The 57,671-nt window shown below is 53.5% G+C and carries 53 protein-coding genes and 1 tRNA gene (1 of these 54 running past the window's edge); 21 read left to right on the top strand and 33 right to left on the bottom strand.

What is annotated here, in order from left to right; genetic code table 11:
• Positions 1–563: 563 nt before the first annotated feature.
• Together ABIB59_RS13010 and ABIB59_RS13005 are read right to left on the bottom strand one after the other, a co-directional pair.
• Positions 564–1,421, bottom strand: a complete 858-nt coding sequence (locus ABIB59_RS13010) for an HNH endonuclease (protein ID WP_354035694.1) — start codon at positions 1,419–1,421, stop codon at positions 564–566.
• Positions 1,414–2,970, bottom strand: coding sequence for an AAA family ATPase (locus ABIB59_RS13005; RefSeq protein WP_354035692.1), 1,557 nt, complete (start codon positions 2,968–2,970; stop codon positions 1,414–1,416). Before ABIB59_RS13005 ends, ABIB59_RS13010 begins: the two co-directional genes overlap by 8 nt.
• Positions 2,971–3,311: 341 nt before the next feature.
• Between ABIB59_RS13005 and ABIB59_RS13000 the strand changes: the two genes are divergently transcribed.
• Positions 3,312–4,190: a restriction endonuclease gene (locus ABIB59_RS13000; RefSeq protein ID WP_354035690.1), complete on the top strand. Its 879-nt coding sequence runs from the start codon at positions 3,312–3,314 to the stop codon at positions 4,188–4,190.
• A 591-nt stretch (positions 4,191–4,781) separates the two neighbouring features.
• On the opposite strand, the gene ABIB59_RS12995 is transcribed toward ABIB59_RS13000, so the two are convergent.
• Together ABIB59_RS12995 and ABIB59_RS12990 are read right to left on the bottom strand one after the other, a co-directional pair.
• Positions 4,782–4,857, bottom strand: a tRNA-Phe gene (locus ABIB59_RS12995).
• A gap of 105 nt (positions 4,858–4,962) precedes the next feature.
• On the bottom strand, positions 4,963–5,682 hold the full coding sequence (locus ABIB59_RS12990) for a DUF554 domain-containing protein (RefSeq protein WP_039078045.1): 720 nt from the start codon (positions 5,680–5,682) through the stop codon (positions 4,963–4,965).
• Positions 5,683–6,177: 495 nt separating this feature from the next.
• On the opposite strand from ABIB59_RS12990, the gene ABIB59_RS12985 reads away from it, so the two are divergent.
• Positions 6,178–8,328: an ornithine decarboxylase gene (locus ABIB59_RS12985; RefSeq protein ID WP_169038829.1), complete on the top strand. Its 2,151-nt coding sequence runs from the start codon at positions 6,178–6,180 to the stop codon at positions 8,326–8,328.
• 98 nt (positions 8,329–8,426) lie between these two features.
• Here ABIB59_RS12985 and ABIB59_RS12980 read toward each other — a convergent pair whose 3' ends face one another.
• Positions 8,427–9,125 carry a response regulator gene (locus ABIB59_RS12980; RefSeq protein ID WP_039078043.1) on the bottom strand — a complete coding sequence of 233 codons (699 nt, stop codon included), beginning with the start codon at positions 9,123–9,125 and terminating at the stop codon, positions 8,427–8,429.
• Positions 9,115–10,752: an ATP-binding protein gene (locus ABIB59_RS12975; RefSeq protein ID WP_039078182.1), complete on the bottom strand. Its 1,638-nt coding sequence runs from the start codon at positions 10,750–10,752 to the stop codon at positions 9,115–9,117. The genes ABIB59_RS12980 and ABIB59_RS12975 overlap by 11 nt, the downstream gene beginning before the upstream one ends.
• 333 nt (positions 10,753–11,085) lie before the next feature.
• On the opposite strand from ABIB59_RS12975, the gene ABIB59_RS12970 reads away from it, so the two are divergent.
• The 8 genes from ABIB59_RS12970 to citG are packed head-to-tail and all read left to right on the top strand — an operon-like array spanning position 11,086 to position 18,438.
• Positions 11,086–12,450 carry a 2-hydroxycarboxylate transporter family protein gene (locus ABIB59_RS12970; protein WP_071195975.1) on the top strand — a complete coding sequence of 455 codons (1,365 nt, stop codon included), beginning with the start codon at positions 11,086–11,088 and terminating at the stop codon, positions 12,448–12,450.
• Between the two features lie 22 nt (positions 12,451–12,472).
• On the top strand, positions 12,473–13,336 hold the full coding sequence (locus tag ABIB59_RS12965; RefSeq protein WP_039078041.1) for a fumarylacetoacetate hydrolase family protein: 864 nt from the start codon (positions 12,473–12,475) through the stop codon (positions 13,334–13,336).
• Between the two features lie 16 nt (positions 13,337–13,352).
• Positions 13,353–14,372 carry a [citrate (pro-3S)-lyase] ligase gene (gene citC, locus ABIB59_RS12960; protein ID WP_039078040.1) on the top strand — a complete coding sequence of 340 codons (1,020 nt, stop codon included), beginning with the start codon at positions 13,353–13,355 and terminating at the stop codon, positions 14,370–14,372.
• Between the two features lie 19 nt (positions 14,373–14,391).
• Positions 14,392–14,685 carry a citrate lyase acyl carrier protein gene (citD, locus tag ABIB59_RS12955; RefSeq protein WP_039078039.1) on the top strand — a complete coding sequence of 98 codons (294 nt, stop codon included), beginning with the start codon at positions 14,392–14,394 and terminating at the stop codon, positions 14,683–14,685.
• Positions 14,682–15,557, top strand: a complete 876-nt coding sequence (gene citE / locus ABIB59_RS12950) for a citrate (pro-3S)-lyase subunit beta (RefSeq protein ID WP_039078038.1) — start codon at positions 14,682–14,684, stop codon at positions 15,555–15,557. Before citD ends, citE begins: the two co-directional genes overlap by 4 nt.
• Positions 15,558–15,567: 10 nt before the next feature.
• The gene (gene citF / locus ABIB59_RS12945; protein WP_039078037.1) at positions 15,568–17,091 is read left to right on the top strand and encodes a citrate lyase subunit alpha; all 1,524 of its coding nucleotides are present in this window, start codon (positions 15,568–15,570) and stop codon (positions 17,089–17,091) included.
• Entirely contained in the window at positions 17,091–17,630 is a 540-nt protein-coding gene (gene citX, locus ABIB59_RS12940) for a citrate lyase holo-[acyl-carrier protein] synthase (protein WP_047368905.1), read from the top strand. Before citF ends, citX begins: the two co-directional genes overlap by 1 nt.
• Positions 17,608–18,438: a triphosphoribosyl-dephospho-CoA synthase CitG gene (gene citG / locus ABIB59_RS12935; RefSeq protein WP_039078035.1), complete on the top strand. Its 831-nt coding sequence runs from the start codon at positions 17,608–17,610 to the stop codon at positions 18,436–18,438. Before citX ends, citG begins: the two co-directional genes overlap by 23 nt.
• Positions 18,439–18,514: 76 nt before the next feature.
• Here the strand turns inward: citG and ABIB59_RS12930 are convergent, their stop codons facing one another.
• From ABIB59_RS12930 to mutY, 4 genes are all read right to left on the bottom strand, one after another.
• Entirely contained in the window at positions 18,515–19,768 is a 1,254-nt protein-coding gene (locus tag ABIB59_RS12930; RefSeq protein WP_039078034.1) for a nucleoside permease, read from the bottom strand.
• Positions 19,769–20,131: 363 nt separating this feature from the next.
• On the bottom strand, positions 20,132–21,220 hold the full coding sequence (gene mltC, locus ABIB59_RS12925) for a membrane-bound lytic murein transglycosylase MltC (protein WP_039078033.1): 1,089 nt from the start codon (positions 21,218–21,220) through the stop codon (positions 20,132–20,134).
• Positions 21,221–21,295: 75 nt separating this feature from the next.
• A complete protein-coding gene (locus tag ABIB59_RS12920) occupies positions 21,296–21,571 on the bottom strand; it encodes an oxidative damage protection protein (RefSeq protein ID WP_039078032.1) in 276 nt (91 codons plus the stop codon).
• A 27-nt stretch (positions 21,572–21,598) separates the two neighbouring features.
• A complete protein-coding gene (mutY, locus tag ABIB59_RS12915; RefSeq protein WP_193794358.1) occupies positions 21,599–22,651 on the bottom strand; it encodes an A/G-specific adenine glycosylase in 1,053 nt (350 codons plus the stop codon).
• A gap of 149 nt (positions 22,652–22,800) precedes the next feature.
• Between mutY and trmB the strand changes: the two genes are divergently transcribed.
• Genes trmB through ABIB59_RS12900 form a run of 3 tightly spaced genes read left to right on the top strand, consistent with a single transcriptional unit; the run spans position 22,801 to position 24,617 of the window.
• The gene (gene trmB / locus ABIB59_RS12910) at positions 22,801–23,520 is read left to right on the top strand and encodes a tRNA (guanosine(46)-N7)-methyltransferase TrmB (RefSeq protein ID WP_039078031.1); all 720 of its coding nucleotides are present in this window, start codon (positions 22,801–22,803) and stop codon (positions 23,518–23,520) included.
• Positions 23,520–23,846, top strand: a complete 327-nt coding sequence (locus ABIB59_RS12905; protein WP_039078030.1) for a YggL family protein — start codon at positions 23,520–23,522, stop codon at positions 23,844–23,846. The genes trmB and ABIB59_RS12905 overlap by 1 nt, the downstream gene beginning before the upstream one ends.
• Positions 23,847–23,897: 51 nt before the next feature.
• Positions 23,898–24,617 carry a YggN family protein gene (locus ABIB59_RS12900; protein WP_079497167.1) on the top strand — a complete coding sequence of 240 codons (720 nt, stop codon included), beginning with the start codon at positions 23,898–23,900 and terminating at the stop codon, positions 24,615–24,617.
• 111 nt (positions 24,618–24,728) lie between these two features.
• Here the strand turns inward: ABIB59_RS12900 and ABIB59_RS12895 are convergent, their stop codons facing one another.
• Complete coding sequence (locus ABIB59_RS12895) at positions 24,729–25,106, bottom strand: endonuclease domain-containing protein (protein WP_354035683.1); 378 nt, start codon at positions 25,104–25,106, stop codon at positions 24,729–24,731.
• A gap of 127 nt (positions 25,107–25,233) precedes the next feature.
• Between ABIB59_RS12895 and ABIB59_RS12890 the strand changes: the two genes are divergently transcribed.
• Positions 25,234–26,238: a DUF1202 family protein gene (locus ABIB59_RS12890; RefSeq protein ID WP_132438609.1), complete on the top strand. Its 1,005-nt coding sequence runs from the start codon at positions 25,234–25,236 to the stop codon at positions 26,236–26,238.
• 130 nt (positions 26,239–26,368) lie between these two features.
• On the opposite strand, the gene ABIB59_RS12885 is transcribed toward ABIB59_RS12890, so the two are convergent.
• The 8 genes from ABIB59_RS12885 to ABIB59_RS12850 form a co-directional block, all read right to left on the bottom strand.
• On the bottom strand, positions 26,369–27,670 hold the full coding sequence (locus ABIB59_RS12885; RefSeq protein ID WP_071195979.1) for a TRAP transporter large permease: 1,302 nt from the start codon (positions 27,668–27,670) through the stop codon (positions 26,369–26,371).
• On the bottom strand, positions 27,670–28,173 hold the full coding sequence (locus ABIB59_RS12880) for a TRAP transporter small permease (protein ID WP_108700641.1): 504 nt from the start codon (positions 28,171–28,173) through the stop codon (positions 27,670–27,672). The genes ABIB59_RS12885 and ABIB59_RS12880 overlap by 1 nt, the downstream gene beginning before the upstream one ends.
• Before the next feature lie 48 nt (positions 28,174–28,221).
• Positions 28,222–29,208, bottom strand: coding sequence for a TRAP transporter substrate-binding protein (locus ABIB59_RS12875; protein WP_108700642.1), 987 nt, complete (start codon positions 29,206–29,208; stop codon positions 28,222–28,224).
• A gap of 295 nt (positions 29,209–29,503) precedes the next feature.
• Entirely contained in the window at positions 29,504–30,640 is a 1,137-nt protein-coding gene (hemW, locus tag ABIB59_RS12870) for a radical SAM family heme chaperone HemW (RefSeq protein WP_039078025.1), read from the bottom strand.
• Entirely contained in the window at positions 30,633–31,226 is a 594-nt protein-coding gene (locus ABIB59_RS12865) for an XTP/dITP diphosphatase (RefSeq protein WP_039078024.1), read from the bottom strand. Before ABIB59_RS12865 ends, hemW begins: the two co-directional genes overlap by 8 nt.
• 8 nt (positions 31,227–31,234) lie before the next feature.
• Complete coding sequence (yggU, locus tag ABIB59_RS12860) at positions 31,235–31,525, bottom strand: DUF167 family protein YggU (protein ID WP_039078023.1); 291 nt, start codon at positions 31,523–31,525, stop codon at positions 31,235–31,237.
• Positions 31,522–32,085: a YggT family protein gene (locus tag ABIB59_RS12855; RefSeq protein WP_071195982.1), complete on the bottom strand. Its 564-nt coding sequence runs from the start codon at positions 32,083–32,085 to the stop codon at positions 31,522–31,524. Before ABIB59_RS12855 ends, yggU begins: the two co-directional genes overlap by 4 nt.
• Positions 32,086–32,103: 18 nt before the next feature.
• A complete protein-coding gene (locus ABIB59_RS12850) occupies positions 32,104–32,808 on the bottom strand; it encodes a YggS family pyridoxal phosphate-dependent enzyme (protein ID WP_071195983.1) in 705 nt (234 codons plus the stop codon).
• A gap of 16 nt (positions 32,809–32,824) precedes the next feature.
• On the opposite strand from ABIB59_RS12850, the gene ABIB59_RS12845 reads away from it, so the two are divergent.
• Positions 32,825–33,805 (top strand): type IV pilus twitching motility protein PilT, encoded by a 981-nt coding sequence (locus tag ABIB59_RS12845; protein ID WP_071195984.1) that lies wholly within the window; start codon positions 32,825–32,827, stop codon positions 33,803–33,805.
• Here the strand turns inward: ABIB59_RS12845 and ABIB59_RS12840 are convergent.
• Positions 33,802–36,060, bottom strand: coding sequence for an FAD-dependent oxidoreductase (locus ABIB59_RS12840; protein WP_354035679.1), 2,259 nt, complete (start codon positions 36,058–36,060; stop codon positions 33,802–33,804). The two genes, ABIB59_RS12845 and ABIB59_RS12840, sit on opposite strands and share 4 nt — an antisense overlap.
• 71 nt (positions 36,061–36,131) lie before the next feature.
• Here ABIB59_RS12840 and ABIB59_RS12835 point away from each other — a divergent pair, with 71 nt between their 5' ends.
• Positions 36,132–36,824 (top strand): IclR family transcriptional regulator domain-containing protein, encoded by a 693-nt coding sequence (locus ABIB59_RS12835; RefSeq protein WP_335257000.1) that lies wholly within the window; start codon positions 36,132–36,134, stop codon positions 36,822–36,824.
• Between the two features lie 146 nt (positions 36,825–36,970).
• On the opposite strand, the gene ruvX is transcribed toward ABIB59_RS12835, so the two are convergent.
• From ruvX to ABIB59_RS12785, 10 genes are all read right to left on the bottom strand, one after another.
• Positions 36,971–37,387, bottom strand: a complete 417-nt coding sequence (gene ruvX, locus ABIB59_RS12830; protein WP_039078017.1) for a Holliday junction resolvase RuvX — start codon at positions 37,385–37,387, stop codon at positions 36,971–36,973.
• Positions 37,387–37,950: a YqgE/AlgH family protein gene (locus ABIB59_RS12825; RefSeq protein WP_039078016.1), complete on the bottom strand. Its 564-nt coding sequence runs from the start codon at positions 37,948–37,950 to the stop codon at positions 37,387–37,389. The genes ruvX and ABIB59_RS12825 overlap by 1 nt, the downstream gene beginning before the upstream one ends.
• A gap of 191 nt (positions 37,951–38,141) precedes the next feature.
• A complete protein-coding gene (gene gshB, locus ABIB59_RS12820; RefSeq protein WP_071195986.1) occupies positions 38,142–39,089 on the bottom strand; it encodes a glutathione synthase in 948 nt (315 codons plus the stop codon).
• Positions 39,090–39,101: 12 nt separating this feature from the next.
• A complete protein-coding gene (rsmE, locus tag ABIB59_RS12815; protein ID WP_354035676.1) occupies positions 39,102–39,833 on the bottom strand; it encodes a 16S rRNA (uracil(1498)-N(3))-methyltransferase in 732 nt (243 codons plus the stop codon).
• Between the two features lie 137 nt (positions 39,834–39,970).
• Positions 39,971–40,666, bottom strand: a complete 696-nt coding sequence (gene endA, locus ABIB59_RS12810; RefSeq protein ID WP_103245264.1) for a deoxyribonuclease I — start codon at positions 40,664–40,666, stop codon at positions 39,971–39,973.
• Between the two features lie 95 nt (positions 40,667–40,761).
• Complete coding sequence (locus ABIB59_RS12805; protein WP_039078012.1) at positions 40,762–41,262, bottom strand: SprT family zinc-dependent metalloprotease; 501 nt, start codon at positions 41,260–41,262, stop codon at positions 40,762–40,764.
• A 79-nt stretch (positions 41,263–41,341) separates the two neighbouring features.
• Entirely contained in the window at positions 41,342–42,163 is an 822-nt protein-coding gene (locus tag ABIB59_RS12800; RefSeq protein WP_335254608.1) for an alpha/beta fold hydrolase, read from the bottom strand.
• A 47-nt stretch (positions 42,164–42,210) separates the two neighbouring features.
• Entirely contained in the window at positions 42,211–43,839 is a 1,629-nt protein-coding gene (locus ABIB59_RS12795; protein WP_079497174.1) for an MFS transporter, read from the bottom strand.
• Complete coding sequence (locus ABIB59_RS12790; RefSeq protein WP_107223496.1) at positions 43,823–44,248, bottom strand: DoxX family protein; 426 nt, start codon at positions 44,246–44,248, stop codon at positions 43,823–43,825. The genes ABIB59_RS12795 and ABIB59_RS12790 overlap by 17 nt, the downstream gene beginning before the upstream one ends.
• Before the next feature lie 5 nt (positions 44,249–44,253).
• On the bottom strand, positions 44,254–46,128 hold the full coding sequence (locus ABIB59_RS12785) for an amidohydrolase (protein WP_354035672.1): 1,875 nt from the start codon (positions 46,126–46,128) through the stop codon (positions 44,254–44,256).
• Positions 46,129–46,463: 335 nt separating this feature from the next.
• On the opposite strand from ABIB59_RS12785, the gene ABIB59_RS12780 reads away from it, so the two are divergent.
• Genes ABIB59_RS12780 through ABIB59_RS12760 form a run of 5 tightly spaced genes read left to right on the top strand, consistent with a single transcriptional unit; the run spans position 46,464 to position 53,696 of the window.
• Entirely contained in the window at positions 46,464–47,153 is a 690-nt protein-coding gene (locus ABIB59_RS12780; protein WP_039078007.1) for a hydrolase, read from the top strand.
• A gap of 59 nt (positions 47,154–47,212) precedes the next feature.
• The gene (locus ABIB59_RS12775; RefSeq protein WP_079497175.1) at positions 47,213–47,443 is read left to right on the top strand and encodes a DUF1427 family protein; all 231 of its coding nucleotides are present in this window, start codon (positions 47,213–47,215) and stop codon (positions 47,441–47,443) included.
• A 2-nt stretch (positions 47,444–47,445) separates the two neighbouring features.
• Positions 47,446–47,700 (top strand): XapX domain-containing protein, encoded by a 255-nt coding sequence (locus ABIB59_RS12770; protein WP_079497176.1) that lies wholly within the window; start codon positions 47,446–47,448, stop codon positions 47,698–47,700.
• Positions 47,701–47,726: 26 nt separating this feature from the next.
• Positions 47,727–48,098, top strand: a complete 372-nt coding sequence (locus tag ABIB59_RS12765) for a response regulator (RefSeq protein ID WP_039078004.1) — start codon at positions 47,727–47,729, stop codon at positions 48,096–48,098.
• 9 nt (positions 48,099–48,107) lie between these two features.
• Positions 48,108–53,696 carry an ATP-binding sensor histidine kinase gene (locus tag ABIB59_RS12760; RefSeq protein WP_354035669.1) on the top strand — a complete coding sequence of 1,863 codons (5,589 nt, stop codon included), beginning with the start codon at positions 48,108–48,110 and terminating at the stop codon, positions 53,694–53,696.
• 9 nt (positions 53,697–53,705) lie between these two features.
• Here the strand turns inward: ABIB59_RS12760 and ABIB59_RS12755 are convergent, their stop codons facing one another.
• From ABIB59_RS12755 to metK, 3 genes are all read right to left on the bottom strand, one after another.
• Positions 53,706–54,326, bottom strand: a complete 621-nt coding sequence (locus ABIB59_RS12755) for a response regulator transcription factor (protein ID WP_079497178.1) — start codon at positions 54,324–54,326, stop codon at positions 53,706–53,708.
• Positions 54,327–54,731: 405 nt separating this feature from the next.
• Positions 54,732–56,126 carry a sugar porter family MFS transporter gene (locus tag ABIB59_RS12750; RefSeq protein ID WP_039078001.1) on the bottom strand — a complete coding sequence of 465 codons (1,395 nt, stop codon included), beginning with the start codon at positions 56,124–56,126 and terminating at the stop codon, positions 54,732–54,734.
• A gap of 440 nt (positions 56,127–56,566) precedes the next feature.
• Positions 56,567–57,671 carry the 3' portion of a methionine adenosyltransferase gene (metK, locus tag ABIB59_RS12745; RefSeq protein WP_039078000.1) on the bottom strand. The gene runs 50 nt beyond the window's last position, so only the last 1,105 of its 1,155 coding nucleotides appear in the window; its start codon lies beyond the right edge, outside the window; its stop codon occupies positions 56,567–56,569.

Below are 57,671 nucleotides of genomic sequence, written 5' to 3'. Positions count from 1 at the left end.
TACCTCCTGTGACTGGTGTTAAGTACGTCAGGGTTGACCCATCCCCGGCACGGCGTTGTTAATGGCTAAGTTGATTTTCTGGTGTGGAGAAGGGAATGCTGGTGCCTCATGAGATGAGTGAAGACGAGAAATACCGCAAAAACGGCCTTTACGGTCTGATTCTGGTCTTTAGGGGGAAAGATGCCGTTGGGGGATGCGTCCACAGAAATAATATGTGTTTCAGTCGGGTATAATTACATGCCATAAGGACTAGTAGCGTTGCCTGTATGTGGGGCGGCTATGTGCCAGAAGCTGATGTTACAACAACCTGAGATGTTAAGCAGGTCAGGCCCACATAGCAGTTCAAGCAGGATGTTGCATCCATCGTTTGAACTCAAATGATTCCTCATCCAAGTTAGACCGCACAGAGGAATTGCACTGGGTAAAAATCGTAAACCCTGTAAAATGGAGTTATAAAATCTGGTGGCCTTTGCAAAAATATATGATCGCATCGAACGAGTAACGCAACTAATGCCACAAGTAGTTGTCTAGTGGCATGCCTAGTATAATAATGGAATCAATACTTAATAATCACCGCGACAAATATTTAAATCTTTAGCTATTGCATTATACATAACCCTCAGGGTGGAATTAAATGGCACCTTACCTGCCAATTCCTGATAATGACTTTGCACGACATTATGATCACCATTCAATAACATCCTTCTAATATCAGAATTAATGGTGGTCACGAATTGTGCAGCATTAATTGAATATTTACTACGCAAGCTAAAACTTTTGAAATGATTTATCACTCGCTGTCGTTCAACATTCAACCATTTTTTGGGAGGATCTGGAAAAAAATCGAAAACCAATATCCCATTGCTAGTCGCTATTGTTGCAGAAATCCAATCAGTTTTATAAAATTTATTATCATCATTGTAAGGGTAGAGAGTTAGATCTGATGCATTGACAAATACACTATCGGACTTACCTTCATTACAATTCTGGCAGGCAGGTATAAGATTTTTGGGATTAACGGAGAACAAAGGATAACGGGCTTTAGGCAAATAGTGATCTAAGGTTGCAACGCCGTGGATTCCACAAAGTGGACATACACCATTTGAAGCGGCTCTTAATTTATCGTATATTTTCCTGGATTCGCTGCCTAACTTTAGCATATGACGTGTATACAGATTCATTAAATCATCTTTAGTGACATTTCCTGTGATAACCTGCTCTTTATTCCTGGGATGGCAAGGGGGGAATAAATGAAGGTTTTTTGGTGTACAACGATCATCAAACTTTTGCCAAGAAGTAGCCACAATCTCTGAGATTCTATTTAATTTAATCTTGTAATCTAAGCTTCGAGGCCCAACCGATAACAAACATGTCGCATATACATCATTACAATGCAATGCAGGGAAATTAACTTTATTCATGATTATCACCTTTAGGAGCATCCATTTTAATACCTCTATCCCTAAGCATAATCATACTCATTAAAATAGCCTGACCTTCGAAACCTATTTTATTCTTGAATTCCCTCATAATTTCATCGAAGCCTAAACCCTCATCAACTTTGGTTTTTAACAACTTATGAAAACCAGAGTTCTCCATTTCTAATTTAAAGACCTCTTTTGTTAAAATACCTACATTTTCTGCAAATGTTTCAATTGAAGGTCTTGAAAAATTTGTTACTTCGCCGAATCGTGTTAATACCCAGCAGCATTTTTTTGGAACCTCTTGCAGGACCACTGGCGAATGAGTAGCTATGATAGCAATTCCATTTCGCTTAAATAAAAGATTGCTTAGTGCACGTATGAATGCTGAAAGAAGCGGTGGGTGCAGATGACTCTCTGGCTCATCAAATAATATGAGTGTCTTATCTTGTAGTTTCTCAATTAGATTACTGATTGTCATGAATATAATTGCATGCCCCGAACTCATACTCTTTAGTCGTCTTTTACATTCATCTACAATCTCTTGCGCACCAAAGTATGGGAGATCTTTAAGATTGAGGTCACGGAAATTAGTGTCGGACTCCAAATCACTTATAGCATCTAACCATAATTCTCTTTTTGAATCCTCGGAGCAACAATTATAAACAGACTTCGCGCATTTTTCGTGAAGTGCATTAATGTCTTCGATAGGATGGGCTAAATCTACAGAGCCAGGTTTTTTTAAACCTATATAGTAATAGCAAGTACCTAAAGTTGGATCAGTTTGATCACTAATAGGAGTGAATGAGTCAAATGCGCTAAACGATATGGAAATGACCGTGCTAAAATATTTATTTGTTATCCTACCGTCATAGATATCCTCAAAATAAGCATTGCGAGCAGCATTAGGTTTCATTATTGAATTAACCATTTCATTTAACAAAGTAGTTTTACCTAACCCGTTCCTCCCAATTATTGTGTGTATGTTAGTTGGAGGCAGTGAATATGGAATCACGTTAAAATCAAGGTATAAATCTGAAAACCTATGATTAACTCTTAAAAACCTAAAGTCAAACTCAGTTAATTGACCTAAACCATTAACTAACCTTTTAAATTGGCCATATACAGTGTTAATATTTACATCTCTTAGAAGAGATTTTTTAAACACTGCCTCTTCCCTTGCACAATTCATAGCCTTATCACTAACGACAACACAATTCAAATCCTGCAATATTTCATAGCTTAACTCTTTACCGCAAGCATAAAGTTTCTGATAAAATTCCGGACTTTCTGCAAGACTGAAGAAGTCGTTTTTTAATCGTGAAAATTGAGTTTGCATTTTCTCGAATGTAGTAACTTCCTCACTCTGCCCTTTAAATCCTATTTTAATCTGACCGATTTGATGAACAGTTCGATGCTCATCAACATATTCTAAATTGAACAGAGTCCGATAAGAATAGTCATTCCAAGTTGAGAAGATAAGATAAACGGTATCACTGCTTTTCATGGCACTTGAAATGTTTTTATTTAAAGAAATATACCTAGGCAATTTAAAACTCCTTAACAACTCCCTTCAGAGTAAGCAAAATAATACAGCCTTTAACATAAGAATCTACCTATGGCTAAGGTTGATATTCTTTAGAGAATCAGGATTCCCTAAGTAATCTTTTTAACTTAATCACCAGTCAAATACCATCACTTTTACCTGCTACGCGATGATTAATATACTGTGATGTCTTTAATGTCCGCTGTTCGCTCATAGTGGACCTTCTGCTCAGTTAGTTTGCCGCGTTCTGCCAATAGCGGAACACGCTAGTGCTGGTGTACAGGTGCTGACTCATTTCCTCCTCCACTTTCATACCGTTATACTGTGAAAAAAAGGAGGTAGGCGTGAAACTAAAAATGCAGGATTTGAGGCTGTTTAATCTCGTGTTTGAGAGCGATCCTGGCTGGATACTGGATTTCTCTAACCGCACCTTGTCTGCTTTTTTTGATGAAGAACTAAACATTGATATTGATGATGAACGTTATCAGGAAGAGGGGACGTCAAAGGCCAAACGAGTTAGATGTTTGCTGAAACAGGCAGATCGTGAGACCGCTCTGCGGGTTCTTGGCGCTCTCTGGCAGTATAAAACGGAATCCATGCCTGAACAGGCTGAACAAAGCCGTAATGACTATCTTGCACTGATTTCCCGCTTAGAAAACGCTGACACCGATGAAGCCAAAGGCGTAAAGCCTGTCCAGGTATGGCATGGCGTTGACTGGCCCTCACTTATCGCTGAAATGAACGAGATGAAATCTCTGCCGCCACATCCACGTGGTTTTCGGTTTGAAGCCTGGCTTGCTGGACTGTTCAGTATCTTTAAGCTCGCTCCCCGTTCGTCTTTCCGAAATACAGGCGAACAGATTGACGGAAGTTTCCGACTGAATGATGAATTTTACCTGATGGAGGCAAAGTGGCATCAGAAAAGAACGTCGGCTGCCGATCTCCATGTATTTGAAGGAAAGCTCAGTACCAAGGCAACCTGGACACGCGGCGTTTTTATCAGCTGGATGGGGTTTACGCCTGAAGGTCTGACGGCTTTTGGTAAAGGGAAGCGTGTTATCTGTGTCAGTGGTTATGATCTTTACCACTCACTGAGTCATGGGATCCCTTTGCCCGACCTTCTGGACGCTAAAATCCGGCACGCAGCTGAAACGGGAGAGCCCTATGCTGAGTTCGACCGACTATATGCACTGAAGAACAAACAGTTTGGCACGCTGAAATAACTGGTTGGGAAGCGTGACATGCTCCCCCGTTGTTTCACTCAGAATGCTGCTAGTAATGCCCGCATATCCCTCGACAGCGGACACTCAGTTTTAACAGTCCAATACGTTTAGCTCAAGTAGTACTACGGATAAACCATTTTATGATGGCGTGGAGGACGGGGGATTCTGAAAACGGTAAGAAGTGAAAGGGCAAGAAGAGCTTGTTGCAGGTGGACGGACTGGTGAAAATCCCCATGTGAATGGTGGAGGGTGTATGCTGCCTGGTTTCCCCGCTTGCTATTGGGGATTTCCCCACCCTATTCCCCGCGACAAAATCACGTTAAGACCAGCGGATTAAGGAGAAATGATAATCCCCCCGTTTTCCCGTATTTATGAATGATCTGAGAGAAAGGAACCGTAAAGGACCGTAGAAAGACCGTAGCAGTGAGGTTAGGAAAAGGTACATCAGAGGATGTTGAGGTGTCTAAAAGTAACGAATATCAGCGAAAATGGCGAGAAATCCAGCAAACATATAACGTTTTGCAACGACCAGAAATCTACCGTAGCCAGAAAAGGAAAAAGCCCCGCTTTGCAGCGAGGCCTTATGAATAGTGGTGCCCGGACTCGGAATCGAACCAAGGACACGGGGATTTTCAATCCCCTGCTCTACCGACTGAGCTATCCGGGCAACGGGGCGCATTAAACCCGATCCGCCTCGCCTCGTCAACGAAATTTCTTCAAATCGTTGCAGACTGCACAATCTATCACCACTTTGCTGATGATGCACGCGAACTCAGGCAAAAAAAGTGGTCCACAGGGCAGAGAGCGGCATCGCAAGCACCAGTGCAGGCAGCATATTCGCCACCGCAAACATCTTAATTCCACAAATCCTTAAGCCCGTTGCCAGCAGCAGCACGCCGCCTACGGCGGTGAAATCACCCATCATCGCGGGTGTGGTCAACGGTAAAATAAGCGTGGCGCAGGTAGCGAGCGTCAGTTGAATAATAAGCATCGGTACGGAGATGAACGCGACGGCAAAACCTAACGAAGTCGCGAATATCACCGCCGTGAAAAAATCGAGAAACGCTTTGGCAATCAGCAGGCTTGGGTCACCGGTCATCCCCTCACGCATGGCGCCGAAAATCCCGGTGCCACTGGCGCAAAACAAAATGATAATCGCCACCAGGCTTTGGATAAACGATTCGTGAGCATCCAGCGCATGGCTTGCTGAGCGGCGCTTTTGTACTAATTTACGTAAACCGTTCACCGCGCCGCTGATACCGCGCTCCACATAACAGAGTTCACCTATCAAGGTGCCAACCAGGGTTGCAAGCACCATAACGGGCAGATTGACGCATTTAATCACCAGCAAAATGCCGATGCCCAGCGAGGCAAGACCAAAGATCGAGGGCATTGAGGAGCGAACCCGCTCCGGTAAACGGTGGCTCAGCAGTGCACCAATCGTTCCCCCCAGCAAAACGGCGGCGGCGTTGATATAAGGTCCTGTTAACACGTTTTTTCTCCAGAGGTTTTGCGAACACAACTGCATAGTATGACGCAACGAAGCACATTATTATGCCCGATTAATGCGGGTAATAACTGTATTTAGCTTTTGAATATAATCACTTATGAAAATCATTAAAAAGGCAATTGCATTATGTTGCATTTGGCCTTCGCTTCGTTGGTTGCACCTGCGAAAAAATGATGACATGATTGCGCGAATTTTCTTCACAACCTCACGGGGACACCTGAAATGACGCAGATTTTATCGCTCATACAGAGACGCCGCGCCACGCTGCGAACGTGCACCCGTTCAGTTTTATCCCATACTACACTCACCATGCGGTGAGGCTACCGTACGCTCACTTCAGGACAACATTAAAATCAGAGTGTATCTGCTTTTACTGATGTCTGGCGGTCGGAGCGGGTTCCAGTCAGACACGTTCGTTGGGTAAGGCGATTGCTTTGCCCGGGGCCTTTTCTTCCCCTGAAACGGGTATCTGTGCTTATGAAAACAATGAAAATTGCCGTCAGCCGCGAGCTGATCTCCACCCTGTCTACCCACCGCCAGATGGTGACGCTGGACAGTACCGATTTTACGGATGTGGCGGCAGTCGTCATTACGCTGGCGGAAAGCCGTAGCGGCATTCTGGCCTTGCTCAAACGGACGGGCTTCAACGTGCCGGTATTCTTATTTGACCAGACGTTGGAAGAAACGCCGGACGGCGTCACGGCGGTGATTAATGGCAAAGAGCAGGACTGGCTGGAGCTGGAGACCACCGCCTGTGATTATGAAGATAATTTGCTGCCGCCGTTTTTCGATACGCTGCGTCAATATGTCGAGATGAAAAACGACACCTTCGCCTGTCCTGGTCATCAGCACGGTGAGTTCTTTAAAAAGCATCCCGCGGGCCGACAGTTCTACGATTTCTTTGGTGAAAATGTTTTTCGCGCTGACATGTGCAATGCCGACGTGAAGCTGGGGGATTTGCTGATTCACGAAGGCTCCGCTAAACATGCGCAGAAGTTTGCGGCGAAAGTGTTCAACGCAGATAAAACCTACTTTGTGCTGAACGGCACTTCTGCCGCGAATAAAGTTGTTACCAACGCGCTGCTGACGCGTGGCGATCTGGTGCTGTTTGACCGTAACAACCACAAATCCAACCACCATGGCGCGCTGATTCAGGCCGGGGCGACGCCTGTGTATCTGGAAGCCTCCCGCAACCCGTTCGGTTTTATCGGTGGCATTGATGAACACTGTTTTGATGAAAAATACCTGCGCGAACTGATCCGCGAAGTAGCGCCGGAAAAAGCCAACCAGCCGCGCCCGTTTCGTCTGGCGGTGATCCAGCTCGGCACCTATGACGGCACGATCTATAACGCCCGTCAGGTGATCGACAAAATCGGCACCTTGTGTGACTACATTTTGTTTGACTCGGCATGGGTGGGGTACGAACAGTTCATTCCGATGATGGCCGACACGTCGCCGTTGCTGCTGGAACTCAATGAGAACGATCCGGGGATCTTCGTTACCCAGTCCGTGCATAAGCAGCAGGCCGGTTTCTCGCAAACCTCGCAGATCCATAAAAAAGATAATCATCTGCGCGGCCAGGCACGTTTCTGCCCGCATAAGCGCCTGAACAACGCCTTTATGTTGCACGCCTCGACCAGCCCGTTCTACCCGTTGTTTGCGGCACTCGACGTGAACGCCAAAATCCATCAGGGGGAAAGTGGTCGCCGCCTGTGGGCCGAGTGCGTAGAAGTGGGGATAGAGGCGCGCAAATCGATTATCGCCAACTGCAAAATGATCCAGCCGTTCGTGCCGCCGGTCATTGCCGGGCGACCGTGGCAGGATCATCCGACAGAGGTCATCGCTCGCGAGCGTCGCTTCTTTAGCTTTGAGCCCGGTGCAAGCTGGCACGGTTTTGAAGGTTACGCGCAGGATCAGTACTTTGTGGATCCCTGTAAGCTGCTGCTCACCACGCCGGGCATTGATGCGCAAACGGGTGAGTACACTGAGTTTGGTATTCCGGCGACGATCCTCGCCAACTACCTGCGTGAGAACGGCATTGTGCCGGAAAAATGCGACCTTAACTCTATTCTGTTCCTGCTGACACCAGCGGAAAGCACAGCGAAGATGGCCCATCTGGTGGCCATGCTGTCGCAGTTTGAGCGTCACATAGAAGACGATACGCCGCTGGCAGATGTGTTGCCGACCATCTACAACAAGTATCCGGTGCGTTATCGTGACTATACACTCCGCCAGCTCTGCCAGGAGATGCATGATCTTTACGTCAGCTTCGATGTGAAAGATCTGCAAAAAGAGATGTTTCGCAAGGCGAGTTTCCCGGCGGTTGCCGTCAACCCGCAGGATGCCCATCAGGAGTATATTCGCGGCAACGTGGAGCTGGTGCGTATCAGTGAGGCGGAAGGACGGATTGCGGCAGAAGGAGCGCTGCCGTACCCGCCTGGTGTGCTATGCGTGGTGCCTGGTGAAGTGTGGGGCGGCGCGGTACAACGCTACTTCCTGGCGCTGGAAGAGGGCGTCAATTTGCTGCCAGGTTTCTCGCCGGAGCTGCAGGGGGTCTACTCTGAGACAGATGCCGATGGGATTAAGCGCTTATACGGCAATGTCTTGAAACAGTCCTCTGCGGTCTGATGCCCTCACCCCGGCCCTCTCCCACAGGGAGAGGGCCGGTAGCCCGTATGCCGCTTACTAATCCGGGATACGTTCAGGTGAGGTGAAAACCGCGAAACCTATACCCCTTCGCCCGCACGGCGGTACATCCTGCGTGGATGCCCAATCTTGCCATATTGCATCTCAACCGATAAAAAACCGGACTCCACGCCGTGCTCCAGGTAGCGGCGGGCGGTGGTCTTACTGAGCCCCGTCTCCGTCACCACTTCATCCACGGAAAAACAGCGCTCACCCGCATCGGCAAACAGGGTCTGTACGCGAGACAGCGTATTCTCCTCGATCCCTTTGCTGCCGTTATCCAGCTTGTAGTTCTTTGCCTGCAACTGATACAGCGAATCCACGTTCTGCTGATCGACGATCTTCCACACCCGTTGCTGCTCGGTGAACTGCACAAAACGTTCCAGTGACTGGCTCAGACGTTTCCACGACACCGGTTTAAGAATGTAATCAAACGCGCCGTTGCGAATCGCCTGGCTACAGGTATCCATATCACTGGCGGCGGTAATGAAAATAACCGAACAGTTGGCGCGAATGATCATCGGGTCGCTAATCAGCGTAATCCCTTTGCCATCCGGCAGATAATTATCGAGCAACACCAGTTGTGGTTGCTTACTGGCGAGCAGCGCCTTCGCTTCTGCCAGGGATGTGGCGATGCCCACCAGCCGCAATCGTGGATGCTTACCAATCAGTTCTGCATGGAGCTGCGCCAGCTCGTTTTCATCTTCTACTATCAGCACATCTATCTGTTCATGTCGCATAATTCTGATCTTCCAGAGTCGGAGCGGGGCGTTGTATCTGACCCGTTTCCGGAATAAATAAAGAGAAAATCGTTCCGCGCGGCGCGTTATCAGAAACCTCAATGGTGCCGCCCACCTGCGTGACATAGCTGGAGATCAGATACAGGCCGATGCCATGATCGCCGTTGCGTTTCGTTGTCATCCCTCGGTCAAAAATACGATCCCGAATGGACGGGTCGATCCCGATGCCGCGATCTGCCACTTCAATAATCAGCTCGCGCTCATTTTGCAGGATCAAGACCTCAACGGGCTCGTGCGGCAACGCGGCGCGTTGCGTTGCTTCAATGGCGTTATCCAGCAGGTTACCAATAATCGATATCAGTTCGGCTTCCACCAGCAGGTGCGCGGGGCGCGACATCTGGCAGCCAGGGTCAAAAACCAACTCTACCCCTTTTTCCCGGGCGCGGGCCGCTTTACCCAGCAGCAAACCGCACAATGTAGGGGAGCTAAAACGTGACGAAATAAAGTCAAGCAGCTCCTGCGCATGCTCCGACTGGGCCTGAAGATAACGAATTGCCTCGTCGTAGCGTTCCATATGCAGCAGGCCGGAAAGTGTCGTCATCCGGTTAAGCTGCTCGTGGCGCATGATACGCAGGTTATCGACATAACGTTTCACCTGGCTCAACTGGGCGCTGAGGCTGTCGATTTCATTACGATCGCGAAAGGTAATGACCCAACCTTGCAGCTTATCTTCCAGCATAATGCGCACACGGCTGGCAATCACTGTCGCGTGATTAAAACGGCAGATCTCATCGTGTGTATCTTTCGCCAGCATCGCACTGCGGGAGAAAAAGGGCACGGCCGGAATCACGTCGGAGATCAATTGCCCCCGCAGTTCGCGCGTGGGTTGGCTCAGATTGAGCAATGTTCTCGCGGCCTGGTTTATCACCTCGATGCGCAGATTGCTGTCGATGGCGATCACCCCTTCGTAAATCGACTCCATCATCGCTTTTTGCTGGCGCACCAGCAGGCCGATTTCTCGCGGCTCCAGTGAAAAGATCTGCTTCTTGATACTGCGGGTAAAGAACCACGAGAAGATAAACAGTGCCGCTAACAGCAGTACGGCGGCAATAAAGATATTGATTGCCTTGCCGAGGGTGATGGTATCGAGATAGCTGGTCAGATAACCCACGGAAACAATACCAATCACCTTACCTGCGTCATTGAATATCGGTGCTTTACTGCGTAAGGAAATACCCAGGCCGCCCTGGCGGATAGTGGTCAGGCTTTTACCCTGTAACACTTCCTGATTATCGCCCCCGACCAGCGTAGTCCCCACACGGTCATCATAAACCGAATGAAATAGATGAATGCCTTTATCATCGCCAATGACAATAAAACTGGCATCGCTGCGGTCGACTACTTGTTGCATAAATTCTGCAATCGCGGGAATATCTTTTTCCGCAACCGATTTGCGTAAATTCGGAATTATCGCTATTTCTTCAGCTTGTATTTTTGCTCGCGTACTCATTTCCTGATAAAGCTGGCGACCGACATCGATATAATAATAACCACCCAGTAAGATGAACAAACCGGAGAAAAACAGTACCAGCGAAATAAAGAGCTTAATCTGGAAGGAAACTTTCATGGTGTGGTACGCACAGAGCAACAAAAACGGTAATGTAACATCTTTCCTGTTGACAGTGGCGAGTTTACTGGAAACTTGTGATCCCTTGCACACCTGATGCTGACTGGCGACGCTAAAGAAACAAAGACTTTCTGGAAATGTTATTAACTTGTTTTTTTATTTAAAAAAACCATAAAAACCACGGAAATAATTACGGCATTAATCACACTAAATTAAAGAAACCATAAAAACCATAGGTGCCATTAAAACTTCGGTTTTATTATGCTGCGCCTCACATAACGTAAAAACCTGGCCCTTTAAGCTACAAATGCAAAATAACCAAGGGGCTTAATTATGAGCACAACTGACGATTCTTTTTCTATTACCTCTGAGTCGCTATCGATTCAAAAACCATCATTGAAAGACAGATGGTGGCACATTATGGATACCTGGAAAGTCGGGATTATTCCATTGCCGTTGTTTTTACTTGCTGGTGCATTAATCGCCATCGATTGTCTGGGCGGTAAATTACCCAGTGATATCGTTGTGATGGTCGCAACGCTGGCGTTTTTCGGCTTCGCCTGTGGTGAGTTCGGTAAACGCCTGCCGATTATCGGTAAACTGGGTGCGGCGGCGATTTGCGCTACCTTCATCCCTTCTGCAATGGTCTATTATGGCCTGCTGCCGGATGTGGTTGTCGAGTCCACCACCAAGTTCTACAAATCCACTAACATTCTGTACCTCTACATCTGCTGCATTATTGTCGGCAGTATTATGAGCATGAATCGCACCACGCTGATTCAGGGCTTCCTGCGTATTTTCTTCCCGATGCTGTGTGGCGAAATCGTCGGCATGCTGGTTGGGATGGGCGTGGGGCTGCTGCTCGGTCTCGAACCGTTCCAGATCTTCTTCTTTATCATTCTGCCAATCATGGCGGGTGGTGTGGGTGAAGGCGCCATTCCGCTTTCTATCGGTTACGCCACCATTCTGCATATGGATCAGGGCGTTGCGCTGGGTCGCGTACTGCCGATGGTAATGCTTGGCGGCCTGACTGCCATCATTATCTCTGGCTGTCTGAACCAACTGGGTAAACGCTTCCCGCACCTGACTGGTGAAGGTCAGTTGATGCCGAATCGTGATAACACCGATGAGAAAACCCCTGCTACGCCTGCATTCAGCGGTAAAGCTGACGTCACCACTATCGCATCCGGTGCGCTGCTGGCCGTGCTGCTGTACATGCTGGGTATGCTGGGCCACAAACTGATTGGTCTGCCAGCGCCGGTTGGCATGCTGTTTATGGCGGTGCTGGTCAAACTGGTTCACGGCGTATCGCCGAAGATCCTTGAAGGTTCTCAGGTCGTTTACAAATTCTTCCAGACCTCTGTGACTTACCCAATCCTCTTCGCTGTGGGCGTGGCTATCACCCCGTGGCAGGAGCTGGTACACGCATTCACCCTCACTAACCTGTTGGTGATTGTCAGCACCGTGTCTGCGCTGGTCGCCACGGGCTTCTTCGTAGGTAAAAAAATCGGTATGCATCCGATTGATGTCGCCATCGTCTCCTGCTGTCAGAGCGGGCAGGGTGGCACCGGGGATGTTGCCATCCTCACTGCAGGTAACCGTATGAGCCTGATGCCGTTTGCCCAGATCGCTACCCGTATCGGCGGCGCGATCAACGTCTCGGTATCACTGCTGGTTCTCGGCAACTTCCTCGTCTGATTCATGTGTTACAGGAACTGATATGAAACTCGCAAGCTTTGTCCATCAGGGGATCCGCAGTTACGGGATCGTGAAGGCGGATGGTGTGATCAATCTGGGACGCCGTCTGGGCGATCGTTACAGCGATCTGAAATCGTTACTCGCTGCCAACGCGTTAAATGAAGCGCAGCAGTTGTCTGGTGAAAAACCGGATCTGAGCTTCGATGCGCTGGAATTTCTGCCGGTGATTGATAACCCAGGGAAAATTCTTTGCGTCGGCATGAACTATGCCGACAAACGTAAAGAGTTTGATCAGCACAACCCGGCACCGACGCTGTTCGTCCGTTTTGCCGATTCGCAAACCGGCCACCAGACTCCGGTACTCAAACCGCGTCACTCCAGCGAGTTTGATTACGAAGGTGAACTGGCGGTGATCATCGGCAAAAGCGGAGAGAACATCTCCCGTGAAGAGGCATTGAGCCACGTTGGCGGTTATAGCTGCTATATGGACGGTTCTGCACGCGACTGGCAGCACACCTGGTTTACCGCCGGTAAAAACTGGCGTCAGACCGGTGCGTTCGGTCCGTGGATGACCACGGCGGATGAGATTCCGGATCCGCACAGTCTGGCGATCCGCACCTGGCTGAATGGCCGCATGGTGCAGGAAGACAACACCGCCAGCATGATCCACAAAGTGGCGGAGCTTATCGAGTACATCAGTACCTTCACGCGCCTGAATGCTGGCGATGTGATCATCACCGGTTCACCGGGTGGCGTTGGCAAAAAACGTAATCCACCGCTGTTCATGAACGCGGGCGATCGCATCGAAGTGGAGATCGAGAATATCGGTCATCTCAGCAATGTGATTATGGACGCGCCAGCCTTATCGCTGTCGCCCATGCACTAAGGAACGCGGCGGATTTATGCAAGCACAACCTCCCATTGATTTTCGCATTGCGGATGTCACAAGCGGCGCGCAGCGTTTTACGCAGATTCGTAATCTGCTCGCGGACAGCGGCTTAGGCATGGACAACGATATCACCACTTTCGTTGAAGCCTGGTCGGGACGCCGGCTGGTGGGTTGTGCGGGCCTGGCCGCCAATGTCATCAAATGTGTGGCGGTAGATGAAAACCTGCGCGGAGAAAATCTTAGCGCCCGTTTGCTGGCTGAGGTGGAACACCTCGCGCTGTCACGGGGCCATTTTCATCTGTTCCTCTGTACGCGCCCCTGTAACAAGGAGCGCTTTGCACACAGCGGATTCTGGCCTATTGCGCAGAGCGGCAACAACGCGGTGTTAATGGAAAACACGCCCTTTGGCATCAGCCGTTACTGCCGCTCATTGCAGCCTTATCGCGTAGAAGGAAAGCGCGTTGGGGCTATCGTGATGAACGCTAATCCGTTCACCCTTGGGCACCGCCATCTGGTGGAACAAGCGGCGCATTCCTGCGACCACTTACATCTGTTCGTGGTTCAGGAGGATGCGTCGTTTTTCCCCTTCACCGACCGTCTGGACATGGTACGGGCAGGGGTCGCTCATCTGCCAAACGTGACCGTTCACAAGGGATCGGAATACATCATTTCGCGGGCGACATTTCCGGCCTATTTCCTCAAAGAGACCGGCAAGGTACAGCAGGCGTGGAGCGAAATCGATCTGCTGATTTTTCGCGACCACATCGCCCCCGCGCTGGGTATTACCCATCGATTTATCGGCTCAGAGCCGTTTTGCGATATTACGCGCCAGTACAACCAGACTATGCACCGCCTGCTTACGGGCGCGGTAGAGGTGGTGGAGATCCCGCGCATCAAAGCCACGGGCAATGCCATCTCTGCCTCGGAAGTTCGTCGTCTACTTAAGACGCACCAGTTTTCCCGTATTCGGGAAATAGTACCGGATACCACTTTCGTGCATCTCGAAACGCACTACAGCGCGGAAGTCGCTTAAAAAACTCAGGAAATAAATTATGAAAATTGTTAGGGAGGCGCTGGCCGGGACTATGGAGTCCAGCGACCTGATGGTGAAAATAGCCCCCGCTGATGGCGAGCTGGACATCGTCATCCACAGTGAAGTGATTAAGCAGTTTGGCGATCAAATTCGCCATGTGGTGACCACCACGCTGCGCGCCATGGAAGTCCACCAGGGACTGATCATTATTGAAGATAAAGGTGCGCTGGACTGTGTGATCCGCGCCCGCCTACAGAGCGCGGTATTACGCGCCAGTGACAGTGACAATATTGACTGGGAGAAACTGCAATGAAAAAGCTTCGTCGTAGCATGCTGTTTCTCCCAGGCGCCAACGCCGCCATGCTTTCCAACTCGTTTATTTACCGCCCGGACTCCATCATGTTTGACCTGGAAGATGCCGTGGCGCTGCGTGAAAAAGACACTGCGCGTCTGCTGGTCTTTCATGCGCTGCAACACCCGATGTACGAAGACATCGAAACCGTCGTTCGTATCAACCCACTCAATACCCCGTTTGGCCTGAAAGATCTGGAAGCCGTGGTGCGCGCCGGGGTGGATGTGGTTCGTCTGCCAAAAACCGACACGCCGGAAGATATTTACGAACTCGAACGCCATCTTGAACGCATCGAAATGGCCTGCGGGCGTGAAATTGGATCCACAAAGGTGATGGCGGCGATCGAATCCGCGATCGGCGTTATCAATGCCGTGGCGATCGCGCGCAGTTCTCAGCGTCTGATCGGCATCGCGCTGGCGGCGTTTGACTACGTGATGGACATGCAAACCGAACGCGGCGACGGCACCGAGCTGTTCTACGCCCGCTGTGCCGTACTGCATGCGGCACGTGCCGCCGGGATCGACGCCTTTGACGTGGTGTGGTCGGACGTAAATGACGAAGCCGGTTTCCTGCGCGAAGTCGATTTGATCCGCAAAATGGGCTTTAACGGTAAGTCGCTGATCAACCCGCGCCAGATCGATCTGCTGCACAACGCGTATGCGCCAACGCAGCACGAAGTGGATCATGCGAAGTTAGTGATCGAAGCCGCAGAAGAGGGCGAACGCAACGGGCTGGGCGTGGTGTCGCTGAACGGTAAGATGATCGACGGCCCCATTATTAATCATGCGCGAATGGTGCTGGAACGTGCCGCCGCGTCCGGCGTGCGTCGGTAAGGACAGAACAATGAATCAGACAGAGCTTCTCCACGTTAACTTTCCGCATCTGCGCGATTTAAAACCGTTCGATAGCGCCCATGCCAGCACGCCGTGGCTTGCCGATCTCGACAGCAAACATAACCGCAAATTGTGCGCCACCCTGGAAGATGCCATTGCCCGCAGTGGCCTGAAAGACGGCATGACCATTTCGTTCCACCATGCGTTTCGCGAAGGCGACCGGGTGATCAATAACGTGGTGGAAATCCTGGCGCGACTGGGCTTTAAAGATCTGACGCTGGCTTCCAGCTCGCTGATGACCTGTAACGAAAGCCTGATTGAGCATATCAAAAACGGCGTTATCACCCGTATCTACACCTCCGGCATGCGCGGCAAACTGGCGGATGCGATTTCCCACGGCCTGATGGCGGAGCCGGTGCAAATCCACTCGCACGGTGGCCGCGTGAAACTGCTGCAGGATGGCGAGCTGAATATCGATGTCGCCTTCCTCGGCGTACCGTGCAGCGACGAATTTGGTAACGCTAACGGCACCCAGGGAAAATCCTGCTGTGGTTCGCTGGGTTATGCCATGGTCGATGCGCAGTTCGCTAAAAAAGTGGTGTTGCTGACCGAAGAGCTGGTGCCGTTCCCGAACATGCCAGCCAGCCTGGTACAAGATCAGGTGGATTACATCGTGCAGGTCGAGAGCGTAGGCGACCCGGCGAAAATCAGCGTTGGCGCGGCGCGCGTGACCAGCAACCCGCGTGAACTGATGATTGCCCGTTATGCGGCGGATGTTATCGAGCATTCCGGCTATTTCAAAAATGGTTTCTCCATGCAGACGGGTTCCGGTGCGGCTTCAACGGCCTGTACACGTTTTATGGAAGAGAAAATGGAACGTCTCGGCGTGAAGGCAAGCTTTGCGCTGGGCGGTATCACCGGTGGTCTGGTCTCGCTGCACGAAAAAGGTCTGGTGGCAAAACTGCTGGATACGCAGTGCTTTGACAGTGAGGCGGCAGCATCGCTGGCGCGTAACCCGAACCACGTGGAAATCTCTACCAACGTTTACGCCAACCCTGGCAGCAAAGCGGCCTGCTGTGACCAACTGGACGTGGTTATCCTCAGTGCGCTGGAGATCGACGTTGACTTCAACGTCAACGTTATCACCGGTTCCGATGGCGTGATGCGCGGCGCATCCGGCGGCCACTGTGACGTTGCAGCAGCAGCGAATTTGACCATCGTTGTGGCACCGCTTCTGCGCAGCCGCATCCCGACCGTTGTAAAACGCGTCACCACGCTGCTCACGCCGGGCGAAAGCATTGATGTGCTGGTAACCGACCATGGCATCGCGGTGAACCCGGCACGCCCGGAAATCCGCGAACGCCTGGTGAATGCCGGGCTGAAAGTGGTGGATATCGAAGCCCTGTACGCGCGTGCGATCTCGCTGACCGGGACACCGAAACCCATTGAATTCACCGACCGTATCGTCGGGGTGATTCGCTATCGTGACGGCAGCGTGATTGACGTTGTACGTCAGGTGAAGGAGAACATCTAATGACATTACTGACGCCCGTAAGAGCGGGCGTCAGCCTTGAAGCGCTGCTGACGGCGAAAGAAAACCGTGCAGCGCGCCAGGCTGACTGGCTCACTCATTATCACCATCCGGTTATCTCCCTGACGCTGGTCACCCCCGGCGCGCAGAAAGACAGTATCCGTTACCGTAACACCATGGGGGTGGCGCTACAGGCGTGCGATCAACTGCTGTGGCAGAATCACTGGCCAGTGCTGGATCGCCAGGTACTGTGGTTGCCGACCGGTGCGGAAGCTCTGTGGTGTGTTGACCATGCCGCGGCGGAAATTAAAGCCCAGTGTATTGAACTGGAACAGACGCATCCGCTTGGCAGACTGTGGGATTTTGATGTGATATGCCCGAAAAACGGTCAGGTGGGACGTCAGTCTCTGGATCTCAGTACCCGGCGCTGCCTGGTCTGCGATGAACCTGCCCACGGTTGCGCCCGGTCGCGCCGTCATCCCATGGAAGAGGTCGTGTCACGTGTGGAGACCCTGATCGATGGCTGGTTCGCTCGCGACTAAACTCGCCCGTTTTGATGTCTGGGCGCTGGCCGCCACGGCACTGCGTCTTGAAGTCAATCTCACCCCCAAACCGGGGCTGGTGGACATGGCGAACAACGGTTCGCACAGCGATATGGATCACGCGTTATTTTTACGCAGTATCGATGCCATCACCCCCTGGTTTCGCGTCTTCGAAAAAGCCGGGTTCGAGCATGCTTTAAAACCCGCCAGCGAACAGTTGCGCTTATTGCGCCCGGCAGGAATGGCCTGCGAACAGGCTATGTTCGAGGCGACCGACGGTGTAAATACCCATAAAGGCGGCATCTTTTCCCTGGGGTTGATCTGCTTTGCGGCGGGGCGTTTACGCGGTCTGAACCGTCTGGTCTGTGCACAATCGGTCTGTCAGCAGGTGGCTGAGATCTGCAAAGGGCTGGTGGCGCGAGAGCTGGCTTCCCGCACGCATGCGACAACGGCGGGTGAAAAACAGTATCAACAGTTTGGCCTGACCGGCGCGCGCGGTGAGGCGGAACTGGGCTTTCCCACGATACGCCAACATGTGCTGCCATATTGGTATCAGGAGGCGGGAGAACGGCGTTTTCACCATGCGCTGCTGCGCTTAATGGCGATAAATCCCGACAGTAATCTGGTCTCCCGCGGCGGTATCGACGGGTTGTGCTATGTGCAGGAATATGCGCAGACGCTGTTAAAAAACGGCTGGAACATTGCGCGCCTGCAAGAGATGGATAAGGCATTAATCAGTCGCAATCTCAGCCCCGGCGGCAGCGCCGATCTGCTGGCGGTCTCGTATGTGCTGGCGACGCTGGGCTAGCGGCAGACGCTAACCGCCAGACATAAAAAAGCCCGGTGGCATCACGCGCACCGGGCAGGCATTAAATCAGTCAGGCTTATGCTTTCTGCACGACGCCAGCCGCTTGCGGAACATGTTTGTATTTGAACATCGCCATGAACGCAAAGGCCAGAACCACAGAGTAACCGGCGAAAATCAGCCACACGGTTTTCCAGTCGGTTGCGCCTGCAACGGTGTACATCTCAACCACTTTACCGCTCGCCATACCGCCCAGGATACAGCCGAAGCCGTTGGTCATCATCAGCAGCATACCCTGCGCACTGGCGCGGATAGCCGGGTTCACTTCTTTCTCGACAAATACAGAACCGGAGATGTTGAAAAAGTCGAACGCACAACCGTAAACGATCATGGAGAGAACCAGCAGGACGGTGCCGAACGGGGTCGGATCGCCGTAAGCGAACAGGCCGAAACGCAGCATCCAGGCAACGATACTCATCAGCATGACGTTCTTGATGCCGTAACGGCCCAGGAAGAACGGAATCGCCAGGATAAAGACAGTTTCTGAAATCTGCGAGATAGACATCAGCACGGAGGCGTGCGTCACGATGAAGCTATTCGCGAACAGCGGATTTGAGTCGAAGCTGTGCAGGAAGGTGTTACCAAACATATTGGTAATCTGCAGTTCCGCGCCCAGCAGCATGGAGAAGATAAAGAAAATCGCCATGCGCTTGTTTTTGAACAGCGCGAAGGCGTTCAGGCCCAGCATTTCCACCCAAGTCTGGTTTTTCTGGGTGTTGCTTACCGGCATGTGCGGCAGGGTCAGGGAGAACAGGCTCAGCACCAGGGAGAGTGCGGCACCGATATAGAGCTGCATATGGCTCAGTTCGAAGCCAGAGAAGCTCACCGCCCACATCGCCAGGATAAAGCCGATGGTGCCCCAGATACGAATCGGTGGGAAGTCCGTAACGATGTCATAACCGGCGTTTTGCAGGCGCGCGTAGGAGATGGTGTTGACCAGGCCCAGCGTGGGCATATACGCCAGCGAGTTGAGCAGGATAACCGCAAACATCGCACCCGGTGTGGTCACGCCAGCGGCGATAAACAGGGTAATAGCGCCCACCAGATGGCAGATAGCGTAAACCCATTTCGCGCTCAGCCATTTATCGGCCACGATACCCAGCAACGCAGGCATAAAGACTGAGGCAATACCCAGGGAGCTATAGACCGCGCCAATTTCCGCACCCTGGAATTTCAGGGTGACAAACATATAAGAGCCAAGCGTAGTCAGCCAGCTCCCCCACAGGCAGAACTGCAGGAAGATAATCACTTTAAGCTGCAGCTTAAGATTCATGTTAGTTTCCTCACCGAAGGAGTCTGATATACCCACCATACTTTAAGCTGCATGTGCGTTGGCTTTTCTCACTTATCTCAGTCACTTACCAGAGTAAGCTCCTGGGGATTCGCTGCGTTGCCGCCATCCTGCAACTCGAATTATTTAGGGTATAGATGTTGGAATTAAGACAATTACTGTTGTTATGTGAGGCGATTCTATCATCGAAGTTGGGGCGAGATTGTTACATCCGACATATAAATGCAAACTTGATATGGTTGCAGTCGAATATAGTGACGTTCGTCACATTTGTATGCGGGGGACATCCGTGTTCAAAGGGAATTCTTATCCCCTCCCGCTAAACGGAAGGGGATAAGTCACCTCTTACTTCGTGCGACGATAGCTTTTCTGCGCGGTATTCACTTTATAAAGGTAGTTACGTGACTCCGCAGAAGGGTGGCGAGTGGTCAGGGTGGAATAGACATCGCCCGGCGCCATCGTGTTGATGATATTCGCGGCCTGCACTTTGTCGCTGGAGAAGACGCGCAGAACGCTACCCGCACCGCCATTGTAAGCGGTGATGACGGCATAACGGCGCGAGGTGGGGTTGGTTATCCCGGAAAGATAGACATTATTGAGCATCGCCAGGTAAGCCGTGCCGGTATCGATATTGCTTTCCGGATCGAACAGATAGCTGCGACTCGGGGTACCGGATTTGCCCTGCGCGCGGAACACATCACGACCAGCGCTATGCTGCACCACCTGCATCAGCCCCAGCGCGTCGGAGCGGCTGACCGCATAAGGGTTAAATGACGATTCGGTCTGCATAATGGCCAGAATCAGCGATTCGTCAACGCCGTAGCGACGAGCGGCCTGATGTACCATGCCAACATATTTATGCGCACGTTTATCCAGATGGTTTGGCACCAGATTAAACGTCACGCTGTAAATGATTTTTAACCCGACGCTGCGTTTTTGCAGCCGCGTTTTCAGCAGGTAATCTGCGAAGCTGGTCGCACGCCCCATCCAGCGAATGGGCTGGCCCGTGTTATCCACCACCTGGCCATACAGGAACGGCTCTTTGGATATCTGGATATCATCCGCGTCGGAATAGAGATCGATAGAGCCCGGATCATCACCCATTAACAGGGTTTTGATAATGGCCTGGCGCAAATGTGCCGTAGGGTCTGTGCCGGAGATGGTCTCGACGGTGATGGTGCCTTCGTCGAAGTTGATGTGGCTTCGGGTTTGGTACTGATCGGTGTACTTGACGTAATCTTTTGGACCGGCAATCAGTACTTCGCTAAATCCCCATAAGTTCTCGATATTGTGGGCGAACTGCCCCATTAAAATGTCAAAACCGTTGGTATCTTTAACCCAGGCTTCGTTATAGGTCTCGCCATTTTTATTTGAGCTGGAACAAGAAATAAGCAACGGCGCAATGATCGCTAGCGCTAAAAATTTTTTCATCATTCCGGAAGTATTGTTGGTTGCACAAATGACCCTGAATCAGGCCGCAGACGGCGGAACATCGCTGCGGCCATGCATTTATTTTTTATCTTCCGGCGTATAGCCTTCAATATGCACATCTTTGCCTTCGAACAGGTAACTCACCATTTCCTGCTCAAGCAGTTTGCGATGCTCAACGTTCATCATGTTGAGTTTCTTTTCGTTGATCAGCATCGTCTGCTTTTTCTGCCACTGGGACCAGGCTTCTTTGGAGATTTCGTTATAAATACGCTTACCCAGTTCCCCCGGATAGAGCTGAAAGTCTTGCCCCTCTGCATCACGTTGCAGGAAGGTACAGAAAATAGTGCGGCTCATAAATAGTCCTCTTTACTCTGCGCGGCGTTACATCGCCACGCCGATGCGTAATTGTTGTAACAGGCGCTCCACGGGGGCTGCCAGGCCCACTGACGGCGGCTGCGCTAAGTTATACCAAAGACCTGTACCTTCATCCATGCAAGAACTGAACGAGGACACGGTAAGCCACATAGGCACAATATCCAGATGGAAATGGCTGAACGTGTGGCGAAACGCAATCAGTTGGCTGAGATTATCGGCCTTAATCTGATGTTGCGCCAGCCAGTCATGTAATGACGCTTCATCTTCAAACTGCGGGAAACAGAACAAGCCGCCCCATAACCCAACCGGTGGACGCTGTTGCAGGAAGACCTGATCGCCATGTTGCATCAACAGGAAATATGCGGTGCGCTCCGGCAGCGTTTGTCTGGGCTTTTTGCCAGGATACTCGGCCCATGAGTGGTTCGCGTAGGCAATACAGCCTGTTTGCAGCGGGCAAAGCGTGCATTTGGGTTTTGAACGTGTACAGACCATGGCGCCTAAGTCCATCATCGCCTGGTTAAACTGTTCCACCCCTTTGGCCGGGGTCACCTGTTCAGCCAGCTCCCACAGACGTTTCTCCACCTCTTTCTTGCCCGGCCAGCCTGCAACCGCATAGCAACGCGCAAGAACGCGCTTCACGTTGCCGTCGAGGATCGCAAAGTGTTTACCCAGTGATAAAGAAAGAATGGCGCCGGCAGTCGAACGTCCAACACCTGGCAGTGCGGCAACCTCTTCAAAGGTTTGCGGGAAGACGCCGCCATGCAGTTCGGCCACCTGTTTTGCCGCTTTGTGCAGATTACGCGCACGGGCGTAATAGCCGAGTCCGGTCCATAAATGCAGCACTTCATCAAGCGGCGCATTAGCCAGGTCGGTGACGGTGGGAAACCGTGCCATAAAACGCTCAAAATAAGGGATGACAGTTGCGACCTGGGTCTGTTGCAACATCACTTCGGATAGCCATACTTTGTAAGGCGTTTTTTCAATTTGCCAGGGCAGGGTCTTACGCCCGTATTTGTCGTACCAGTCCAGAACCTGGGCTGAAAATTGAGACGCTTGCATGGTCACCAACATCGCGTTAACAGGGGGGCTGATTGCAGCACAGCGGCATGAACGTGTAAACCGGAACTTTCCGGTGCTTTCATCTTGCATACTGTATCGAACTTTGGATAATGCCCGTTTCCTGAACACTCTCACAAGCAGACTTATTTATGAATAACGACGTCATCTCACCAGAATTTGATGAAAACGGCCGCCCGCTGCGCCGTATCCGCAGCTTTGTCCGCCGCCAGGGGCGCCTGACCAAAGGGCAACAGCACGCGCTTGATAATTACTGGCCGGTGATGGGCGTTGAGTTTGCTGAGCAGCCGCTCGATTTTGCCGCCCTGTTTGGCAATAGCGGGCCGGTGACGCTGGAGATTGGCTTCGGTATGGGCGCATCGCTGGTGGAAATGGCGAAAACCCGTCCTGAGCAGAACTTTTTAGGTATTGAAGTGCATTCACCGGGTGTGGGGGCATGTCTCTCCTCGGCACATGAAGAGGGCGTCGGAAACCTGCGCGTGATGTGTCATGACGCCGTCGAAGTGCTGCACAAAATGATTCCTGACAATTCATTAAACATGGTTCAGCTCTTTTTCCCTGACCCGTGGCATAAAGCACGTCATAATAAGCGCCGTATCGTTCAGGTGCCGTTTGCTGAACTGGTGAAGAGCAAGCTGAAACTGGGCGGCGTGTTTCATATGGCGACAGACTGGGAAGCCTACGCAGAGCACATGCTGGAAGTTATGTCCTCTATTGAGGGTTATCAGAACCTGTCGTCGACTAAAGATTATGTGCCGCGCCCGGATTCGCGCCCGGTAACCAAATTTGAACAACGTGGTCATCGCCTTGGCCACGGCGTATGGGACTTAATGTTCGAGAGGGTAAAATAATGGCAAAGAACCGTAGTCGTCGTCTGCGTAAAAAGATGCACATTGACGAGTTTCAGGAGATCGGTTTTTCCGTCAAATGGCGTTTTCCGGAAGGCACCACTGAAGAACAGATTGATAAGCTGGTCGATGAGTTTATCAGCGAAGCCGTTGAAGCTAACGGTTTGATCTTTGGCGGTAGCGGTTTCCTGGCTTGGGAAGGTCTGGTCTGCAAACCGAACATTGGTCATTGCACTGAAGAGGACCGGGCGCTGATTCGTAAGTGGCTTGAGGAGCACAAATTCGAAGAGGTCAGCGTCAGCGAACTTTTCGATATTTGGTGGGACTAAGAATGAAAGGGTCGGCAATTGCCGGCCCATTTTGTCTCTACAGGAGTGGTTATGATGCGCAAGACGCTACTGGCGGTAGCACTGACGGCAACGGCTTTTGCCGCGAATGCGGATTACAAATGTAGCGTGAACCCGCGTGATGATGTGATTCTAAGCCCGCAAACCGTCCAGGTGAAAGGCGAAAACGGTAATCTGATCTTAACGCCGGAAGGTAACGTGACCTTCAACGGTAAACAGTATTCGCTGAGCGCCGCACAACGCGAGCAGGCAAGGGATTATCAGTCTGAATTGCGCAGCGCGCTGCCATGGATTGATGAAGGTGCTCGCTCACGCGTAGAGAAAAGTCGCGTGGCGCTGGACCAAATCATCGTCAAGGAAGTGGGCGAGAGCAGCAATATGCGTGGCCGCCTGACCAAGCTGGATGCCCAGCTTAAAGAGCAGATGAACAAAATTATTGAGCATCGCAGCGATGGCCTGACGTTCCACTATAAAGCGGTTGATGACGTGCAGGCTAATGGTCAACAACTGGTGAACCAGGCGATGGGCGGTATTCTGCAGGACAGCATTAACGAGATGGGCGCCAAAGCGGTACTGAAAGGCGGCGGCAACCCGCTGCAGGGTGTGCTCGGTAGCCTCGGCGGTTTGCAGACCGCCATCCAGAACGAGTGGAAAAACCAGGAAGCGGATTTCCAGCAGTTCGGTAAAGATGTGTGTAGCCGCGTGGTGTCGCTGGAAGCTAACCGTAAAGCGCTGGTGAGCGGGCTTAAGTAAGGTTCTGTTGTTTCTCTTCTGTCTGTTCCCCTCACCCTAACCCTCTCCCCGGAGGGGCGAGGGACTTGTCTGGTGCGGTTTTCGCTTTCCCTGCCGGTGGTTGCGGGCTTGTCAGGTGCGGTCTTTACTCCCTCTCCCCGTGGGAGAGGGTTGGGGTGAGGGCAACCGACGATGCAAATGCCCAAGAATCGCCAGTAATACACTCTCCTCATTGGCCCTCAGTTCATTATTCCAGAAGCGAATCACTTCCCAGCCACTGGCATTCAGGAATGCCATTCTACGCAAATCATACTCTTCGTTATCCTGATGCTGCCCGCCGTCCAGCTCAACAATCAGCTTTGCTTTAAAACAGGCGAAATCGACAACATAATTGCCAATCGGCATTTGCCGACGAAACTTGTAGCCGTAAAAACGGCGTCCTCGGAGCAAGTACCAAAGATGTAGTTCCTCTGCCGTCATTCTGATGCGTAGTTGTTTTGCTTTTTCCATCCCCACACTCTGCCACTCTCTCCCTGTTTCACCACAACCTTCTGCTGACACTGGAACCCGCCTTCCAAATAATTGTCCTATGACTCGCAAGGTTATTAATGGATGAGACATTAAAAGGATTTTGACGATGAAAATGAAATGGGCCGCAGGACTGGCGGCGTTGATACTTCTGTCGGGCAGCGTGCTGGCCGATAGCAATATCCCCACCGATGAGGTGCTGAAAAAGCAGTTTAACCAGGCGCAGGAAGGGCTAATGCAACTGGACAGCATCACATTGCGCCTGCTTGATTCGCACGGTAACCAGGCGACCTATGCCGCCGAAGGCGATATCTCCGCCACGGAAGATCTCTATTCCATGGTCGGTATGGCCGGAAACTATCAGTTTATGGAACAGACCTGGACCAAAGGGCGCCCGGTGAAGTTCTCGGCGATGGTCAAGGCGGTGGGGACAAAAGATTCCGGCTGGACCACCGAGTTCTTCTCTATGCAGATGGCGGCGAAACCTGCCGGGTATCCGAAACCGGACATTAACAACAAAGAGAAGTATCTGGTGGTCACCGACAGCGATTTTTATCCCCGCCTCGCCAAAATTGAAGCCGACAGGGCCGCCCAGAAAAAAGCGCTGGATAAATCCCTTGAGAAACAAGAGCAGCTCCAAAAGGAGATTGACGCGCTGGACGCCCAAATTGCCGCTTCGTGGGGCAAAGACAAAAACGGCAAACAGTTAACCCGTGATGATGTGCAACACGCGCTGCTGGAGGAGCTTCAGGAGGTGGGCAGGCAGAACGATCCGCTGCATTTTGAAAATAACTACAACAAAACGATTTATGAACCGGCGCTGGCCGAGTGCCAGAAAAAACCGGATTGCGATGCCACACCGCTGCGAAAAGCGCGTGCTACGGCACTCGTGGACCAGCGTCGGGACTATCAACTCAAGTTTCAGCTCAAGCGCGAAGAGGTCATGAAAACCCTGGAGGCTTACGATAAAAAGCGGGAGCCGCTGCGCAAAAAACGTAATGAACTTCGCAGCGAACTGAGCAATTTGGATATCACCAATAGCAAAGCCCGGATGGATTACGAAGGTTGGGAGCGGGACATCGCCGTTATGCGTCGCCAGGGTATTATCAAATAAATCAACCAGCCCGTGTGTGCCGGGCTGGATTCAGATCACTCCCCGGCGAGGAAAATGAAATGGGCCACCGTGGTGGCCCATTTCATTTTTTCGGATTAGACAGGGCGTTGTTTCTCCCTGCCTGATCGAGTTACATCAAACCCAGTATGCGGGGGAGCCATAGCGAGATTTGCGGTATATAAGTAATCAATGCCAGCGCTACGAGTAGTGCGGCATAAAAAGGAAGTAAAGGCTTAATCAAGTGCTGAATTTTAACGCCCGAAATAGAGCAGCCAACAAACAAGGCACTGCCGACCGGTGGCGTTAATAATCCGATGCACAGGTTCGCAACCATCATGATACCAAAGTGTACCGGGTCCATACCTAAGTCTTGTGCAATAGGCAGGAAAATTGGCGTGAAGATAAGTACCGCTGGGGTCATATCCATAAAAACGCCAACAATAAGAAGAACAAGATTAATTAATAAAAGAATAACGAGCGGATTTTCAGAAATAGACATCAGCGCATCGCTAATCATGTAGGGTACATCTGCATTTGTCATTGCCCATGACATCCCAACGGAAAAACCGATCAGCAATAAAACAATAGATGTTGTTACCACTGATTCAAGGACCAACGACGGTAGCTCACTCCACTTCACTTCGCGATAAACGAAAACTGACAAGATGAAAGTGTAAACCACAGCAATAGCAGATGCTTCTGTTGCGGTAAATACGCCCCCCAGGATGCCACCCATAACAATGATGACTAATAATAGGCTAGGCAACGCAGCAAAAAACGCTGTCAGTGCCTGTTTGAGTGACGGTTTTTCTGAAAGCGGATATCCGCGTCGGCTGGCGATAACCGCACATACCATCATGATGACCAGCCCCATCAAAATGCCCGGTAAATAACCCGCCATGAACAGCGAGGCAACGGAGACGCCCCCAGCCGTGAGTGAGAAAACAATCAATACATTCGATGGTGGTATTAAGAGGCCGGTAATACAGGACGAAACGTTAATGGCGGTTGAAAGGGTAGGGTCGTAACCCTGTCGGGTCTGGATTGGATGAAGAGTTCCGCCTACCGCTGCCGCTGCGGCAACCGCAGAGCCTGAAATAGAACCAAACATCATATTTGCCAGTACGTTAACATGCCCCAGAGAACCGGGCACGCGGCCAACCATGACCTGCGCAAGGTTAATCAAGCGTAGAGCAATCCCGCCTCGATTCATCAGTGTTCCGGCAAAAATAAAGAAAGGAATAGCCAGTAGGGCAAAATTATCCAGCCCATTAGCCAGTCGCTGTGAAACCGTAATAACGGCAATATCCCAGGGAAACATAAGGAGCATGGAGCTAACGGTAGAAATACCAATAGCAAATGAAATAGGTACGCCAAGGAAAACCAGGATGAAAAAGGAACCAAATAACGTTAATGCGATATAGCCATCCATTAATCTACTCCTTCGATGGGATTTTTTAGTTTATCCATGCCAACATTTATGAACCACAAGGCGTAGAACATCATTACGATTCCGGTCAGTGGCAAAATAAGATAGACGTAACCCATAGGGATTTGCATCGCGGCTGACACCTGGTTGGTTGCCAGCGTTTTGCCGATCAATTTCATTCCTCCCGTTACGATGACTCCGCCAGAAAAAAGGAAAATCAGCAGATTTACTACGATGGTCAATAGGGCCTGTTTACGCGGTTGTAGCGCCATTGACAGGAGGTCAATTGACAGATGGCGCTGAGCGCCAACGGTATAGGCTGCACCGAGTAAACCTACCCAAATCATCAGAAAGCGTGCAAGTTCATCGGTTGATGTACTGGGCTGATTGAGAACATAACGACTAAATACTTGCCATACGACGCAAATAACCAGTACGCTCATCACCATAATAGAAAACGCCGCGATCGTGTGATCGACCGCCAGCTTTATGCGGTTAAATATCATCTTTAATTTTCCAGGTGAATAAGGGCCAATGACTGGCCCTGGTAGATATTATTCAGCAGCGGCTTCGAATTTTGCTAATAATGCGGCCTGTTTTGGATCTTTTTTAAACTCATCAAACAGAGGTTGCACGGCTGCGCGGAAGGGAGCTTTATCCACTTTCACAATTTTACCACCCTGCGATATTGCCTGAGCACGGGTATCGGCATCGATTTGAGCCCAAAGTTTTTGCTGGTATGTTTCTGAATGCTTAACTGCTTTTTGTAAAATGTCTTTTTGTTCAGGTGTTAATTTGTTCCAGGTTTTAGTTGAAATAACCAGGAAATCAGGAATGGAAGCGTGCTCATCTTCCGAAAAGACCTTTGCAATCTCGATATGGCGCGTTTGTACCCAGGAAGGTACATTATTTTCCGCTCCGTCTACAACGCCCTGCTGCATAGCAGTATAGACCTCACCAAATGAAATGGGCGTAGGCGAGCCACCCATTAACTCAATCATTTTTATTGTGGTTGGGCTGGCCTGAACGCGTATTTTCAGGCCTTTCAAATCTTCCGGTTTCGTAATGGGCTTCCCGGCATAAAAGCTTCTTGTGCCAGCAACGTAAGCAGAAAGCGCGAAGAAGCCTTTGTCTTTTGTAGACTCCATGATTTCTTTACCCACATTACCGAAAACAACGTTATTAAAATGCGCCTGATCTTTAAACAAGAATGGAAGATTATAAATAGCGTATACGTTATCAAAAGATTCAAGATCGCTGGCGGAACCTTTAGTCATATCAAGGGCGCCATTTTGTAATAATTCCAGGGTCTCTCTTGCGCTTCCCATTTGGCTGCTGGGGTAAATGCGGATCGTCATTTTACCATCAGACAGTTTTTTGACTTCTTTAGCCATTTCATCTAAAGCCTGATGTACAACATGGCTTCGCTCAAGGTTATGCGCAAGCTTTAACGTGACTTTATCCTGCGCAATAGCATTCAAAGAAAATAACGAAATAAGCGATGCACACACAAGTGTTTTGGAAAGAGAGAGTTTACTCATTGTTTGGCTCCATGCACATTAATGGTCTATATCTAAAATCAATAATCCTTATTTCTGTATGACATATTATCCTGGTTGTCTGACATCTTTAAGGTGTCTGTCTCACAGTTTTTATTTTTTGTCAGTGTGGATATTTTTAAAAAACGTTAAATATTATCGCGATGAATAAATTGAAATAACAATATTTATTATGGGAATGTATTTGGCCGGTAAGAGGTATAGCCATATCAGTTTTTTAATTGGCGGGGAAACAGGTATCCCGCTTAATACAGCGAGCGGGATAGTTCTGTACATATTATTCGCTCAGGAAAAGTTCCAGCAGGGAGTTGAGGAACAGCTTACCGTGCTCGGTGATTTGCCAGTACTGCTCGCACTCGGTGAGGTAGCCCTGCGCCAGGGCCTCGTCGAGCTGCGAGCGGATCACACTTTCATCCAGCCCCGTGAACAGCGCGAACTCCGCACGCGGCGCGGCTTCCAGCAAACGAAAGCGGTTCATAAAGAACTCGAACGGCTTATCTGCGGCTTCCACATCGTGCTGGCGCTCAAGGTAGCGACCCTGCATATACCCGCGTGGGTGGCGCGTTTTCGCGGTGCGTAAAATGCGCCCGTCCGGGAAGGTCACTTTGCCATGCGCACCGCAGCCAATACCCAGGTAATCGCCAAAGCGCCAGTAGTTGAGGTTGTGCTGACACTGGTAACCCGGTTTCGCGTACGCCGAAGTTTCGTATTGCTGATAGCCCGCGGCGGTCAGTAACTGGTGGCCACGCTCGAAAATATCCCACAATGCATCGTCATCTGGCAGCACCGGCGGGCGCGAGCCAAACAGCGTGTTGGGTTCGATGGTCAACTGATACCAGGAGAGATGCGGCGGGTTCAGTTCAATGGCCTGGCGCAAGTCGTCCAGCGCCTCTTCCAGCGTCTGATCCGGCAGGCCGTGCATCAAATCGAGGTTAAAACTGCGCAGCCCAAGGCCAGTTGCCAGCCGCGCGGCGCGTTTGGCTTCCTCCGGGCCGTGGATTCGCCCCAGCCGCTGTAATTTCGGCTCGCTAAAGCTCTGAACGCCAATCGAAATGCGGTTCACCCCGGCACGTTGATACTCAACAAAGCGGTCGGCCTCGACCGTTCCGGGGTTGGCTTCCATTGTGATTTCCGCATCCGCCGCCAGAGTCAGGCGCGCACGCACGCCATCCAGCAACGTCTGCATCGCCGGGCCGGAGAGCAGGCTCGGCGTACCGCCACCAATAAAGATCGTCTTTACTTCACGCCCCTGTGCGTAAGGCACATCAGCATCAAGGTCGGCGAGCAGGTGCTGCACATAATCATCGTGAGGCACTTCGCCTTTCAATGCATGGGAATTAAAGTCGCAGTACGGGCATTTCTGCACGCACCACGGAATGTGAATATAAAGACTTAAAGGTGGCAAATTAGCCATTACGTAATGCTTCCAGTAACAGTTTCAGCGCCTGCCCACGGTGGGAGATAGCGCTTTTTTCTTCGCGGGTCAGTTCGGCGGCGGTTTTACCTTCCGTCGGGACGAAGAAAATCGGATCGTAACCAAACCCGCCCTGACCGGCAGGCGCACGGGTAATCACACCAGGCCAGCTACCGTGGCACACCAGCGGCGTCGGGTCAGCGGCGTGACGCAGATAGACCAGTACACAGTGGAACTGAGCCTGGCGTTTATCGTCCGGCACATCCTGCAGGGTGGTCAGTAATTTTTGCAGATTCGCTTCATCAGTGGCATCCACGCCAGAGTAACGTGCGGAGTAGATCCCCGGCGCGCCGCCCAGCGCATCAACTGCCAGGCCGGAATCGTCGGCAATCGCGGGCAGACCGGTCACCTCGGCGGCATGGCGCGCTTTCAGGATCGCGTTTTCAATAAACGTCAGGCCGGTCTCCTCGGCGGATTCCACGCCCAACTCGGTTTGCGCCACGATATCCAGACCGAAATCACTCAGCAGCGAGGCAAGCTCGCGCACTTTACCGGCATTACCGGTTGCGAGAACAACTTTTTGCATAATAGATCCTAATTCATCAGGGCCGTGACGGCCGAAGGTATCTGTTGCGGATGGGTAATTTTGACTTGTTTATGGCGGCCCAGTTCGCCTTTTTCAATCAGCACCTGATTTTTGGCCACCCGAAACTGTTTGGCGAGATATTTCACCAGATGGGCGTTGGCCTGCCCATCGACCGGTGGGGCGGTAATGGCGACTTTTAGCTCGTCGCCATGCAGCCCAATAATGCTGTCCCGGCTGGCCTTTGGCTGAATATACAGCCGCAGCACCAGCCCGTCGTCACAGGATGTGACAGCACTCATGCCCAGTTCCAGATATAGGCTAACGGTACGATGGTGTTAGCCAGAAACTCCATCACGCCCATATTGATGACATACATTAGCAGCACCAGAATCATCGGCGAGAAATCGAGACCGCCCATTGATGGCAGCAGGCGGCGAATCGGGCGCAGCAGCGGTTCGGTAAGCTGCAGCAGCACATATTCCACCGGGCTACGGCCCTGGCTGACCCAGCTCATGATTGCCATTAACAGCAGCACCCAGAAGATCAGCGAACCGAGCGTTTTAATAACAATCAGCACCGCCGCCAGCACGATGAACACGCCGTTCATGGAGACGTACGGGTTCAGGAAGACTTTCACGACACACAGCAGCAGCGCGATAAGCAACGATGCGCTGTCAATGGGCCCCATCGACGGAATAATGCGACGCAGCGGGCCAACAATCGGCTGGGTGATTTTCACGATAAACTGGGAAAACGGGTTATAAAAATCACAGCGCGCCCACTGCATCCAGATACGCAGCAACAGCACCATCGTGTAAGCCTGGATAATCAGTGACAGGAGAGTGGACAACGTATTCATGGCGTTCCTCAGTTTTCCTTAGTTTTTTGTGTAATCGCGCGCGCCAAAAATGGCGGTTCCGATGCGCACCATGGTGCTGCCTGCCGCAATCGCGGCCTGCATATCGTCTGACATGCCCAGCGAAAGGGTATCCACGCCAGGGTAACGTACCTTAAGTGCGTCAAATGCGACAGCCATTTGGCGGGCCACGGCAAACTGCCGTTCATAATCAGCCTCGGGAGCAGGGATCGCCATCAGTCCACGCAGGCAAAGACCGGGTAATTCCACCACCTGCGCCGCCAGCGCGTCCAGCTCAGCAAGGGAGATGCCGGATTTGCTCTGCTCATCACTGATATTGACCTGAATCAGCACGTTCAGCGGTGGCAGAGAGTCAGGTCGCTGCTCGCTTAAGCGGCTGGCGATTTTGAGACGGTCCACGGTATGGCACCAGTCAAAATGTTCAGCCACGAGGCGGCTTTTGTTGGACTGTAAGGGGCCGATAAAGTGCCACTGGATATCCGCGATGCCCGAATCCTTGAAATGGCGAATCTTATCAACGCCTTCCTGAACGTAGTTTTCACCAAAGCCACGCTGCCCCGCCGCGTAAGCTTCTTCGATGGCGCTCGCAGGTTTTGTTTTGCTGACTGCAAGCAGCGTAACGTCTTCTGGAGCACGGCCGCAGGACGTTGCAGCGGCTGAGATTTTGTCCCTGACCTGTGCCAGGTTATGCGCAATATCGTTCATGTTCCCAGGTGGCTTTATGGATATGGAAAAAATAGTGGAGCTTAGTGTAAAGCATAATGTCTCGGATCTACACCTGTGCGATCGCCGTCCACCACGGTGGCGAAGGCAAGGACGGCTGGAAGCCGCACCGTTCGACGCGGTGGATATTCACGCGCTGCTCGCCGAAAGTTTAAACACGCAGCAGCAACAGCAGTGGCAGGCGTGCGGACAGATAGATTTTGCCCTCAGTACCCCAGGGCTTCAACGCCTTCGCGCCAGTGCGTTTTTACATCACGAAGGGGTGTCGCTTGCGCTGCGCCTGTTGCCTGACACCTGCCCGACGCTGGATATGCTGGACGTGCCCGCCGTTATCCCTGAATTACTAAGGCGCGATAACGGTCTTATTCTGGTTACCGGGGCGACGGGCAGCGGTAAATCCACCACGCTGGCGGCGATGGTGGATAACCTTAATCACCATCTCGACGGGCATATCCTGACCCTGGAAGATCCCGTGGAGTTTATCCATACGAGTAAACGTTGCCTGATCCAACAGCGGGAAATCGGCCCGCACTGCGCCTCGTTTGCGGCGGGGTTACGCGCGGCATTACGCGAAGACCCGGATGTCATTCTGCTGGGGGAATTGCGTGACAGCGAGACCATCCGCCTGGCGTTGACTGCCGCCGAAACCGGGCATCTGGTGCTGGCGACGTTACATACACGCGGCGCACCGCAGGCTATTGAACGTCTGGTGGACAGTTTCCCCGCTGAGGAGAAAGAGCCGGTGCGTAGCCAGCTTGCCGGAAGCCTGCAGGCTGTATTGTCCCAGCGGCTGGCGGCAGACAGGCAGGGCGGACGTGTGGCGCTGTTTGAGCTGCTTATCAACACACCTGCGATAGCCAACCTTATCCGTGAAGGGAAAAACCACCAGTTGCCCGGCGTGTTACAGACCGGGCAGCAGGCGGGAATGCAGACCTTCGACCAAAGCCGCCAGCAACGGCAGGCGCAGGGGCGACTTTAGCGGATATTCAGCGCGTAAACCGCCGGTAAAGCGCCTGCTGTGGCAATGATCTCCAGGCGTACATTTTGCGCGGTAATGGGGGTAGATAACCGGTGTTCACGCACGGAGTGGTGGTTATTTGTTTCCTCGGCCAGCAGGGTGTCATCGGCCCACAGACGATAGTGGGTGATGCAGTGCGGCGTCACCGGCAAGAAATGGCCCATCTGCACGGTTTCCATGGCGTTATCGAAATCGTTGTCCTGTACCAGTGTCAGGCTGGTGAAGGTTTGTGGCGCATCCCAGTGCCAGCGTAATACCGGTTTGACGTCATCGGCGGCAGGTACCCAGGCATTGGCCTGTTGCTCGGGGCGCAGGCGGCCATTAAGCACATTGTCGGCGCGATAGCAGCTTAACGGCTGGCTAAAACGCAACGCAGGCATTACCTGATGTGGGCGACGGCGCGGCAACCAGAAGTCAAACTCATCGACGCCATAGTCGCCATCCACCACCTGACGGGTATGTTTGGCGACGCGGGCATTCAGGCTATTAAACACGGTCATAATGCCGGGCAGGTGGGTGTCGGTGAGGGCAATGTCCACCTGTTCACACGCTTCAAAGGCGATAAAGACATACTGATCGCGCTCGCTTTGCCACGGGAAATGGACCGTCTGCGCCTGCTCGCCCTCAACGTGCAGTGTTGTGCTGGCGTACTGATAATCGGGCGTGAAATTACCGCTGCGTGCGCTACCCAGAAGCGAGACCTCAAGTGGCTGCTGAGAAGCGGAACGCAGGGTAAAGGTCATATCGGGCAATGACTCCCCGGCTTTAACAGGCAGCAGCAGCGCCATTCTTTCGCCGAGCGAATGCCAGTGGCCGTTAGGGGCAAGTGTACTGAGGGCGTATTCACTGCTGGCGGTGACCGACGCGCCGAGTGCCGGGTCCTGTAACCACTGACGGGGAATGTAGCAGCCGCTGGCCTGCAACCGCTGTTGCAACTGGCCGACATTATCCCGCTGGGCCAGCTCTGCCGGGGTGATGTCATGCGTTTTACACAGCGCGGCAGCGCGGCCGACGACCTCGCCCAGCAGACCGCAGGTGCACATCACCCGGGCGCTACCAAAGGCAACGTGAGAGGCGGAAATGAGCCGTCCGGTCAGGAAGAGATTATCCAGCGAGCGGCTGTAAAGGCTTCGCAATGGAATGGTATAGGTGCCTTTACTGTGAAACTGACGACATCCATCATGGGTGCTGTAGACCCCGTCCGCCGGATGCAGGTCGATAGACCAGCCGCCGTAGGCCACGGCATCATAGTGGTCGCGCTGTTCAATGATGTCCTGCTGGCAAAGCAGATGATCGCCCATAAAACGACGGCTTTCGCGTTTACCGGGAATGACGCCAACCCATTCGATGGTCATGTTGGCCGCTTCCGGGAACTCGCCGGAGTTTTTAATGTAATCCCACACGCCCCAGACGATTTTCCACAACTCCCATTTGATCTCTTCACTCTGGTGAATGGTGTCCAGCCGTCCGCCCCATTCCAGCCACCACAGGTCGCAACCATTGAGGGTGGATGTCAGGCGTTTGTAGCGGGGAATCGCGGTAATATCTTTTAATGCGAACGAAGGGGGAACAAAATTCACCGGGCCGTTCGTCTGTTTGGTGTAGAAATAGATCGAGTGCCCGAGCTTGTGGCCGAAGTTGTCGCCGGGCGCCATTTTTTCCCCCAGTTCGTCCACCTCTTCGGCGCCTTCGCGGTACTCTGCCCCGGCCAGAAAGCCCAGCACGCCGTCCCCCGTTGCGTCACAAAACTGGTCGGCGGTGACGGTATAAAATGTCTCGTTGATGGCGTTAAAGGCGCTGACCTGGGTGAGGGTTCGCTGGTTTTTCTCCACTTCGTAAATCGTGGTATTGAGCAGCAATGTCAGCCCAGGCTGGCTTTTTGCCATATCCAGCAGCACCAGGTCGAACATAACCGGGTTGCCCTCTTTGTTGCGCCAGAGATTCTCTTCGAGGATTTCTCCCATGATGCCGCCTTCACGCGCCCAGCGGTTATTGTTGCCCATATGCGATGTGGCGCCGTTGGCCCACAGGCGAACCTCGCTGGACGCATTGCCGCCGAGTACCGGTCGGTCCTGGATCAACACGACATGTAACCCGTCCCTGGCGGCGGCGAGCGCGGCGCAAAGACCCGCGAGGCCACCGCCCGCTACCAGCAGATCGGCATGCAACTGTTCAGAGGGAAAGGTTCTGGACGCAGTTTGCGGATAGATGTTCATACCTTGTATCCTTCTTTACTGAACTGACGGTAAAATCGAAAATTCCTGCCACCTGAGAGATAAAGCCTGTTATGTCCTCACAACCGAACCAAAGCCTGATTGATGGCATTCGCTGCCTGCAGTACCTGGTCTCCAGCGGCCGCGCGATTGGCTGTCGCGAACTGGCGCGTCTGATGGGCATAAATACCACCCGTGTAAACCGGTTGCTGATGACGATGGCGTCCATCGGCCTGACGATGCAGGATGAGCAGCGTCGTTACCTTCCCGGCCCCGGTATTCATGCGCTCGCGGCGCAGGCGATACGCGGCTCGGCACTCTTTTCCCAGGCGCTCCCCCTGCTGGAAAGCTACGCGCCCAAAGATATCGTGGTGGCGATGGGCGTGCTCTGGGAGGATCAGGTGATTTATATCTATCACTCTGAACCCGGTAGCCAGATGAGCCAGGCGCTGGCCGGTTTTCATATGCTTCCTGCATGGCAGTCGGTCATCGGTATGTCGCTTCTGGCGGCAGAGAGCGATGAAGAACTGCAAAAACGTTTTGTCGACGCACAGTGGCAGCAACTTGCGCCGCATATCGCCCAACAGCGTGAGCTTGGACGCGTGGTCTGGCATCACGATGACGGCGAGGTATCAATGGCGAAGCCTCTTGGCGCGCACTCTGCCGCGCTGGCGTTTGCCGGAATGTGGCAGGTTGACGACGCTGTCATTGATGAACGCCTGAGCGAACTTCACACTCTGGCACGGCGGCTGACACAGAAACCCTGACGCATTTAATTTCTGACTAATGTTTCTTTTATAGAAACATTACTGAAAAAGCAAAAAGCACGCCCTGGAAATGTGAGGGGGATCGGGGGATTGCGTTTTGAGGAAGGGAGAAGGCAAAAAAGGCTGAGCGGCGCTCAGCCTGAGAATTACAGATGCTGCTCGAAGTAGCTTTCGAGGATGATAACCGCAGAGGCAGAATCAACACTGCCTTTATTCAATGCACGAAAACCGCCGCGTTCAAACAGACCCGCACGGGCTTCTACCGTACTCAGCCGCTCATCATGCAAAATAATTTTTGCGCCGAAGCGGCCATGGATTTTATTGGCGAAGTTGCGCGCACGCGCGGTCAAGGGCTGCTCTGTGCCATCCATATTCAGCGGCAGGCCGACAATAACGGCTTCCGGCTGCCACTCTTTTAACAGCTTCTCGATAAGTTTCCAGTCCGGCGTCCCGTCTTGCGCTTTCAGAGCATTCAGCGGGCGCGCTGTACCGGTCACGCGTTGTCCGATGGCGACGCCAATACTTTTGGTACCAAAATCAAAGGCCAGCAGGGTTCCGCTCATCAGGCATGTCCCGCCACGCCCGGCATGGTCGAAATATCAATGCCGATAAGTTTTGCCGCTTCCCGCCAGCGGTCAGCGATAGGCGTTTTAAACAGGATATTTTGATCCGCAGGAGCGGTAAGCCAGGCGTTATCCAGGATCTCCTGTTCAAGCTGGCCTTTTTCCCATGAGGAATAGCCCAGCGCGACCAGCACGTCCTTAGGTTGATCGGCCGTGCCCAGGGTCTCCAGAACATCGCGCGAGGTAGTGATTACGGTGTTATCCGAGACGCGAATGCTGGAAGAGAAGCTGGCAGGCGGCGTGTGCAGAATAAACCCGCGATCTTCCGCCAGTGGGCCGCCAAGCAGCACGGGTTTATCCAGACGAATGGCCGGATCGCGTGCTTCCGGGTTAATTTTCAGTTTCTCCAGGACGCTTTCAACTTTCAGGTTTTCCAGCGGCTTATTGATGATAAGCCCCATGGCACCGTCTTCGTTGTATTCGCAAATATAAACCACCGATCGCCGAAAAAGGGGATCATGGAGAGCAGGCATGGCAATAAGAAAGTGATGCTGTAAATTCATTGTCAGAGGTTCTGTTTCCTGGTTCAAAAAAGCAGCAGCCTAGTATGAGGGGAAAGCTGCACGCTGTCACTAGCCAGACTTTGGAGTTTATGAGCGGGTTCCCTCCCGCCATCCCTTTACCTGCAATAATTCGCGCTGTCTGTGCCCTGGCACCGTTGAGCAACCCGAATTATCGAGGGTAAATATATTTATTATTTCGCCAGGCGTTTCTCGATTGCGTCCATCAGCATGCCGGTAATAGAGATCGGGAACTCCGCCTCGATCTCGCGCACGCAGGTGGGGCTGGTGACGTTAATTTCGGTCAGACGGTCGCCAATGATATCCAGACCGACGAAAATCAGCCCTTTGGCTTTCAGCGTCGGGCCGACGCGGCGGGCAATCGCCCAGTCGCTTTCGGTCAGCGGACGCGGCTCGCCGCGGCCACCGGCGGCCAGGTTACCACGCGTTTCGCCACCCTGCGGGATACGCGCCAGGCAGTATGGAACCGGCTCGCCATCCACCACCAGCACACGTTTGTCGCCATCTTTGATAGCCGGCAGATAGTTCTGCGCCATGCAGTAGCGGGTGCCCAACTCGGTCAGCGTTTCGGTGATAACCCCCAGGTTCGGATCGCCCTCTTTGACGCGGAAAATCGAGGTGCCGCCCATGCCGTCCAGCGGCTTGAGGATGATATCGGTATGCTTTTGCCAGAACGCTTTAAGCTGCGCTTTATTGCGCGTCACCAGCGTTTCCGGGGTCAGGTCAGGGAACCAGGCGGTAAACAGCTTTTCGTTACAATCGCGCAGGCTCTGCGGCTTATTGACGATCAGCGTGCCTTTTTCTTCCGCACGTTCAAGGATATAGGTGGCGTAGATAAATTCAGTATCGAACGGCGGGTCCTTACGCATCAGCACCACATCCAGCGAGGCGAGTTCGATATCCTGCTCGTCGCCAAACTCGTACCATTTGTCGTAGTTTTGCTCGACGGAAAGCAGACGGGTACGCGCACGGGCTTCGCCGTTGATCAGGTAAAGATCCGCCATTTCCATATAGTGCAGTTCGTAGCCACGACGCTGCGCTTCGAGCAGCATGGCGAAGCTGGTGTCTTTTTTGATATTAATCTGCGCGATGGGGTCCATCACGATGCCGAGCTTAATCATAGGCTTCTCCGTTTAACCCAGATCGCCAAAACGCACCTGCAGCGCGGTAATGGCGGTAAGGGCAGTTGTCTCTGTGCGCAATACGCGGGGTCCCAACAGAATATCAGTAAACTGGTGGCGCGAGGTCATGGCGATTTCGTCTGTCGTCAACCCGCCTTCCGGGCCAATCAGTAATCGTACGCGTTCCACTGGCAACGGCAGAGTATTAATGCTCTGGCTGGCGCGCGGGTGAAGATTCAGCTTAAGGCCGTTCTCTTCTTCTGCACACCACTGTTCGAGATCCATTGCCGGGCGAATCTCAGGAATACGGTTACGACCACACTGTTCACAGGCGGCGATGGCGATCTTCTGCCACTGCTGAATCTTTTTATTCAGGCGCTCGGCATCCAGTTTAACGCCGCAGCGCTCAGAAAAAAGTGGCGTAATGAGGCTTACACCCAGTTCGATTGATTTCTGGATAGTAAATTCCATTTTCTCGCCGCGAGACATCACCTGGCCCAGATGAATATGCAGCGGTGACTCCCGATCGTCCACCTCTCCCTGGGTCACCTTAACGATAACGCTCTTTTTATCGGCGCGGGTGATTTCGGCGTCAAACACCTGGTTCGAACCGTCAAAGAGCTGAATAGCCTGCCCCTGGCCCATACGTAATACGCGGCCAACATGGTTTGCCGCATCGTCGGCGAGGGCGATTTCAGTGCCAGTCTGGATGAGTTCAGGGTGGTAGATGCGTGGGACGCGCATAGTTCAGATTTCCGTGTGAAATGTGGCGCATTTCCCCTCACCTTAACAGGTCGCGATTTGCGGCCTCTCCCTTGTAGAGAGAGGGGTGGGGTGAGGGGCAATACACCTGCAAAATTTACAATTGCCGCTAGTGTAGGTTAGCTCTTTCGCGCCATGCAAGCGCGCTGCACGTAAGGGTTATGATTCCCCTGGACCTGAGCGATACGCGACTCACGCGTACATTCCCAGTCGGTCACCGGGTAGAGTTTATCCCAGGCGGTAAAAAGCTGTGTCTGCTGGCGCGACAGGGTGAGCTGATACTGATCGCGCATATAGAAGTAGGTGCGGGCAATCACACCACGGGCGCTGGCAGGCGGCTCGGCCAGTTTGGCCTTGAAGTCGATCTTCATTTCACAGCGCCCGTACTGGCCTTCGCCACCATTCCACTGGCCGTACATAAAGTTGCCGCGATCGGCATTCACTTCACCCACGGCGGGTTGCAGGTTGTGCATATCGCTTTCCATCTTGCGATAAATAGGGTCTTTGGCGCAGTTTTTCCGCCCGCCATCCTGCCAGCACTGACGCTGATGGCCGAATTGCCAGGCCGGGACAACATGCTCCCATTCAATACGGCTGGCGCGGTTTTCATTTTTGCGCACCTTATAACCGCAGGAGGCCAGATCGACCACCCCTTTTTTTCCCTGCCACTGAATTTTACAGCCGCAATAAAAGTCGCCCGGAACGTCGGCGTTGACTTTAACCCCGGCGGCTTTGGCCTGCGCGAAGCTATTGATGCCGTCCGCCAGTACCGGCGCGCTGAGGATAAGCAGTAAAGATGAGATAACGCGTAACATTGCAAACTCCCTGTCAACTGGAGTGCGCAACGTAGCGGAAGCGATTGTCAGATGCAATCAGTTGGCGCGGAAAACATTCTTAATGGTTCATGTAATTAGCGCTCAGGTACCAGCGTTTCGCCGCACTGTACGCAGCGATAGGTGGTCTCACCGCGTACCACACGATTATGTCGCCGCACGGTCAACTGATGCTGTTGGCACTTGCAGCGGTAGGGAAAGGTATTGGGCCGCACCGACTCCAGCTCAAACTGGTGAGTACGGCGCGCAGGGACGCCGAGCACGCTTTCCATCATCCATTTCCACTCTTTACCGTGTGGCGGAACGCGGCCGAAATGTTTCCACACCAGCAAATGCGCCAGCTCGTGCGGCACCACCTCGTCGATAAACGCCTGTTGGTTTTCCATCAGCAACACGGGGTTCAGGCGGATTTCATACGTATTGAGCCAGGCTGTGCCTGCCGCAGTGCCCCGTTGCTGATAAACCAGTTTGGGTTCCGGATAGTTACGCTCAAGTTTCTGATTGGCCAGGGCAAGTTTTTCCCGCAGGCTGCGCATTACGGCCTGCTGTATAGCGATGGGGAGACGGGAGGTTTTCATAATCGCAGAGGATAGGGCGGGGAGCGGGGGAGTGCAAGAAAAAGCCTCCTCCGGACAGGGAGCGAGGCTTCATTCTGGCTTATAGCGATTGCAGGAAGGTCAGCAGATCGTTGTTCAGTTGATCCTGATGGGTCACCGCAAAACCGTGCGGCGCGTTGTCATACACTTTTAACTGCGCGCCTGGGATCATTTCTGCAGCCACTTTACCGGTCGATTCGAACGGTACGATCTGGTCGTTGCTGCCATGGATCACCAGCGTCGGCACGTCAACTTTGGCAATATCCGAACGGAAGTCGGTCTCGCCGAAAGCTGTAACGCAATCAATGGTCCCTTTGAGTGAGGCCAGCAAAGCAATATTCAGCGTCTGGGTCAGTACACCCTGGGAAACCGTCTGCCCGGCGTTAATGCCATAGAACGGCGTGGCGAAATCGCTGATAAACTGCGCCCGGTCTTTGCGCAGCCCGTCGCGAATACCCTCGAAAACGCTGGCATCGACACCCTGCGGGTAGTCCGCCGTTTTGCCGAAAATCGGTGTCACCGCACCCAGCAGGGCCAGCGCTTTAACGCGCGCCGTGCCGTAACGACCGATATAGCGCGACACATCGCCACCGCCCATGGAGAAGCCCACCAGCGTCACATCCTGCAGATCAAGCGTGGTGATGAGATCGTTAATGTCGGAGGCGAAGGTGTCGTAGTTGTACCCTTCCCACGGCTGGTCGGAGCGGCCAAAACCGCGGCGGTCAAAGGCGATAACGCGATAGCCGCGTTCGGCCAGGAAATTCAACTGGCTGTCCCACATATCGCCATCCAGCGGCCAGCCGTGGCTAAACAATACCGGTTTTCCCGCGCCCCAGTCTTTGTAATAAATCTGCGTACCGTCCTGCGTTTTGATTGTGCTCATACGTAAATCCTCACTGTCGCTCTTGCTTGGGTTGATGTGGGTAACTGTTACATTATGGGTGCTATCAGATAACGTGCTTCGGGAAGATGTCCGCCGCGATGGAAGGCCTGTACCTTACTTTGAATCAGCAGGTCATTTACCGTGTGGCGCTCCAGTTGGCGCAGATGTTCAATCCAGGTGCCGACCACGAACGACTCCACAAAGACGCCGGGGCGCTGGATATCCTCATACACAGACCAGCTCAGTGCGCCGCCGCGTACCCGCACCCGGCGAATCTCCTGGATACAGACGACGAAGCGCGAGACATCCTCGGGATCGATCAGATATTCATACATCACCATGACCGGGCCACGTTCATGTGAGATATCGAGCGCCTGGGCATTACTGTCGATATCACGAATGTCCAGATTGAGGTCAGGATCTTTATTCAGTTGCCAGCGCAGCACCGTCAGGCTTGCCAGCAGCATGCCCACCGTTGCCACGCACAATGAGGCAGGAATACTAAAGTGCGATGCCAGTTGGCCCCAGATGGCGCTACCGAGCGTCATCGAACCAAAAAATACGGTCAGATAGACCGCCAGCGCGCGGGCTTTCACCCATTTGGCGGCGCTACGCTGCGCCCCGACATTGAGGGTGGAGAGCACCGCAATCCAGGCGAAACCGGTTAAGAATTCAAACGCATTGAGCAGCCAGAAATGACGGATAAACGCCAGCGCCAGCATGCTGATCGCGAAAATCACGCTGTTAATCACCATCAGCCGGTCCGGGTTGAAGCGCTTACGTAAACGCGGTAGCACAATCGCACCGCAAATCGCCCCCAGGCCGATACAGGCCAGCATGATGCCGTAACCGCCAGGCCCAAGGCCCAGTTCACGGCGGGCCACCAGCGGCAGCAGCGCCCAGCCTGCGCTGGCGAAGGTAAAGAACGCCACGGTACGCACCAGCACGTTACGCAGTACCGGAGCGGCATGCACATAGCGCAGCCCGGCGCGAACGGCGGGGAAAAAGTGCTCCGGCGGCAGGCGCTGAATCAACGGTTCTGCTTTCCAGCGCCACAGCACCCAGGCGACGCCCAGCACTGATGTCGCATTGAGCGCGAATACCACCCACGGTCCGGCAAAAGAGAGGATCAGCCCGCCCAGCGCCGGGCCGATGGCGCGGCTGATGTTAATGCCGAGCGAGTTCAGCGCGATGGCCGGGGCCAGTTCGTGTTTTTCCACCAGGTCCGGCACGATGGCCTGAAACGGCGGAGAACTCATGGCCGCGCCAGTGCTTAATAAGAAGGCCGCAACCAGCAGCACCGTTGGCGTTACTAACCCGGCAAAAGAGAGCAGGGTTAGCCCGCTGGCGGCAATAAACACCCACAACTGGGAAAACAGCAGATATTTGCGTCGGTCGACAATGTCCGCCATCACCCCGGAAGGGAGGGCAAAGAGAAACATCGGCAGACTGCTCGCCGCCTGAACCAGCGCTACGGAAAGCGGGTTGGCGCTTAACGTCAGCATGGTCCAGTTCACCCCCACATCGTTCATCCATGAACCGATGTTGGAGACCACCGTGGCAATCCATAGCATCCGAAATACCGGCTGGCGCAGTGGCTGCCAGGAGGAGGCGCCAGCGGATGCGGCCGACGGGGTTTGTACCGTCGCCGCGTGAACATCATTGACTTGCGCCATGCCTGAACTCCTGGTTGCCCGGCATATTTACCCGCCATTTACCCGGGCCGGTTAATGCCAGCGTGGTGAAGATGATGAGCAGCAGCCAGCCAAATTGTCCTTCCGCGATACTCCATTGCGGGTGCACAGCCAGCATGGCAACCAGCAGCACGCCGATAATCGGCAGACAGGCCAGCCGCGTGCCAACACCGAAAATGATGAATATCGGACATACCACCTCTGCCAGAATGGCAGGTAGCAGGCTGAACCAGGGGCCAAAGCCGAACGGATCCTCAATGCGGGTGAGCTCTTCATGAAAATTCAGCACCTTCGGCAGACCATGCACATAGAGAAGCAGCAGCCCGCCGGTCAGGCGCAGGAAGAACAGCCCCGCATCAATACGGGGCGACATCAGCGTTGTATTTTTCATAGGCATCAGAACGCAAAGCAGCTACAGCCGAGCGCGCCCCAGAAGGCGTTATCGTCTGAAACCGGAATGGAAGATCCGCGTGCCACACCATGCTGGTGGTTATGCACGCCGCACGGGCCGCTACAGTGGTGTGCGGCGGGCATCATGCCGACACGTGTTTGCTGTGGCGGCGCGCTGCGGTAGTGACCCGGCACGTTGACCACCGGCGACCACTCCGGCAGCACCGGAATTGCAGGCGGGGCTTCTGAGCTGAAACCGCCTGCGGCATAGACGATATTGCCATTGACTACGGTCAGCACCGACTCAATGCCTTTGATCTCCTCTTCCGGTATGCGGAAATAATCCTTGCTCAGCACGGCGAGGTCAGCCAGTTGGCCCACTTTAATCTGGCCTTTTTTGCCCTGTTCGCTTGAGAACCAGGCGCTGCCCTGTGTCCAGAGCATCAGCGCGGTGTCGCGGTCCAGGCGCGCATTAACGTCGTACATCTGCATACCGCCGACGGTGCGCCCGGAGACCAGCCAGTACAACGCCGTCCACGGATTGTAGCTGGCCACGCGGGTCGCATCGGTTCCCAGCCCGACCGGTACGCCGGTTTCGAGCATTTTCGTCACCGGCGGCGTGTGGCGCACCGCGTCCATGCCATAACGTTCCGCGAAGTACTCACCCTGAAACGCCATACGGTGCTGCACGGCAATACCGCCGCCCAGCGCTTTGATGCGGTCAATGTTTTGCTGGGTCACGGTTTCTGCGTGGTCAAAGAACCAGTGCAGGCCATTGAACGGAATATCGCGGTTCACGCGCTCAAACACATCGAGCATGCGGCTGATGGATTCGTTATAGGTGGCGTGCAGGCGGAACGGCCAGCGATGCTCCACCAGATGGCGCACCACGCGCTCCAGCTCATCTTCCATGCCTGGCGCGAGGTCCGGGCGCGGTTCAAGGAAATCTTCAAAATCCGCGGCAGAGAACACCAGCATTTCACCCGCGCCGTTGTGACGGAAGAAATCGGTGCCCTGACCCGGAGTCAGCATGTCGGTCCATTTCTCGAAATCCTCCAGCTCATGGCCGGGGCGCTGGGTAAAGAGGTTGTAGGCGATGCGGATGGTCATCTGCTCTTTGGCGTGCAGTTCGCTTATCACTTCATAGTCTTCGGGGTAGTTCTGGAAGCCGCCGCCCGCGTCGATAGCGCTGGTGAGGCCCAGACGGTTTAGCTCGCGCATAAACTGACGGGTGGAGTTAACCTGCTGTTCCAGCGGCAGCTTCGGCCCTTTGGCCAGCGTGGCATAGAGGATCATGGCATTTGGCCGCGCAATCAGCATGCCGGTGGGATTGCCGTTGCTGTCGCGCTGGATCTCTCCTCCTGGCGGGTTCGGCGTATCTTTGGTGTAGCCGACAACGCGCAGGGCGGCGCGGTTGAGCAGGGCGCGGTCATAGAGATGAAGGATAAAGACCGGGGTATCCGGCGCGGCGTCGTTGATCTCCTCGAGTGTCGGCATCCGGCGTTCGGCAAACTGGAATTCGCTCCAGCCGCCCACCACGCGTACCCATTGTGGCGAGGGGGTGCGCAGCGCCTGTTCTTTCAGCATCCGCAGGGCGTCCGCCAGCGACGGTACTCCTTCCCAGCGCAGTTCGAGGTTATAGTTGAGACCGCCGCGAATCAGGTGCAGGTGCGAGTCGTTAAGCCCTGGAATGGCGGTGCTGCCTTTGAGATCCACCACTTTGCTGCCGTCGCTGTGATATTCCATCACTTCGGCCTGGGAGCCTACCGCCAGGAATTTGCCGTCACGGATGGCGACCGCTTCTGCAACCGGGTTTTCCCTGTCTACCGTATGAAATTTGCCGTTGAGTAATATCAGTTCAGCTTTGCCGAGCGAGACCATAAATCCTCCTGTCTGAGACATCCGAAGCAGGCATAATCCCGCCGGACGATAAGATGCGATGCTCCGTCAGAACAGAGCGTGGAAGTGGGAGGGATTATGGTGAGCTGGCGAAAACGGCGTCTAGTTATACGAAGGTATACCTATACGAACGTATAGTTATACACAGAGATAATAGTTCTCATTTCTGACAACTCTTACTATCCGTCCCGACAGCAGCGTCCGGGACGAACGTCATTTCGCCTGTTTGAGCAGCGCGAGAATACCCCGGTCACTGTCAGCAAAACGTCCGCTCCCCTTTCACGGGAAACTGCTACTTAACGACAACGGGTATTCTTATGACCAACGCTAAGCTTGAAGTACTGACTCCCCAGAATTGCCAGATTATTTTTATCGATCAGCAGCCGCAGATGGCGTTTGGCGTGCAGTCTATTGACCGCCAGGTGCTGAAAAACAATGTTGTTGGCCTGGCGAAAGCGGCAAAAGTTTTCAACATTCCGACCACCATCACCACCGTTGAGACGGAAAGCTTCTCCGGAAATACCTTCCCTGAACTGCTGGACGTATTCCCCGAGCACGACCTTCTTGAGCGCACATCCATGAACTCCTGGGATGACCAGAAAGTGCGTGATGCGCTGGCGAAAAATGGCCAGAAAAAAGTGGTGGTATCCGGCCTGTGGACGGAAGTGTGCAACAACACGTTCGCCCTGTGTGCCATGCTGGAAGGCGGCTATGAAATCTATATGGTGGCTGACGCTTCCGGCGGTACCTCGAAAGAAGCGCATGATTACGCGATGCAGCGCATGATTCAGGCGGGTGTGATCCCGGTGACCTGGCAGCAGGTGTTGCTGGAGTGGCAGCGCGACTGGGCGCACAAAGAGACCTACAACGCGGTGATGGATATCGTCAAAGAACACTCCGGTGCTTACGGGATGGGCGTTGATTACGCGTATACCATGGTGCACAAAGCGCCAGCGCGTGCCAAAGGGGCGCACCGTACTCTGGCGCCGGTGCCGGCCAATAAATAATGTGCAGGGGCGGTGCGTCAGCGTCGCCCGGCTCTGAACCCGATAAGGGGAGAATGACCATGAGTACAGCGCTCATTTCCCTCGGCGCAGGTGTGTTTATTGGGCTGGTCTATGCTTTGCTGAACGTCCGTTCGCCAGCCCCGCCGGCGGTAGCCCTGGTGGGGCTGCTAGGCATGCTGGCGGGAGAGCAGGCGGTCTCAGCGCTGCGCTCACACCATGAACCCCAGGCCGCCATTAGTCAGCCGCAGGCCGCAGTGCAAACGGCGGACCGTCATCCAGAGGCAGGCTAACCATGTTGAAATCGTACGTAATTTCCCTGGCAACGGGCCTGTTAGTGGGTGTTATCTATGGCGCAATGCAGGTTCACTCACCCGCACCACCGATCGTCGCCCTGCTGGGCCTTTTTGGTATGCTGGTCGGCGAACAACTGATTCCGCTCGCCCGTCGACTTCTGCGCCGCGAGCCGGTGACAATGGCCTGGTTTCGTCATGAATGTGTGCCCAAAATCAGCGGTACGCCACCTCCTGACGACAAACGCGCCCCTTAGCCTGAGGGCAGACAGAGGAGTACGGCATGAGGCTGTCACCGCGCATTGTCATTATTGATGATGAACGTTCCGTCCGTAGTGGATTAAGCAACCTGCTCCAGTCGGAGGGGTACGACTCTGACGCCTTCGACTCTGCAGAGGCATTTCTTCATCATGAATCCGCGCTGTCTGACGCATCTCTGCTTATTATTGATATCAAGCTCAAAGGCATGAGTGGCCTGGACCTGTATCGCCGGGTAGCTCAACTTGCCGCGCCGCCGCCGGTGATTTTTATCTCCGGACATGAAGATGAAAACCTGTCGCGTTATGCTCCAGAGTTCGGGGGCGTTACGCTACTGCGTAAGCCCATTAAAATTGAAACGCTGCTGGAACAGATCCGCCGCGAACTCTCTGTGTGAGGAGCGCTAATGAGCGAGAAACTTTCTGCTGCCGGTAAAATGATGGATGGTGAGGTGGTCACCTTAACCGATGACATCATTTTCACTCCGCTGACGCAGGAAGGAGGGATCGCCTGGACACTTTGCCAGCCGCTACACTCCGGCAGCAGTTTTATTCTTGCCTGCGCGGCCGTCTCAAGTGATGAAGCCGCGTTTCATACCACTCAACGCTTAAAAAATGAATTTGCGCTGCGCAGGCGACTCTCTGGCGCATGGGCGGTAAAGCCGTTCAGCAGTACCAGTTACCATGGCCATTACGCGCTGGTCTATACGCCATTTCCTTTCCGCACGCTTGCACAACTGCCCCGCCTGCGCACCCGAAGCATTGCCGATTTTCTTTCGGTTGCCATTGGCCTGTGTGCCCCGCTACGCCAGATGCATGCGCAGGGATTAATGCACAGCGATATCAAACCCGGTCACTTTTTTATCGACCCCGGCGGCGCTTACCGTTTGGGCGGTTTTGGCCTCGCCAGCGAAGGGACGGATGCCTTTGACCCGTCTCGCCTGACGGAGCCTGGCGGTACGCTGGCGTATATGTCGCCGGAGCACACCTCCCGTACGCCGGACAGGGTCGACAGCCGCAGCGATCTCTATAGCCTTGGCATTGTGCTCTACGAGTTGCTGACCGGCGAGCTGCCTTTCGATCTCAGCGAAGGCGGGCAGGCGGAATGGGCCCATCACCATATTGCCTCCGCTCCCAGACCACCCCGACAGGTACGCTCATCGGTTCCGCCAACGCTGTCGGATATTATTTTGCGACTGCTGGAAAAATCGCCGGACAATCGTTACCAGACGGTCGACGGGTTGATTGCCGATCTGCGTCGCTGCGAGGCTTCGCTGGCCAAAAATGGTGAAATTACGCCGTTTATTCCCGGCTTGCAGGACCGGGTAGCCGCGCGTTTGCAGCCGGACCCGCTTTTTCTCGACCATCCGCAGCACCATCAACTGCTGACGGTATTTGACCGGGTGGTGGAAAGTGGCGCGCATGCCCTGGTCACGATCGGTGGGCCGCCGGGCTGCGGTAAATCTTCGCTCATTGCCTCGGCGCTCAGGAAGCTGCAACAGCGGCAGGCGTTACTCGCCGTGAGTAAGGCCGACCAGTATTCGCCGGTTCTGCCTTATACGGTCATTGCCTCTGCGTTTCGCGCGCTGACCCTTTGGTTACTCGGTCAGGGGGCGGAAGAGGTGGCCCGTTGGAAAATGCGTTTAACACGGGCGCTTGGCGTTCATGCCGCGCTGGCGGTCAATCTGGTGCCGGAGTTAGGTCTACTGCTTGAAAACCCGCCCCTGGCTGTTGTGAATACCCAGGCGGCGGATAGCCGAATGCGTTTCAATATGATGGCGCATCGGCTGGTTGAGGCGTTTGCCACCCCGGACCGACCGCTGGTTCTGCTGATTGATGATATTCACTGGATAGATCAGGCCAGCCTGCACCTGCTGGAACACCTTATCAGTTGCAGCGAGTCGCTGCCGCTGCTGCTGGTGGTTTCCTACGCTGACAGCGGTGTGTTTGCGGATGCCAGCGAACAGGCGCAGTTGTCGACACTGCGCGTCGGTGCCCGCTATACCGTCGAGCTGCGGCCTGAGCCGTTGAGCGTGAAAGCGGTGTCGCGATGGCTGGCGGAACTGTTGCAGACGCGGGCCGCCTGCCTTGGCGAACTGGCGGCGCTGATCCACGAAAAAACCGGTGGTAACCCACTCTTTACCCATGAGTTTATTCAGCGCATCGTCAAAGACGGGCTGATTACCCATCACAAACAGCACGGCAAGTTGCACTACGACGCACAGGCGATCCGTTCACGTAATTACACGGAAAATGTGGCAAGCCTGGTCCTGCAACAACTGGCGGAGATGCCCCCCCTGACGCGCAGGCTGCTGGGTTGTCTGGCCTGCGTGGGGGGAAACGGTAATCCCGAACTGCTCAGCGCGATGCAGAAGATAGCGCCGGAGCTGCTACATGAACATCTGCTGCCTGCGGTTGCCGCCCGACTGATCAGCCGCAGCGGCGACCAGTATGCCTTTACCCATGATCGGGTGCAGAAGGCGGCGCAGGAATTGCTCGAAGCGGATGATATTTGTCATCTCAATTTCGCTGCCGCGCGGTTCTTTACTGAGGCCGTCTCACAAAATGACAGCAATGAAAATCTGTTTCTGGCGGTCCACCACATTGCGTCATCCATCGACTGTATTCGCGTATCTCCCGAACGCGACCATTATCGTGCGATCTGCCGTCTTGCCGCGCAGCGCGCCCGGTTGACCGGGGATTACGCCTCGGCGGTGCGCTATCTGCGTACCGCGCGGTTATTGAAAGAAGATGCCCTGATTACCGCGCCTGATGAGGATTTCGCGCTCGTTTTTGAAGAGGCGGAGTGTGAGTTTTTGCAGGGTAATCTTCCATCTGCGCTGACCCTGTGTCATCAACTCCTGCGCGCGCCCGGCAGCCTGCAACAAAAGGCGATTACCGCAGGCATGATGGCAGAAGTGCAGATGCGACAGTCGGATATGAGCCTTGCGCTGGAGACCGCCCTGGCCTGGCTTGCGGTGTTCGGTATTCACCTGAGCCGTGCGCCGACAGATGCGGAGTGCGACGAGGGCTGGCAAATCATTGAGGCCCGTCTTGGGGATGAGCCGGAAAGCCATTTTCGCCAGCTTGCGCGAATTAATAACCCCGAGGCAGAAGCCGTCATCAACCTGATGCTCAGCGCCAGTATGTTTGCCGCGTTTACCGCCCCGCGCCTGCATTTTCTTTTACTCTGCCGGGTCATACTGATGACCCTGGAGCATGGCGTTAGCGGCGCGTTTACCACGGCGATTGCCTGGTACGGCGTCATGATTGGTTGTCGCTATCACGCCTACGAAAAGGGGTACAGGTATACGCTGCTGGGGCGCGATTTGGTTGAGGAGCAACCTCTAACCCCCTTTATGGGCCGTACCTTTCTGGCGGTGGATTTGTGCAGTGCCTGGGTGAAGCCGCTTAGCGTTGCGGTGAATCACGCTAAAGCGTGCTTTACGGCGGCGGTCGAGCACGGGGATTTAACCGCCGCCTGCTTTATTATCCGCCATCAGACGATGAACTTCCTGATCCGTGGCGATCACCTCGACGGGGTGCTGACGACCATTGAAGGTGGGCTGAGTTTTATCCGCAAACTACGTTTCCCGGATGTCGAGGTCATGCTTCTTATCCAGCGCCTGTACGTTAACCATTTGCGTAGCGCCGGTTCGGGCAATTTAAGTGGTCATAACCTCTATTCCGAGGCGCTCCTGAACGCGACCAATAAGCATGAGAGTCAGCCGATACCGCTGACCATTTTCTGGTTCTGGCTCTATCAGGGAATGGCCCATTTTATGGCGGGTGAGTATGACGATGCTTCCCGTTGCCTGGAAAAGGCGGCCCCGGTAGCCGATATGGTGCCGGGCTATCTGCATCTGCTGGATTACCATTTCTACAGCGCCCTCTCACTGGCACAGAGGGTGACGCCGACAACCGTGACGCCCGCACAGCGGGAAACCCTTGTCGCCCATTATGACGTTATCGCACGCTGGGCGGAGCATAACCCGACGACCTTTGCCGACAAGGCGGCGCTGGTGCGTGCGGAGCTGGCGAGACTGGAGCAGAGCAACGATATCGCCATCGGCTGGTACGAAAACGCGATAGCCCTTTCCGCAGAGACTGAATGCCACCCGGTGAACGGGCTGGCGTGTGAACTGGCCGGGGGTTTTGCCAAAGCGATGGGCTGGCATGTCGCCGCAGATGGCTATTTCAAAAATGCTTTCTCCGCCTGGCGGCGCTGGGGGGCGGTGGCAAAACTGCGTCAGCTTGAACGCATGTACCCCCATCTGGCCTCCTCAGGGCCACGTTCGCCTTATGACACCATCACTTTCGCGCAAAACGAAATGATGCACGATCTGGAAAGTGTTTTGCGGGCGGTACGTGCCATGACCGAGGAGATTGACCTCGACCGCCTCGTCCATACGTTGATGACGATGTTACTGGAGCGGGCGGGGGCGCAGCGTGGGCTGTTGATTCGCATCCTTGATAATACTATTCCCGAAACCCAGGCGTGGGCGGAAACATCCTCGGAAGGGGTGAAGGTACAGATTGTCCGGGAGCGCCCCTTGGCTACCGATATGCCGCTGTCGGTACTGGCGGCGGTGATGCGTACCGGGCAGGAGATTCGTATCAGCAAGTCTGAGTTGTTCGGCCCGTTCAGTCAGGATCCCTATCTGGTAACGTCCGGCGCGGGCATTATGTGCGTACCGATGCATAAACAGGGCAAGCTGGTGGGGGTGCTGTATCTGGAAAATCGGGTGATGCCGGAGATTTTCACCGCCGGACATTCGCGTATCGTCAGGATGCTGGCGGCGCAGGCGGCGGTTTCGCTGGAGACTGCGCGCCTTTATGCCGAGCGGGTCGAAGAGAACGTGCAGCGTCGCCGGGCGGAAAAAGAGCTACGCGCCAGCCAGACCTCGCTGATGCTTGGGGAGAAAATCAGCAATACCGGCACCTGGCGCTGGGAACTGGAACAGGATGTGATGTTTGTTTCCGATGAGTATGCGCGCATTCTTGGCCTGCCCGACCATCAGCGTACGTTATCAATGGCCGACTTTATGACGCTGGTGCATCCGGAGGATTTCCCCCGGATCAACACGCTGGTTAACGATAGTGTGCGTAATGGCGTCTCCATGCGGGCGGAGTTTCGTATTTTCCGCCCGGACGGGGAGTGCCGTTATATTCTGGGCGTGGGCAACCCGGTGGAATATGAGGCTAACGTCGCGGAGTATTTCGGCGTTATCACGGATATCACGGCGCGCCGCCAGTCTGAGGATGCGGTTCGCGTGGCGCAGGCCGATCTCGCCCGTGTTTCCCGCGCGACCACCGTTGGTCAACTGACGGCCTCTATCGCCCATGAGATTAACCAGCCGCTGATGTCGATTGTGGCCAATGCGGGCGCCAGTCTGCGCTGGCTGAGCCGCGAGCCTGCGATGCTCGGTAATGCGCGCGCAAGCCTTGAGGAGATCATCAGCGAGGGCGAGCGGGCGGGTAATATTATCCGCGGCTTGCAGGCGCTAACGCGCAACCAGACCTCTGCCTGCACGCGCATTAACCTGCATCACCTTGTCTACCATATTGTGGCGCTGTCGCGCAGCGAACTGGAACGTCAGGAGATCGCGTTGCATTACCATCTTGCGGCGCAGGATGCTGAGATTTTTGGCGATAGCGTACAAATACAGCAGGTGCTGTTAAACCTGATCGTCAATGCGATCGATGCCATGGCGGAGATAGACGATCATCCGCTAATGCTGACGGTGAGTTCAGAGAATCCGCAACCTGGTAAAATTCGCCTGGCCATCGCCGATACCGGCGTAGGCTTTACGCCCGAAGTGCACAAGCGTCTGTTTGACTCCTTCTATACCACCAAGGAGCAGGGTATGGGGATGGGGCTGAGTATCAGCTACGGCATTATTGAAAAGCACGGCGGTAAATTGACGGCGGAACCTCGCCAGCCTTGCGGCAGTGTCTTTACCTTTACCTTGCCGACACACCCCGCTGAAGCCTGAACCTGGCCGCTATCGCCCGAGGGTTTTTTGAATATTCAGACGGTCTGCAGCCCTGACCAGATCGGTCAGGGAACGGACCTGCATTTTCTCCATCACCCGCTTTTTATGTACTTTGGCGGTGATCTCGCTAACGCCCATTTCGGTGGCGATCTGTTTATTCAGCAGGCCACCAATCGCCAGTTGAAACACCTCTTTTTCGCGCGGCGTCAGTGAGTCATAACGCGTGGTCAACGTCTGTATCTCTTGCGTTTCGTCGAGGGTTTTCTCCGCCAGTTTCAGGGCATCGGCAACGGCCTGGAGCAGCAAGCCGGGGACAGCGGGCTTGGTCATAAACTCATATGCCCCTGCCTTCATCGCTTTGACCGAGAGCGGAATGGTGCCAAAACCGGTCAGGAAAATAACCGGAATCACATGTCCAAGCCGGGAAAGGGCGTCGGTGACGTCGAAACCGCTGGCGCCGGGCATATTCATATCCAGAATCAGACAGCCTGGCTGTGAGGTAAAAGGGTGGGACAGAAACGCTTGCGCTGAGGAAAAGTCGGCCACCCGATAATCCTCCGCTCGCAGCAGGCTGACCAGCGCCTGCCTGACGGAATTATCATCGTCCACAACGTAAACAATGTGATCCATGCGTGTTCCTGGCTATTAAAGAATATGCCCGTGCAAGGAAAAGACGGACGGGAAGCGACACCCGCCATGTTCCTTACATTACAGTGACATACATATGTTTTTACTAAAGAATAACTGAATGTTAACACAATAATTATCATTATCATGTTTCAAATGAAAATAATAAAAATGAATGGCGTAATAACTAACGTTTCACTCGTCGGGGGCGTTGGAAGATAGAAAATGGCGTATTGGCCGCAGCAAGCGCAGGGCGGCGGAAATTTTTGCCGATATGAATGTCACCGTAGCGGGTAGAAAATTCAGATTATTCTGCCAGAAGGCGAGCAGGCCAGCCGTCGGATGAGGGCTGGCCTGCGGTATCGCATGTGGAAGAGCGTGCCAGTGGTTTACAGGCACACCATCAACTTAATTATGGGAACCGATTTCGCGCAGCGGACGACCTTTCATCAGATTACGTTCGATATGCTCCAGCGAAATATGTTTGGTTTCCGGAACCAGCCACAGCGTCAGGATAATAAACAGGACGTTCAGGCCACCATAGACCCAGAAGGTATTGGCGTTGCCAAGGGAGTCCAGCATGGTGAGGAACGTGGCGCCGACAATCATGTTCGCTATCCAGTTGGTTGCTGTTGAGCAGGTGATACCAAAATCACGCCCTTTCAGCGGCTGAATTTCCGAGCACAGCACCCAGATGACCGGACCGGCACTCATGGCAAACCCGACAATAAACATCAGCAGCATGGCGACGGCAAAGTATTGGGCGCCCTGCGAGTGAATGCCCAGATGCAGCATGGTCCCCAGAACCCCCATGCCGACAGCCATCACCAGGAAGCCAAGCACCAGCGTGGGTTTGCGGCCCCAGCGGTCGACAACGCCGATCGCAATAAAGGTGGCCAGGACGTTAGTCAGACCGACGATGACCGTCCCCCACATTTGCTGTGTGGTATTACTGTAGCCTGCCAGTTCGAAGATTTTCGGCGCGTAATACATGATGACGTTCATACCGGTGAACTGCTGCATCACCTGCAACAGCACGCCAAGGAAGACCGCGCGACGGAAATTGTTGTTCTCTTTAAACAGCGCCCAGCCGGTCTGTTTCACCTGCAGGCTTTCGCGAATTTCATCCAGCTCGTTTTTGGCTTCGGCGCTCGTATCACGCAGGCGTAACAGCACGCGTTCAGCGTCATGGAAACGGCGTTTGGCGGCATACCAGCGCGGGCTATCCGGCAGGAAGAACACGCCGATAAGCAGCAGGATCGCCGGAATAACAATCACGCCGAGCATCCAGCGCCATGCGCCGCTATAGCTAAATGCCGTATCCGACAGATAAGCACCGAGAATACCGATGGTGATCATCAACTGGTACATCGAAATCATACTGCCACGGATTTTTTCCGGCGCTATTTCGGACAGATAGAGCGGGGCGGTATAAGACGCGATCCCCACAGCAAGACCAAGAATAATGCGGGAAATAATCAGTACTTCGACGTTAGGGGCAACGGCAGAACACAGAGAACCAATAACAAAGAGGATTGCGCCGATCATCAGGCTTTTTTTACGCCCGAGTTTCCACGACATCCATCCGCTACCCACGGCGCCGACGGCGGCACCAAACATCATTGAACTGACCACCCACTCCTGTACGTGGGAGTCAATTTTAAAGTCATTGGTGATAAAGGGCAGCGCCCCGGCGATAACACCAATATCCAGGCCAAAGAGAAGCCCTGCCAGTGCAGCAAGGAAGCAGACAAAAAAGGTCATCGCCTTGTTTGAATGTCCCTGTTTTTTATTGTCAGGCATGATGCCCTCCATTCGTTATATCAGTTTTTGCGATGGTAAACGTAGGTCAATGCCGGGCTGTTTTTTGTGATGAATGTCACGCAAGTGTAATCGGTTACATTCGACCAAAAACGGGCAGGCAAATAAAACTGATAAATATTATAGATATAAGAAATAGAGGCGGGAGGGGATGACGGTAGTTTCGGACTAAACCGAAAGGGGGATGTAACAGCGGGCCTTTAATTAATGAAGACCGGGTAATAAGCAGTATCGATAACAGCAAGGCGGCTATGTAATCGTTATCATTAACGTATTGAAAACGCTTTAGAAGTTTAGGCGGTTTTTGTAAAAATGCGGTATTACCGGGCTCTGAAAAGCAGCAGGCCAGCACAAGGCTGGCCTGTTAAACTCTGTCGCATCCGGGAAACACCCCAGACGCTTACCGGGGCTACGCCGTCCTGTTAGTTCAGGCCGGCAGCTTCACGCAACTGAGCCGCTTTGTCGGTTTTTTCCCATGGGAAGGTTTCGCGACCAAAGTGACCGTAAGCAGCCGTTTGCTTATAGATCGGGTGCAGCAGGTCCAGCATCTGGATCAGACCATATGGACGCAGGTCGAAGAACTCGCGCACCAGCAGGATCAACTGTTCAGCAGGCACTTTCTCAGTACCGAAAGTTTCCACCATGATAGAGGTCGGTTCTGCCACGCCGATAGCGTAAGAGACCTGAATCTCACAACGGTCAGCCAGGCCAGCCGCTACGATGTTTTTCGCCACATAACGGGCTGCGTAGGCTGCGGAACGGTCAACTTTAGACGGATCCTTACCAGAGAACGCGCCGCCACCGTGACGCGCCATGCCGCCGTAGGTATCAACGATGATTTTACGACCGGTCAGGCCGCAGTCACCCATCGGGCCACCGATAACGAAACGGCCAGTCGGGTTGATAAAGAATTTGGTGGATTCGTTCAGCCACTCGGTCGGCAGGACCGGCTTGATGATCTCTTCCATTACCGCTTCTTTCAGCGATTTCTGGTCGATATCTTCTGCGTGCTGAGTAGAGAGAACGACCGCGTCGATGCCGACGATTTTGCCGTCGTCATACTGGAAAGTGACCTGGCTTTTCGCATCCGGGCGCAGCCACGGCAGGGTGCCGTTTTTACGCACTTCTGCCTGACGCTCAACCAGACGGTGTGCGTAGGTGATCGGCGCTGGCATCAGCACGTCGGTTTCGTTGGTCGCATAACCGAACATCAGACCCTGGTCGCCTGCACCCTGCTCCAGCGGATCGGCACGGTCAACGCCCTGGTTAATATCAGGAGACTGTTTACCAATTGCACTCAGTACCGCGCAAGAGTTGGCATCAAAACCCATATCAGAATGGATATAACCAATTTCACGAACGGTGTTACGGGTGATCTCTTCGATATCCACCCATGCGCTGGTAGTGATTTCACCACCGACCAGCACCATGCCGGTTTTTACATAGGTTTCACAGGCAACACGCGCTTTCGGATCCTGTTCGAGGATCGCATCAAGCACGGCGTCGGAGATTTGGTCAGCAATTTTG

It is taken from the genome of Citrobacter sp. UYEF32 (genome assembly GCF_040546205.1).
Classification (GTDB): domain Bacteria; phylum Pseudomonadota; class Gammaproteobacteria; order Enterobacterales; family Enterobacteriaceae; genus Phytobacter; species Phytobacter diazotrophicus.
This window is presented reverse-complemented; position numbering and strand designations above follow the sequence as displayed.

What these genes read in the sequence shown, in the direction of transcription:
- ABIB59_RS12835 (WP_335257000.1), top strand. Translation starts at nt 36,132, where the DNA reads ATGTCCTCACAACCGAACCAAAGCCTGATTGATGGCATTCGCTGCCTG.
- ABIB59_RS12985 (WP_169038829.1), top strand. Translation starts at nt 6,178, where the DNA reads ATGAAAACAATGAAAATTGCCGTCAGCCGCGAGCTGATCTCCACCCTG.
- ABIB59_RS12880 (WP_108700641.1), bottom strand. Translation starts at nt 28,173, where the DNA reads ATGATATTTAACCGCATAAAGCTGGCGGTCGATCACACGATCGCGGCG.
- ABIB59_RS12980 (WP_039078043.1), bottom strand. Translation starts at nt 9,125, where the DNA reads ATGCGACATGAACAGATAGATGTGCTGATAGTAGAAGATGAAAACGAG.
- rsmE (WP_354035676.1), bottom strand. Translation starts at nt 39,833, where the DNA reads ATGCGCGTCCCACGCATCTACCACCCTGAACTCATCCAGACTGGCACT.
- ABIB59_RS12975 (WP_039078182.1), bottom strand. Translation starts at nt 10,752, where the DNA reads ATGAAAGTTTCCTTCCAGATTAAGCTCTTTATTTCGCTGGTACTGTTT.
- citD (WP_039078039.1), top strand. Translation starts at nt 14,392, where the DNA reads ATGAAAATTGTTAGGGAGGCGCTGGCCGGGACTATGGAGTCCAGCGAC.
- ABIB59_RS12840 (WP_354035679.1), bottom strand. Translation starts at nt 36,060, where the DNA reads ATGAACATCTATCCGCAAACTGCGTCCAGAACCTTTCCCTCTGAACAG.
- ABIB59_RS12760 (WP_354035669.1), top strand. Translation starts at nt 48,108, where the DNA reads ATGAGCGAGAAACTTTCTGCTGCCGGTAAAATGATGGATGGTGAGGTG.
- ABIB59_RS12845 (WP_071195984.1), top strand. Translation starts at nt 32,825, where the DNA reads ATGGATATGGAAAAAATAGTGGAGCTTAGTGTAAAGCATAATGTCTCG.
- ABIB59_RS12790 (WP_107223496.1), bottom strand. Translation starts at nt 44,248, where the DNA reads ATGAAAAATACAACGCTGATGTCGCCCCGTATTGATGCGGGGCTGTTC.
- ABIB59_RS12850 (WP_071195983.1), bottom strand. Translation starts at nt 32,808, where the DNA reads ATGAACGATATTGCGCATAACCTGGCACAGGTCAGGGACAAAATCTCA.
- ABIB59_RS12750 (WP_039078001.1), bottom strand. Translation starts at nt 56,126, where the DNA reads ATGCCTGACAATAAAAAACAGGGACATTCAAACAAGGCGATGACCTTT.
- ABIB59_RS12765 (WP_039078004.1), top strand. Translation starts at nt 47,727, where the DNA reads ATGAGGCTGTCACCGCGCATTGTCATTATTGATGATGAACGTTCCGTC.
- ABIB59_RS12865 (WP_039078024.1), bottom strand. Translation starts at nt 31,226, where the DNA reads ATGCAAAAAGTTGTTCTCGCAACCGGTAATGCCGGTAAAGTGCGCGAG.
- ABIB59_RS12965 (WP_039078041.1), top strand. Translation starts at nt 12,473, where the DNA reads ATGAAACTCGCAAGCTTTGTCCATCAGGGGATCCGCAGTTACGGGATC.
- mltC (WP_039078033.1), bottom strand. Translation starts at nt 21,220, where the DNA reads ATGATGAAAAAATTTTTAGCGCTAGCGATCATTGCGCCGTTGCTTATT.
- ABIB59_RS12780 (WP_039078007.1), top strand. Translation starts at nt 46,464, where the DNA reads ATGACCAACGCTAAGCTTGAAGTACTGACTCCCCAGAATTGCCAGATT.
- ABIB59_RS12900 (WP_079497167.1), top strand. Translation starts at nt 23,898, where the DNA reads ATGATGCGCAAGACGCTACTGGCGGTAGCACTGACGGCAACGGCTTTT.
- ABIB59_RS12855 (WP_071195982.1), bottom strand. Translation starts at nt 32,085, where the DNA reads ATGAATACGTTGTCCACTCTCCTGTCACTGATTATCCAGGCTTACACG.
- ABIB59_RS13010 (WP_354035694.1), bottom strand. Translation starts at nt 1,421, where the DNA reads ATGAATAAAGTTAATTTCCCTGCATTGCATTGTAATGATGTATATGCG.
- ABIB59_RS12775 (WP_079497175.1), top strand. Translation starts at nt 47,213, where the DNA reads ATGAGTACAGCGCTCATTTCCCTCGGCGCAGGTGTGTTTATTGGGCTG.
- citF (WP_039078037.1), top strand. Translation starts at nt 15,568, where the DNA reads ATGAATCAGACAGAGCTTCTCCACGTTAACTTTCCGCATCTGCGCGAT.
- citX (WP_047368905.1), top strand. Translation starts at nt 17,091, where the DNA reads ATGACATTACTGACGCCCGTAAGAGCGGGCGTCAGCCTTGAAGCGCTG.
- ABIB59_RS12800 (WP_335254608.1), bottom strand. Translation starts at nt 42,163, where the DNA reads ATGAGCACAATCAAAACGCAGGACGGTACGCAGATTTATTACAAAGAC.
- citC (WP_039078040.1), top strand. Translation starts at nt 13,353, where the DNA reads ATGCAAGCACAACCTCCCATTGATTTTCGCATTGCGGATGTCACAAGC.
- ABIB59_RS12970 (WP_071195975.1), top strand. Translation starts at nt 11,086, where the DNA reads ATGAGCACAACTGACGATTCTTTTTCTATTACCTCTGAGTCGCTATCG.
- citG (WP_039078035.1), top strand. Translation starts at nt 17,608, where the DNA reads ATGGCTGGTTCGCTCGCGACTAAACTCGCCCGTTTTGATGTCTGGGCG.
- citE (WP_039078038.1), top strand. Translation starts at nt 14,682, where the DNA reads ATGAAAAAGCTTCGTCGTAGCATGCTGTTTCTCCCAGGCGCCAACGCC.
- ABIB59_RS12785 (WP_354035672.1), bottom strand. Translation starts at nt 46,128, where the DNA reads ATGGTCTCGCTCGGCAAAGCTGAACTGATATTACTCAACGGCAAATTT.
- ABIB59_RS12755 (WP_079497178.1), bottom strand. Translation starts at nt 54,326, where the DNA reads ATGGATCACATTGTTTACGTTGTGGACGATGATAATTCCGTCAGGCAG.
- ABIB59_RS12895 (WP_354035683.1), bottom strand. Translation starts at nt 25,106, where the DNA reads ATGGAAAAAGCAAAACAACTACGCATCAGAATGACGGCAGAGGAACTA.
- mutY (WP_193794358.1), bottom strand. Translation starts at nt 22,651, where the DNA reads ATGCAAGCGTCTCAATTTTCAGCCCAGGTTCTGGACTGGTACGACAAA.
- ABIB59_RS12875 (WP_108700642.1), bottom strand. Translation starts at nt 29,208, where the DNA reads ATGAGTAAACTCTCTCTTTCCAAAACACTTGTGTGTGCATCGCTTATT.
- ABIB59_RS12795 (WP_079497174.1), bottom strand. Translation starts at nt 43,839, where the DNA reads ATGGCGCAAGTCAATGATGTTCACGCGGCGACGGTACAAACCCCGTCG.
- ABIB59_RS12770 (WP_079497176.1), top strand. Translation starts at nt 47,446, where the DNA reads ATGTTGAAATCGTACGTAATTTCCCTGGCAACGGGCCTGTTAGTGGGT.
- ABIB59_RS12930 (WP_039078034.1), bottom strand. Translation starts at nt 19,768, where the DNA reads ATGAATCTTAAGCTGCAGCTTAAAGTGATTATCTTCCTGCAGTTCTGC.
- gshB (WP_071195986.1), bottom strand. Translation starts at nt 39,089, where the DNA reads ATGATTAAGCTCGGCATCGTGATGGACCCCATCGCGCAGATTAATATC.
- ABIB59_RS12885 (WP_071195979.1), bottom strand. Translation starts at nt 27,670, where the DNA reads ATGGATGGCTATATCGCATTAACGTTATTTGGTTCCTTTTTCATCCTG.
- ABIB59_RS12805 (WP_039078012.1), bottom strand. Translation starts at nt 41,262, where the DNA reads ATGAAAACCTCCCGTCTCCCCATCGCTATACAGCAGGCCGTAATGCGC.
- ABIB59_RS12825 (WP_039078016.1), bottom strand. Translation starts at nt 37,950, where the DNA reads ATGAATTTACAGCATCACTTTCTTATTGCCATGCCTGCTCTCCATGAT.
- endA (WP_103245264.1), bottom strand. Translation starts at nt 40,666, where the DNA reads ATGTTACGCGTTATCTCATCTTTACTGCTTATCCTCAGCGCGCCGGTA.
- yggU (WP_039078023.1), bottom strand. Translation starts at nt 31,525, where the DNA reads ATGAGTGCTGTCACATCCTGTGACGACGGGCTGGTGCTGCGGCTGTAT.
- ruvX (WP_039078017.1), bottom strand. Translation starts at nt 37,387, where the DNA reads ATGAGCGGAACCCTGCTGGCCTTTGATTTTGGTACCAAAAGTATTGGC.
- ABIB59_RS12905 (WP_039078030.1), top strand. Translation starts at nt 23,520, where the DNA reads ATGGCAAAGAACCGTAGTCGTCGTCTGCGTAAAAAGATGCACATTGAC.
- hemW (WP_039078025.1), bottom strand. Translation starts at nt 30,640, where the DNA reads ATGGCTAATTTGCCACCTTTAAGTCTTTATATTCACATTCCGTGGTGC.
- trmB (WP_039078031.1), top strand. Translation starts at nt 22,801, where the DNA reads ATGAATAACGACGTCATCTCACCAGAATTTGATGAAAACGGCCGCCCG.
- ABIB59_RS12890 (WP_132438609.1), top strand. Translation starts at nt 25,234, where the DNA reads ATGAAAATGAAATGGGCCGCAGGACTGGCGGCGTTGATACTTCTGTCG.
- ABIB59_RS12920 (WP_039078032.1), bottom strand. Translation starts at nt 21,571, where the DNA reads ATGAGCCGCACTATTTTCTGTACCTTCCTGCAACGTGATGCAGAGGGG.